This window comes from Microbacterium sp. 20-116 (genome assembly GCF_041079415.1).
In the GTDB taxonomy this organism is placed as follows: domain Bacteria; phylum Actinomycetota; class Actinomycetes; order Actinomycetales; family Microbacteriaceae; genus Microbacterium.
The window spans coordinates 230,687-286,617 of the sequence record NZ_JBFYGP010000004.1; the positions used below are offsets into that span (position 1 = coordinate 230,687).

50 protein-coding genes (2 of these 50 running past the window's edge) are annotated in these 55,931 nt (G+C 70.5%); 32 read left to right on the forward strand and 18 right to left on the reverse strand.

Annotation, left to right across the window (positions count from 1 at the left end; genetic code table 11):
- The 5 genes in view from AB6V29_RS10275 to AB6V29_RS10295 are tightly spaced (at most 11 nt apart) and all read right to left on the reverse strand, a layout consistent with a single transcriptional unit that may run on beyond the window.
- Positions 1-825: the 5' portion of a DUF58 domain-containing protein gene (locus tag AB6V29_RS10275; protein WP_369358454.1), read on the reverse strand. 477 nt of this gene lie to the left of the window's left edge; the window shows 825 of its 1,302 coding nt (coding positions 1-825); it begins with the start codon at positions 823-825; its stop codon lies beyond the left edge, outside the window.
- Positions 825-1,832, reverse strand: a complete 1,008-nt coding sequence (locus AB6V29_RS10280) for an AAA family ATPase (RefSeq protein ID WP_369358456.1) — start codon at positions 1,830-1,832, stop codon at positions 825-827. The genes AB6V29_RS10275 and AB6V29_RS10280 overlap by 1 nt, the downstream gene beginning before the upstream one ends.
- Positions 1,829-3,007, reverse strand: a complete 1,179-nt coding sequence (locus AB6V29_RS10285) for a DUF4350 domain-containing protein (RefSeq protein ID WP_369358458.1) — start codon at positions 3,005-3,007, stop codon at positions 1,829-1,831. The genes AB6V29_RS10280 and AB6V29_RS10285 overlap by 4 nt, the downstream gene beginning before the upstream one ends.
- On the reverse strand, positions 3,004-3,642 hold the full coding sequence (locus AB6V29_RS10290) for a DUF4129 domain-containing protein (protein ID WP_369358460.1): 639 nt from the start codon (positions 3,640-3,642) through the stop codon (positions 3,004-3,006). The genes AB6V29_RS10285 and AB6V29_RS10290 overlap by 4 nt, the downstream gene beginning before the upstream one ends.
- Before the next feature lie 11 nt (positions 3,643-3,653).
- Positions 3,654-5,051 (reverse strand): glycerophosphoryl diester phosphodiesterase membrane domain-containing protein, encoded by a 1,398-nt coding sequence (locus AB6V29_RS10295; RefSeq protein WP_369358461.1) that lies wholly within the window; start codon positions 5,049-5,051, stop codon positions 3,654-3,656.
- A gap of 164 nt (positions 5,052-5,215) precedes the next feature.
- On the opposite strand from AB6V29_RS10295, the gene mtrA reads away from it, so the two are divergent.
- From mtrA to raiA, 5 genes are all read left to right on the forward strand, one after another.
- Positions 5,216-5,896 (forward strand): MtrAB system response regulator MtrA, encoded by a 681-nt coding sequence (mtrA, locus tag AB6V29_RS10300; protein ID WP_136586990.1) that lies wholly within the window; start codon positions 5,216-5,218, stop codon positions 5,894-5,896.
- 7 nt (positions 5,897-5,903) lie between these two features.
- Complete coding sequence (gene mtrB, locus AB6V29_RS10305) at positions 5,904-7,589, forward strand: MtrAB system histidine kinase MtrB (protein WP_369358465.1); 1,686 nt, start codon at positions 5,904-5,906, stop codon at positions 7,587-7,589.
- Entirely contained in the window at positions 7,586-9,244 is a 1,659-nt protein-coding gene (locus tag AB6V29_RS10310) for a GerMN domain-containing protein (RefSeq protein ID WP_369358466.1), read from the forward strand. Before mtrB ends, AB6V29_RS10310 begins: the two co-directional genes overlap by 4 nt.
- A 91-nt stretch (positions 9,245-9,335) precedes the next feature.
- On the forward strand, positions 9,336-10,004 hold the full coding sequence (locus AB6V29_RS10315; protein WP_369358468.1) for a ComF family protein: 669 nt from the start codon (positions 9,336-9,338) through the stop codon (positions 10,002-10,004).
- Positions 10,005-10,097: 93 nt separating this feature from the next.
- A complete protein-coding gene (gene raiA / locus AB6V29_RS10320; RefSeq protein ID WP_210072082.1) occupies positions 10,098-10,760 on the forward strand; it encodes a ribosome-associated translation inhibitor RaiA in 663 nt (220 codons plus the stop codon).
- Positions 10,761-10,841: 81 nt separating this feature from the next.
- On the opposite strand, the gene AB6V29_RS10325 is transcribed toward raiA, so the two are convergent.
- Positions 10,842-12,149 (reverse strand): hypothetical protein, encoded by a 1,308-nt coding sequence (locus AB6V29_RS10325; protein WP_267786401.1) that lies wholly within the window; start codon positions 12,147-12,149, stop codon positions 10,842-10,844.
- Between the two features lie 184 nt (positions 12,150-12,333).
- Between AB6V29_RS10325 and secA the strand changes: the two genes are divergently transcribed.
- Together secA and AB6V29_RS10335 are read left to right on the forward strand one after the other, a co-directional pair.
- Positions 12,334-15,129: a preprotein translocase subunit SecA gene (gene secA / locus AB6V29_RS10330; RefSeq protein WP_267786402.1), complete on the forward strand. Its 2,796-nt coding sequence runs from the start codon at positions 12,334-12,336 to the stop codon at positions 15,127-15,129.
- Between the two features lie 150 nt (positions 15,130-15,279).
- Positions 15,280-16,506, forward strand: coding sequence for a pyridoxal phosphate-dependent aminotransferase (locus AB6V29_RS10335; protein WP_324289882.1), 1,227 nt, complete (start codon positions 15,280-15,282; stop codon positions 16,504-16,506).
- Between the two features lie 29 nt (positions 16,507-16,535).
- On the opposite strand, the gene AB6V29_RS10340 is transcribed toward AB6V29_RS10335, so the two are convergent.
- A complete protein-coding gene (locus AB6V29_RS10340) occupies positions 16,536-16,970 on the reverse strand; it encodes an Rv3235 family protein (RefSeq protein ID WP_307315598.1) in 435 nt (144 codons plus the stop codon).
- Positions 16,971-17,108: 138 nt separating this feature from the next.
- Positions 17,109-17,390: a helix-turn-helix domain-containing protein gene (locus AB6V29_RS10345; protein WP_369358473.1), complete on the reverse strand. Its 282-nt coding sequence runs from the start codon at positions 17,388-17,390 to the stop codon at positions 17,109-17,111.
- A gap of 223 nt (positions 17,391-17,613) precedes the next feature.
- Between AB6V29_RS10345 and AB6V29_RS10350 the strand changes: the two genes are divergently transcribed.
- Entirely contained in the window at positions 17,614-19,110 is a 1,497-nt protein-coding gene (locus tag AB6V29_RS10350) for a sensor histidine kinase (protein WP_210072077.1), read from the forward strand.
- Positions 19,111-19,184: 74 nt separating this feature from the next.
- On the opposite strand, the gene AB6V29_RS10355 is transcribed toward AB6V29_RS10350, so the two are convergent.
- Positions 19,185-19,433, reverse strand: coding sequence for a WhiB family transcriptional regulator (locus AB6V29_RS10355; protein ID WP_013583608.1), 249 nt, complete (start codon positions 19,431-19,433; stop codon positions 19,185-19,187).
- Positions 19,434-19,645: 212 nt separating this feature from the next.
- Here AB6V29_RS10355 and AB6V29_RS10360 point away from each other — a divergent pair, with 212 nt between their 5' ends.
- Complete coding sequence (locus tag AB6V29_RS10360; protein WP_267786410.1) at positions 19,646-20,026, forward strand: histidine kinase; 381 nt, start codon at positions 19,646-19,648, stop codon at positions 20,024-20,026.
- 65 nt (positions 20,027-20,091) lie between these two features.
- On the opposite strand, the gene bcp is transcribed toward AB6V29_RS10360, so the two are convergent.
- Genes bcp through aroA form a run of 3 tightly spaced genes read right to left on the reverse strand, consistent with a single transcriptional unit; the run spans position 20,092 to position 22,978 of the window.
- Positions 20,092-20,565, reverse strand: a complete 474-nt coding sequence (bcp, locus tag AB6V29_RS10365) for a thioredoxin-dependent thiol peroxidase (protein WP_210072075.1) — start codon at positions 20,563-20,565, stop codon at positions 20,092-20,094.
- Positions 20,562-21,626, reverse strand: coding sequence for a ribosome small subunit-dependent GTPase A (rsgA, locus tag AB6V29_RS10370; protein ID WP_267786413.1), 1,065 nt, complete (start codon positions 21,624-21,626; stop codon positions 20,562-20,564). The genes bcp and rsgA overlap by 4 nt, the downstream gene beginning before the upstream one ends.
- 14 nt (positions 21,627-21,640) lie before the next feature.
- Positions 21,641-22,978: a 3-phosphoshikimate 1-carboxyvinyltransferase gene (aroA, locus tag AB6V29_RS10375; protein ID WP_267786415.1), complete on the reverse strand. Its 1,338-nt coding sequence runs from the start codon at positions 22,976-22,978 to the stop codon at positions 21,641-21,643.
- Positions 22,979-23,090: 112 nt separating this feature from the next.
- Between aroA and AB6V29_RS10380 the strand changes: the two genes are divergently transcribed.
- From AB6V29_RS10380 to AB6V29_RS10400, 5 genes are read left to right on the forward strand one after another with little or no spacing between them, the layout of a single operon-like run.
- The gene (locus tag AB6V29_RS10380; protein WP_267789379.1) at positions 23,091-23,693 is read left to right on the forward strand and encodes a sigma-70 family RNA polymerase sigma factor; all 603 of its coding nucleotides are present in this window, start codon (positions 23,091-23,093) and stop codon (positions 23,691-23,693) included.
- Positions 23,690-23,932, forward strand: a complete 243-nt coding sequence (locus AB6V29_RS10385) for a zf-HC2 domain-containing protein (RefSeq protein WP_210072072.1) — start codon at positions 23,690-23,692, stop codon at positions 23,930-23,932. Before AB6V29_RS10380 ends, AB6V29_RS10385 begins: the two co-directional genes overlap by 4 nt.
- A gap of 52 nt (positions 23,933-23,984) precedes the next feature.
- On the forward strand, positions 23,985-25,286 hold the full coding sequence (locus AB6V29_RS10390) for a GNAT family N-acetyltransferase (RefSeq protein ID WP_267786417.1): 1,302 nt from the start codon (positions 23,985-23,987) through the stop codon (positions 25,284-25,286).
- A 36-nt stretch (positions 25,287-25,322) separates the two neighbouring features.
- On the forward strand, positions 25,323-27,833 hold the full coding sequence (locus tag AB6V29_RS10395; protein WP_267786419.1) for a bifunctional lysylphosphatidylglycerol flippase/synthetase MprF: 2,511 nt from the start codon (positions 25,323-25,325) through the stop codon (positions 27,831-27,833).
- Positions 27,830-29,131, forward strand: coding sequence for an esterase family protein (locus AB6V29_RS10400; RefSeq protein ID WP_267786421.1), 1,302 nt, complete (start codon positions 27,830-27,832; stop codon positions 29,129-29,131). The genes AB6V29_RS10395 and AB6V29_RS10400 overlap by 4 nt, the downstream gene beginning before the upstream one ends.
- A gap of 189 nt (positions 29,132-29,320) precedes the next feature.
- Here the strand turns inward: AB6V29_RS10400 and AB6V29_RS10405 are convergent, their stop codons facing one another.
- Positions 29,321-33,013, reverse strand: coding sequence for a multifunctional oxoglutarate decarboxylase/oxoglutarate dehydrogenase thiamine pyrophosphate-binding subunit/dihydrolipoyllysine-residue succinyltransferase subunit (locus AB6V29_RS10405; protein WP_369358481.1), 3,693 nt, complete (start codon positions 33,011-33,013; stop codon positions 29,321-29,323).
- 137 nt (positions 33,014-33,150) lie between these two features.
- Between AB6V29_RS10405 and AB6V29_RS10410 the strand changes: the two genes are divergently transcribed.
- Positions 33,151-34,611 (forward strand): GuaB1 family IMP dehydrogenase-related protein, encoded by a 1,461-nt coding sequence (locus AB6V29_RS10410; protein ID WP_369358484.1) that lies wholly within the window; start codon positions 33,151-33,153, stop codon positions 34,609-34,611.
- Here the strand turns inward: AB6V29_RS10410 and AB6V29_RS10415 are convergent.
- Positions 34,601-35,638 (reverse strand): hypothetical protein, encoded by a 1,038-nt coding sequence (locus AB6V29_RS10415; RefSeq protein WP_369358486.1) that lies wholly within the window; start codon positions 35,636-35,638, stop codon positions 34,601-34,603. The two genes, AB6V29_RS10410 and AB6V29_RS10415, sit on opposite strands and share 11 nt — an antisense overlap.
- A gap of 157 nt (positions 35,639-35,795) precedes the next feature.
- Here AB6V29_RS10415 and AB6V29_RS10420 point away from each other — a divergent pair, with 157 nt between their 5' ends.
- Entirely contained in the window at positions 35,796-37,139 is a 1,344-nt protein-coding gene (locus AB6V29_RS10420) for a hemolysin family protein (protein ID WP_267786427.1), read from the forward strand.
- On the forward strand, positions 37,136-38,191 hold the full coding sequence (locus AB6V29_RS10425) for a hemolysin family protein (RefSeq protein WP_210072064.1): 1,056 nt from the start codon (positions 37,136-37,138) through the stop codon (positions 38,189-38,191). Before AB6V29_RS10420 ends, AB6V29_RS10425 begins: the two co-directional genes overlap by 4 nt.
- A gap of 361 nt (positions 38,192-38,552) precedes the next feature.
- Here the strand turns inward: AB6V29_RS10425 and AB6V29_RS10430 are convergent, their stop codons facing one another.
- Entirely contained in the window at positions 38,553-39,611 is a 1,059-nt protein-coding gene (locus AB6V29_RS10430; protein WP_369358489.1) for an NADH:flavin oxidoreductase/NADH oxidase, read from the reverse strand.
- A 28-nt stretch (positions 39,612-39,639) separates the two neighbouring features.
- Here AB6V29_RS10430 and AB6V29_RS10435 point away from each other — a divergent pair, with 28 nt between their 5' ends.
- From AB6V29_RS10435 to AB6V29_RS10450, 4 genes are all read left to right on the forward strand, one after another.
- Positions 39,640-40,497: an NAD(P)H-hydrate dehydratase gene (locus AB6V29_RS10435; RefSeq protein ID WP_369358492.1), complete on the forward strand. Its 858-nt coding sequence runs from the start codon at positions 39,640-39,642 to the stop codon at positions 40,495-40,497.
- An 86-nt stretch (positions 40,498-40,583) separates the two neighbouring features.
- Positions 40,584-41,891 (forward strand): hypothetical protein, encoded by a 1,308-nt coding sequence (locus AB6V29_RS10440; RefSeq protein WP_369358493.1) that lies wholly within the window; start codon positions 40,584-40,586, stop codon positions 41,889-41,891.
- A gap of 49 nt (positions 41,892-41,940) precedes the next feature.
- A complete protein-coding gene (locus tag AB6V29_RS10445) occupies positions 41,941-42,267 on the forward strand; it encodes an MTH1187 family thiamine-binding protein (RefSeq protein WP_369358496.1) in 327 nt (108 codons plus the stop codon).
- Positions 42,268-42,471: 204 nt separating this feature from the next.
- Positions 42,472-43,719, forward strand: a complete 1,248-nt coding sequence (locus tag AB6V29_RS10450) for an MFS transporter (protein ID WP_307317909.1) — start codon at positions 42,472-42,474, stop codon at positions 43,717-43,719.
- Between the two features lie 215 nt (positions 43,720-43,934).
- Here the strand turns inward: AB6V29_RS10450 and AB6V29_RS10455 are convergent, their stop codons facing one another.
- Positions 43,935-45,140, reverse strand: coding sequence for a homoserine O-acetyltransferase (locus AB6V29_RS10455; protein WP_267786436.1), 1,206 nt, complete (start codon positions 45,138-45,140; stop codon positions 43,935-43,937).
- A gap of 148 nt (positions 45,141-45,288) precedes the next feature.
- Between AB6V29_RS10455 and AB6V29_RS10460 the strand changes: the two genes are divergently transcribed.
- Complete coding sequence (locus tag AB6V29_RS10460) at positions 45,289-45,987, forward strand: SDR family NAD(P)-dependent oxidoreductase (protein WP_369358499.1); 699 nt, start codon at positions 45,289-45,291, stop codon at positions 45,985-45,987.
- A gap of 119 nt (positions 45,988-46,106) precedes the next feature.
- On the opposite strand, the gene AB6V29_RS10465 is transcribed toward AB6V29_RS10460, so the two are convergent.
- A complete protein-coding gene (locus AB6V29_RS10465; RefSeq protein WP_369358501.1) occupies positions 46,107-47,429 on the reverse strand; it encodes a bifunctional o-acetylhomoserine/o-acetylserine sulfhydrylase in 1,323 nt (440 codons plus the stop codon).
- Between the two features lie 145 nt (positions 47,430-47,574).
- On the opposite strand from AB6V29_RS10465, the gene AB6V29_RS10470 reads away from it, so the two are divergent.
- Positions 47,575-48,345 (forward strand): SDR family oxidoreductase, encoded by a 771-nt coding sequence (locus tag AB6V29_RS10470; RefSeq protein ID WP_267786439.1) that lies wholly within the window; start codon positions 47,575-47,577, stop codon positions 48,343-48,345.
- Positions 48,346-48,352: 7 nt separating this feature from the next.
- Here the strand turns inward: AB6V29_RS10470 and AB6V29_RS10475 are convergent, their stop codons facing one another.
- A complete protein-coding gene (locus AB6V29_RS10475; RefSeq protein ID WP_267786440.1) occupies positions 48,353-49,849 on the reverse strand; it encodes an MFS transporter in 1,497 nt (498 codons plus the stop codon).
- A gap of 454 nt (positions 49,850-50,303) precedes the next feature.
- Here AB6V29_RS10475 and AB6V29_RS10480 point away from each other — a divergent pair, with 454 nt between their 5' ends.
- The 9 genes from AB6V29_RS10480 to fliF all read left to right on the forward strand — a co-directional run.
- On the forward strand, positions 50,304-51,176 hold the full coding sequence (locus AB6V29_RS10480) for a sigma-70 family RNA polymerase sigma factor (RefSeq protein WP_369358504.1): 873 nt from the start codon (positions 50,304-50,306) through the stop codon (positions 51,174-51,176).
- Positions 51,177-51,289: 113 nt separating this feature from the next.
- Complete coding sequence (locus AB6V29_RS10485) at positions 51,290-52,150, forward strand: flagellin (RefSeq protein WP_210072053.1); 861 nt, start codon at positions 51,290-51,292, stop codon at positions 52,148-52,150.
- A gap of 100 nt (positions 52,151-52,250) precedes the next feature.
- Positions 52,251-53,615 (forward strand): flagellar filament capping protein FliD, encoded by a 1,365-nt coding sequence (gene fliD / locus AB6V29_RS10490; RefSeq protein ID WP_369358507.1) that lies wholly within the window; start codon positions 52,251-52,253, stop codon positions 53,613-53,615.
- A gap of 21 nt (positions 53,616-53,636) precedes the next feature.
- Complete coding sequence (gene fliS / locus AB6V29_RS10495; RefSeq protein ID WP_267786444.1) at positions 53,637-54,023, forward strand: flagellar export chaperone FliS; 387 nt, start codon at positions 53,637-53,639, stop codon at positions 54,021-54,023.
- Positions 54,024-54,030: 7 nt separating this feature from the next.
- The gene (locus AB6V29_RS10500) at positions 54,031-54,303 is read left to right on the forward strand and encodes a hypothetical protein (protein ID WP_369358510.1); all 273 of its coding nucleotides are present in this window, start codon (positions 54,031-54,033) and stop codon (positions 54,301-54,303) included.
- A 167-nt stretch (positions 54,304-54,470) separates the two neighbouring features.
- Positions 54,471-54,818, forward strand: coding sequence for a flagellar basal body rod protein FlgB (gene flgB / locus AB6V29_RS10505; RefSeq protein ID WP_210072049.1), 348 nt, complete (start codon positions 54,471-54,473; stop codon positions 54,816-54,818).
- A complete protein-coding gene (gene flgC / locus AB6V29_RS10510) occupies positions 54,815-55,207 on the forward strand; it encodes a flagellar basal body rod protein FlgC (RefSeq protein ID WP_267786445.1) in 393 nt (130 codons plus the stop codon). The genes flgB and flgC overlap by 4 nt, the downstream gene beginning before the upstream one ends.
- A complete protein-coding gene (fliE, locus tag AB6V29_RS10515; RefSeq protein ID WP_369358513.1) occupies positions 55,207-55,536 on the forward strand; it encodes a flagellar hook-basal body complex protein FliE in 330 nt (109 codons plus the stop codon). Before flgC ends, fliE begins: the two co-directional genes overlap by 1 nt.
- A 1-nt stretch (position 55,537) precedes the next feature.
- Positions 55,538-55,931, forward strand: the start of a protein-coding gene (gene fliF, locus AB6V29_RS10520; protein ID WP_369358516.1) for a flagellar basal-body MS-ring/collar protein FliF. Its footprint extends 1,241 nt past the window's final position; 394 of the gene's 1,635 nt are visible here — the first part of the coding sequence; the start codon lies at positions 55,538-55,540; the stop codon falls past the right edge of the window.

The following is a 55,931-nucleotide window of genomic DNA, read 5'->3' on the forward strand; positions in this document are numbered from 1 at the left end:
GTGCACGTGGTCGCCCGCGCGCGTCGCCAGCACCGACAGCAGCAACGCCGCCTCCATCGCCGCGTCGAGGCGTACGCCGTCGCCCACGCGAGCGGCGGCCGTGCGCCCGGTGTCGATCACGACGACGACGTGGCGGTCGCGCTCCGGGCGCCAGGTGCGCAGCATCGTCGTCCCCGCGCGGGCGGTGGCGCGCCAGTCGATCGAGCGCACGTCGTCTCCGCGCACGTATTCGCGGAGGCTGTCGAACTCGGTGCCCTGGCCGCGCACCTGCAGGCTCGTGTTGCCGTCGAGCTCGCGGAGCCGGGCCAGGCGCGAGGGGAGGTGCCGTCGCGAGGTGAACGGGGGGAGCACGCGGATCCGACCGGGAGCGTCCACGACGCCCTGGCGCCCGGCCAGTCCCAGCGGGCCCGCCGCGCGAACGACGACGAAGGCGCTGCGCAGTTCGCCGCGGCGGCGGGGGCGCAGGGGGAGAGGCGCGGCGCGCCGCTCGCCGGGCGGGACCACGAGGCGCAGACGTTCCGCGGGCGCTCCGGCCGTGGGCTGCCACGCGTCGCGGACGCGGGCACGGAGCAGACGGGTGCCGAGGTTGCGCACGCGCAGCTCGCCGGACACGGGTTCGTCGCGCAGCGCCCGCTCGGGGTGCGTGCGGGTGATCTCCACCCGTCGAGGGTCGGCGGCGAGCACCGTGTCGACGATCGCCAGCATGAGGCACAGCAGCACCCACCCGCCGGCGACCGCCCACGCCGAGAGCCCCGCCGTGCTCAGGAGCACGAGGGGGACGACGCCGAGCGCGACGAGCAGGGCGAGACGGCCGGTGACGAACATCAGATGGGAACGCGGGTCTGCTGCAGGACGGAGGTGAGGATGGAATCCACCGAGACGCCCTCGATCTCGGCTTCGGGACGGAGGCGAATGCGGTGGCGCCACACCGGGACCAGCATGGTCTGCACGTGGTCGGGGGTGATGGCGGGGTAGCCGCTCAGCCAGGCCCACGCTTTGGCCGCGGCCAGCAGACCCGTGGAGGCGCGCGGGCTGACCCCGACCAGCACCGAGGGACTCTGCCGGGTCGCGCGCGCGAGGTCGACGACGTAGCCGAGCAGGTCGTCGTCGACCGAGACCGATGCCGCTGCGCGCTGCGCCGCGAGGATCTGCGGTGCCGTGACGACCGCCGCGACACCGGCGTCGTCGAGGCGACGGGGATCGAAGCCCGAGGCGTGACGACGCAGCACGTCGACCTCGGCGTCGCGACCGGGCAGGTCGACGACGAGCTTCAGGAGGAAGCGGTCGAGCTGCGCCTCGGGCAGCGTGTACGTGCCCTCGTGCTCGATGGGGTTCTGCGTCGCGGCGACGAGGAAGGGATCGGGCAGCGCGCGGCTCTCGCCGTCGGACGACACCTGGCGCTCCTCCATGGCCTCGAGCAGCGCCGCCTGGGTCTTCGGGGGCGTGCGGTTGATCTCGTCGGCCAGGAGCACGTGGGTGAACACGGGACCGGCGCGGAACTCGAAGTTGCCGGCGCGGGCGTCGTAGACGAGGGAGCCGGTGACGTCTCCGGGCATGAGATCGGGGGTGAACTGCACGCGCCGGGTGTCGAGTCCGAGCGCGCGACTGAACGACCTCACCAGCAGCGTCTTGGCGACGCCGGGGACGCCCTCGAGCAGCACATGGCCGCGGGAGAGCAGCGCGATGAGCAGGCCGGTGATCGTGCCGTCCTGGCCGACGACGGCTTTGCCGACCTCGAGGCGCACGCGGTGCATCGCGTCGCGCAGCTGCGCGTGGTCGTCGCTCGGCGCGACGGAGGCCGCGGCTGCGGGGGTCTCGGGGCTGTCGGTCATCGTGTGGTCCCTTCGGTTCGGACGGCGGCGCGCACGCTCTCTTCGAGATCGCGGAGGCGGTCGGCCGCCGCGACGAGTTCGCGGTCGGTGCGGGGGATGTCGTCGACGAGGATGCCGCGCACGCGCGCACGGTCCGCGTCCAGTCGCTGTGCGACGGCGTCGGCGATGTCGTGCGGTGAGGTGCGGGCGGTGAGCCCCAGCAGACGCCCCACACGCGAGCGGGCGGCGCGACGGAGCTCGTCGAGGGCGTGTGCGGCGTCTTTCGACGAGGCGTACAGGCGCGCACGGCCCTCGGTGGTCTCGGCGGCGCGGACCGTGACCGGCAGGCGCTCGGCGACGAGCGGCCCGAACCGGCGACCGCGCCAGATCGCGGCGGCGAGAGCAGCGGTCAGAAGAAGCAGCATGGCCGGCGTCACCCACGCGGGGGTGAGATCGCCGAGAGTGGGGGCGGCCGTTCCCTGATCGGCGTCGGAGAGCGAGGGAACGTACCAGACGAGGGTGTCGGTCTGGCCGAGCACGCCGAGGGCGAGAGCGGCGTTGCCGTCGACGGGGAGGGACGAATTGGTGAGAACCGAGAGCCCGTCGAGGGCGGTGACCGTTCGTCCATCGACACCCTCGGACTGCAGGAGTCCGAACTCGCCGTCGACGGGGTAGCACCCCTCGACCCCGTCCGCGGGGCGGAGGAGTTCTCCCACGTGAGCCGCTCCGGCGTTCGCGGCCGCGGGGACACCGCACTCGGGGCTCGCGGACAGGTCGGGGGAGAATCCGCCGAGCGAGGAACCGTCGAGGAGCACGTCGAGCGCTCGGGATCGCGGCTCGACGAGGACGACATGGCGCGCGCGGCCGGTGAGATCGCGCAGGGCGTCGTCCGACAGCATCGGCGCGTCGCGCAGGACGAGGGTGGTTTTGCCGCCCGCGAGTGCGCGTTCGGCGGCGGCCCGGTCTCGAGCGATCGTGACCGAGACACCGTGCTGCTCGAGGACGCGCACGACCGCGCGGGTGCCGTCCGAACCGGCCGACTCGGGATCGAGGATCGCTCGCTGCGTGTACCCGCCGTAGACGAGGGTGCCGCCCACCAGCGCGGCGAGCAGGAGGCCCCCGGCGAGAGCGACCCACCCGAGGGCGGACCTCCGGCGGGAGCGGACCGGGGCCGCCGAGGCCGTCTCGGCGCTCATCGGGGAGCCACCGGTACGGCGCGGGCGCGAACGGCGGCGGCGTCGAGATCGGCGACCAGCCGGTAGCGCTCTTCGGTGCCGGGGCGGCGCAGATACCGGATGTCGTCGAACGTCGTCGTGGCCGGATCGAGCAGCGGGATGAGCGCGGGCAGCGCTGTCGCCGTCTCACGTGCGAACGCGCGGGCCGTGGCGCCGGGAGGCGGGTCGACGAGCCCGCGTTGGGTGAGGCCGCGTGCGAAGGCGCGGAACCGCAGCACGATCGCGTCGTCCCAGGCCCCGCGGTCGGCCGCGGCCGCCGCATCGGTGCGGAGTTCGTCGGCGGATCGCCCGTCGTCGTGGTCGAACAGCGCGCGAGCCGGTTCCGAGGCGCGTGTCGACAGGCGTGGTCGGCCCCAGATCAACAGGGCGACGACGATCAGCGCGACCACGATGATGCCCAGTACGACGAGAGCCGACGGGCCCCACCCGCCGTTCTCGGGGACGCGCAGCAGATCTTCGAGGAACTTGCCGACGGCCTGGGAGATACGGTCGACCAGGTTCGGCTCGGCGGCCTGATAGGTGGGGTCGCTGAGCTCCTGCTCGGCCCACTCCCGGGCCTGGTCGGGGTCGGGAAGCAGCGGCGCGACGGCTGCCATGGCCGTGAGGATCACGCGTCGCCGTTCGAGCCGGGGGCGGCCCACGTCGTCTGCGCCCGATCCGGAGCGGGAGGCGCGGGCGGTGCCGCGGGGGACTCCTGCGACACCGCGGGGGCCGTGGGGGCGGGGAACGTGTGCGGGGCGGGCGCGGCATACGGCGGGGTCGCCGATGCGGCCGCGGGGGGCGGGGGGCCGTAGCCCGGGGTGGGCTGCTGCTGGGGGGTCGCGGAGCCCTGCGGCACCGCACCGTACCCTCCCGCCGCGGGGGCGCCGTACCCTGCCGGTGCGCCGTACCCGGCGTTCCCCGACGGCGGCCCGTAGCCCGCGAACGCCGGGGGAGCCCCGTAGGGCACCGGGGCAGGGCGCTCGACGATGCGGCCGACGCCCACGAGATACGGGTCGCTCAGCTCGGTGGTGCCGGAATCGCGCGCCTCGACGTACGACTGCAGGTCGTGGTCGAGGCCCTCGACGCGCATGCGGGCGTCGATGTAGACGAGCACGGCGGAGGTGGACTGCACCACGAGAGCGATGCACTGCACGAGCAGGATGCCGAACTGCCCGACGACCTGCAGGACGATGACGCCGACGACGGCGCCGGCGCCGCTCTCGCCGGTGGGGGCGACGATCGACGGCACGAAGCCGGCGAAGAGGCTGAGGGGAAGCGAGATGATCTGAGCGACGACGCCGAAGGCGAAGGAGATGACCACGACGACGCCGAGCGTCGACCAGAAGCGTCCACGGGTCAACTGCCACGACCGTGCGATCGAGCGGAAGACGGGTGCCCGCTCGAGGATGATGACGGAGGGGACGAGGAACAGCTTGGGCGTCAACCAGAGATAGAGCGGGATGAGCGCGAGGAAGAACAGCACGCCGACGAGGGCGCCGACCCAGGTCGCGGCGATGACCAGCAACGCCACGATCCCCGCGAGCACCCCGACGAGGATCACCACCGCGCCGACCGTGAGTGCGCTGTAGCCGACCAGGCGCCAGAACACCGGGCGCACCCGCGCCCAGACGGCCCGGAGGGACGGCTTCTCGGCGACCACCGCGTGCGCGACCTCGGCGACGACGATGCCCTGCACGACGACCCCCAGCACCCCGGAGAGGATGCCGAGCACGAGAGCCGCGACGGCGGTGAGGGCGACCGAGCCCGCGAGGATCGCGTCGTAGTCGTCGCTGCCGTAAGCAACGGTGTCGAGCCGGGAGAAGCTGGCGATGGCCACCCCGGCGATCGCCGCCGTCACGATGATGTACGCCACGGCCTGCACCGCGAGGGCGAAGCCCAGCAGCACCTTCGGATTGTGCCGGAGAGCGACGAACGATCGGCCCAGGATCGTGCCGAACCCGAAGGGGTGCAGCGGAACGATCCCCGGGCGTGATGCCGGAGTCCAAGCCGGGTACGCGGTCATGTGGGGCCCCTCCTGGTCACATGGCGGTGACCTCATCGTGTCACACACCCCCGACACGCACGCCTGTCGTGCAGGCAGGTCGACTACTCTCGATGGGACGTGCCCCTACTCGGGGCGTAGTGCCCGTCCCCGAGCGGGTTTCGAGACGGAAGACGTACACCCGAATGACTTCACGGATCCTGGTTGTCGATGACGACACCGCGCTGGCCGAGATGATCGGCATCGTGCTGCGCACCGAAGGATTCGACACGGTGTTCTGCGCCGACGGTGCGCAAGCGGTGGACGCCTGGCGCACCGAGCGCCCCGACCTCATCCTGCTCGACCTCATGCTCCCGGGCGTCGACGGCATCGAGATCTGCACGCGCGTTCGCGCGGAGTCCGGCGTGCCGATCATCATGCTCACGGCGCGCACCGACACGGCCGATGTGGTCAAGGGGCTCGAGTCGGGCGCCGACGACTACATCATGAAGCCCTTCAACCCGAAGGAGCTCGTCGCCCGCATCCGCACGCGCCTGCGCCCCGTGCAGGCTCCGGTCGATGAGACGCTGCGCATCGGCGACCTCGTCGTCGACGTCGCCGCGCACGAGGTCCGCCGCGGCGATGCCCCCATCGCCCTGACCCCTCTCGAATTCGAGCTCCTCGTCGCCCTCGCCGAGAAGCCCCAGCAGGTCTTCTCCCGAGAGATGCTCCTCGAGCAGGTATGGGGCTACCACTACAAGGCCGACACCCGCCTGGTGAACGTGCACGTCCAGCGTCTGCGCGCGAAGATCGAAGCCGATCCCGACAACCCGCGCATCGTGACCACCGTGCGCGGCGTGGGCTACCGCGCCGGCGCGGTGGCCTGAGCCCCTCATGACGGGCGCGGTGCGCACCCTCCCGCGGCAGCGGGTACGGGGATGGCGCGATTGGCGCGTGGTGCGCGATCGTCTGGCGACGCTGTGGCGTCGCTCGCTCCGCTTCCGCACGATCGTGCTGACGGTGACGCTCACCGCCGTGACCATCCTCGTCACCTGCGTCGCCATGGCGCTCGTGATCCAGAACGAGTTGTTCACGGCCCGCAAGGATCAGGTGCTGCTCGAGGCCCAGCGCGCCACCGCCGCAGCCCAGGCGACCCTCGACGCCGCCGTCGACTCGACCGATCCGGCCGCGGCGCAGACCCTCATGAACGGCATCGCGACGCGTCTGTCGCAGCAGTCCTCGAGCGATCTCATCGCCCTCTACCGCATCGGACCGCCCTCCCCGCTGGCTCCGCAGCCGTTCATCTCCCCGGCTTTCGAGTCCGGCATGGTCACCGACGCCCTGCGCACCCAGGTGCAGTCGAGCCCCGATCTGCAGTGGTGGCAGTCCGTGGCGCTCCCCGCCGACGACGGCCGCGAGGTGCCCGGCATCCTGGTCGGTCATCAACTGCGCTTCCCCGCGGAGGACGGGGTCGACTCGTACGAGCTCTACATGGGGTACGACCTCACGAGCGCCTCGCAGACTCTCGCCTTCGTGCAGGTGCTGCTGTGGGTGGTGGGCCTCGTGCTCGTGCTGCTGATCGGTGCGATCGCGTGGTTCGTCCTGAGATCCGTGACCACACCGATCGCGGATGCCGCCGAGACCAGCGCCAAGCTCGCGGCGGGCGATCTCGGCGTACGGCTCCCGGTGCGCGGCGAGGACGAGCTCGCCACCCTGAACCGCTCGTTCAACGCGATGGCCGACAGCATCGAGTCGCAGATCAAAGAACTCGCCGACCTCTCGCTCGTGCAGCAGCGCTTCGTCTCCGACGTGTCGCACGAGCTGCGCACACCCCTCACGACGATCAAGCTCGCCGCCGACATGATCAACGACCAGCGCGAGGAGTTCGATCCCGCGACCGGTCGCGCCGCGGAGCTGCTGCACGCGCAGGTGCAGCGATTCGAGGTGCTCCTCACCGACCTGCTCGAGATCAGCCGCTACGACGCCGGCTCCGTCCAGCTCGAGCTCGAGGCGACGAGTCTGGCCCATCTGGCCGAAGACGTCATCCTCTCGATGCAGCAGCTCGCAGAGGGGCACGGCTCCGACGTGCGCCTCGTCGCCCCGGGCGGCTACACGCCGGTCGACATGGACGCCCGACGCATCCGCCGGATCGTCCGCAACCTTCTCGGCAATGCGATCGAGCACGGCGAGGGGCGCCCGATCGTGGTGTCGGTCGACAGTGATCGGGATGCCGTTGCCCTCGGCGTCCGCGACTTCGGCCTGGGCATGCTGCCCGACGACGTGGAGCGCGTCTTCGACCGCTTCTGGCGAGCCGACCCCTCGCGTGTGCGCACCATCGGCGGTACCGGCCTCGGTCTGTCGATCGCCCTCGGCGACGCCAAGCTGCACGGCGGTACCCTGTCGGTGTGGTCCGAGCCCGGACGCGGGTCGAACTTCGTGCTCACGCTGCCGCGAGCCGGTCAGCCGGTCAGCAGTTCGCCCCTGCCCCTCGTGCCCGACGACGAACAGGGCGGAGCCCTCGAAGCCCTGGGCCTGACGCAGCCCATCTCGACCCGGCCCGGAGTGAGGAAGACGACATGAGACGCGCCCTCGCCCTCGTCAGCCTCGCCCTGGTGCTCGCGCTGACCGCGTGCACGGGTCTGCCGACCTCCGGCTACGTCAATCCCGGGCGCGGCCCGCAGGTCGACGACACCCAGGCCTTCGCCTTCGTCCCCGATGGACCGCAGGACGACGCCTCTCCCGCCGAGATCGTGGAGGGGTTCCTGCGCGCCGGTTCCGGCCCCGCCGACGACTGGGCCACGGCGAAGCTCTTCCTGGCGTCCGGGACGCAGTGGGACCCCCGCGCCCGCGTTACCATCGACCGCCTCGCCGATCGCCGCGCCGTCGCGAACGCCGTCGGCACCGGCGTCACCGTCTCGCTCACCACGGTGGCGGGGGTGGATGCCGACGGCGCCTACGCCCCGACGGCCTCGGGCACCGCGGAGTCGCTGTCGTTCACCCTCGCGCGCATCGACGACCAGTGGCGCATCACCTCGGCTCCCGACGGGGTCGTGCTGTACGAGGAGGTGTTCCCGACCGTCTACCAGTCGGCATCCATCGCGTACTTCGACCCCACGTGGAGCTTCATCGTGCCCGACGTCCGCTGGTTCCCCCGGGCGCTCGTGGCCAGCCGCGTGGCGACGGCCCTCGTCGACGGCCAGCCCAGCGCGTGGCTCGCCGGTGCGGTCAAGACGGCGTTCCCCGACGAGCTCTCCCTCGTGGGCCGTTCGGTGACGCTGTCCTCGAGCGGCGTCGCCCAGGTGCAGTTGCCGCGCACCGCGCTGAGTCTGGATCGCACGACGCTCGACCGGATGCAGACGCAATTGTCCAAGAGTCTGGTCACGGCCGGTATCAGCGAGGTCCAGATGACGGTGGAGGGCACCCCGGTACCCGCCTCCGAGGTGTCGGTGCGCGTCACCCGGGTCGATCCTTCTCCCGCGGTGCTCACCACCGCCGGCGTGTTCGGTGCGCTCGCCGGAGACACGGTCGAAACCCTCGGCGGGCTGTCCGATGCGATCGAGTCGCTCGCGCCGGCCTCGGTCGAGCTCGAGGCCGACCGGAGCCTCGCGGCTGTCCGTACTCAGCAGGGGAGCGTGGCGAGTGCACTGGCCGACGGACGCACGTTCCTGCTGGACGACCGCCCCGGGTTGATCGCCCCCACGATCGACGCCGAGGGCGCGATCTGGAGCGTGCCCAGCTCCGCGCCGACGCAACTGCGTGCCATCTCCGCCGAGGGCGTTCCGCGCAACGTCGGCAACGCCTGGCCCGACGCCTCCGAGATCAGCGCGATGCAGATCTCGCGCGACGGGACGCGGGTGGCGGCGATCGTCACGGTTTCGGGTACGCGCGAGGTATGGGTCGCCGGCATCGAGCGCGAGGGCGGCGCGGTCGACCTCGGCGTCCCGCACGTGCTGTCGTTCTCTCAGCAGGGCGCTTTCGAGCTGGCCTGGCTCGACGACACCACGGTGGGAGTCCTCGCCGACGTCGACGGCGCCGGCCGCCTGCGCGAGCTCAACGTCGGCGGGCGAGGAACCGAGGCCGCGGCTCCCGACGGCGCCACCACCCTCGCCGCGGGGAGCACGAGTGTGCGTGTGCTCGACAGCGCCGGGCGCCTGTACAGCCGGCGCGGAAGCTCGTGGACGCTGGTGGCCACCGATATCCGTGTGCTCGCCGCCCAGCAGGGCACCACCTCCTGAGGCTCCTCCCCACCCCGGGTATGCGGGGCGTTCTCCCCGAGTGGGGCTTCGGCGCGTGCGCGCGGCGGCGGGCCCCGGGCACCCTGGGCGCATGTCGCTTCACGCTGCGCTCACCCGCTCCTTCCGCGACGCCCTGACGTTCTGGTTGCCCGTCTCCTGCGCGGGCTGCGGCGTCGTCGATTCGGACCTGTGTCGCGGATGCCGTGACGCCCTGAACGCCAGGCGGATCCGGCGCCCCATTCAGCCGGGCCTGTCCGTGACGAGCGTCCTCGTCTTCGAGGGCGTGGCGGCCCGCGTCATCCGCGCGATCAAGGAGGAGGGCCGCACCTCTCTCGCCCGCGAGCTCGCCCCGGCGCTCGATGAGCTGCTGCGCCTGTCGGTGCCCGCCGGTGCCGTCCTCACCACCGTCCCGGGCACGCGCGCGGCATTCCGCCGTCGCGGGTTCCGACCGCTCGACGTGCTGATGCGCCGCGCGGGGTGGAGGCACGAGCGGCTGCTGCGGGTGGCCCGTGCCACCGACGACCAGAGGGGTCTCGGACGCCGCGCGCGACGAGAGAACGTCGGGGGAGCGTTCGTGAGCCGACCGATCGCGGGCGGCACGGTCGTGGTCCTCGACGACGTCGTCACCACGGGGGCGACCTTGGCCGAGGCGGCGCGCGCCCTCCGTGCCGCGGGAGCCGACGAGGTCGTCGCCCTGGCGCTGGCGGACACGCCGCGTCGAAGGAGCTTCGAAGGTGAATCCCGGGTGATTGAGACGTGACACGGCGGTGTCGGACTACTAGCGTGGGGATGACTGAAGGCGACGGATGTTCCGCCCTTAGACCGGGCGGAACCCGGAACAAGGAGGTCACTGATGGACACCAACATCGTCGGAGTGGGAGTCGGTATCACCGACCGTTTTCGCTCGGTCGTCGAAGAGAAGGTCAGCCGCATCGAGCACCTCGCGCCTCGCGCTCAGGCGCTCGAGGTCAAGGTGACTCATCGCTCCTATCGCAACGGTCGTCTGGAGGACGACACGGTCGAGCTCACGCTCGACGGCAAGGGCCCGGTCGTTCGTGCGGAGGCGACCGACACCGACAAGTTCGCGGCTCTCGATCTCGCGGTCGACAAGATCTCCGAGCAGGTGCGTCGAGCGAAGGACAAGCGCATCGATGCCCGCAACCACCCCCGCGGTGCGAAGTTCGAGAAGGGCACCGGCGAGCTCTCGGGTATCGACGTCGAGCCCGCCTCCGTCGAGGTGCTGCGCGCCGTCGCGACCGGTTCGATCCCCGTGCAAGAGGCCGGGGCCGAAGAAGAGGACTACTCTCCCGTCGTCATCCGCCAGAAGGAGTTCGGTCCCGAGTGGATGACGGTCGAAGACGCCGTCGACCGCATGGAGCTCGTCGGCCACGACTTCTTCCTCTTCATCGACGCCCGCACCGACCACCCGAGTGTCGTTTACCGACGCAAGGGCTGGGACTACGGTGTGATCGCCCTCGCGACCCAGGCGGCACCCGCCGTCGAGGTCGCATCCTGACCTGAGAACGCCACGAAGCCCCCGGTCCTCGGACCGGGGGCTTCGTCGTGCGGGCGATGCCGCGGGCGCAGACGCCCGCGCTCAGCCGTCGAAGATGTCGCCGAGCAGAGAGCCGATGACGAGACCGCCGAGCATGCCGCCGACCATGTTGCCGCCGCCCATGCCGCCTCCCCGACCGTAACCGCCTCCCCGGCCGTCATTGCCCCAGTCGTTCGGGCGGGATTGCTCGATGTCGCGCTGGGCGATCTGCAGGGCCTCGGATGCCAGTGCCCCGGCGCGTCGTGCGGTGGCGAGCGCCGTCTCACGCTGGTCCTCGGGCACGGGGCCCAGCGGCAGACCCGCGCGCAGCCGCTCGGCCTCGACGAAGCGCGTGCGAGCATCGGCTCCGATCCAGCCCCGATGCCCGGTGATGAGGCCGCGCGCGACGGCGATCTGGCGGTCGGCATCGTCGATGGCGTGCTCCACCTGATCCTGGGAGGGGACGGGGCGGGCCGCCCGCTCGCGAGCGAGGTCGAGATCCGCGTTGGCCTGCCGCAGCGACGACAGAGCCTGGAAGGGGTCGCTGCGGGTTCCCGAGGCGGGGAGGGCCGTGAGCGCCTGCTGAAGCGCGGCCATCGCCTGGGTGACGGCGGGGGTCTGCGCTCCCAGACGCGCCTCGATGAGGTCGTTGCGCGAGTCGTCGACCACGGCGGCGAGGGTGGACTCGGCGCGGAGGGCCTCGATCTCGAAGGTGTCCACGGCATCCAGGAGCGATTCGGCTCGACGAGCGGCCTCGGTGGCGGCCTCGAGGGCGACGGAGGCCTGCTCGCGCTGGCCCGCCTCGCGTCGACGTTCCGATACGGCGGCGGTGTGCACGGCGAAGTCGAGGAGCTGCTCGATCTCTTCGGGGTTGCCGCCGATCTGCGCGAGGGCGGAGTCGCTGTACCGGCGGGAGAGCCTGTCGACGACCTCCCGGGCGTTGGGGATGCGCTGCGCCAGCCGCTCACGGTCGGCTCGCACGCGAGCCAGCGTCTCGGGGGCGCGGCGCACCGCGTCGATCTTGGGCTGCAGAACCTGGGTGCGCTCCTCGAGCAGGTCCTCGGCCCATTGCGAGAGCTGGACGATGCGCGCATTGCGCGTGCGCAGCTCTTCTTTCGTGTCGGGGATCTCGTCGTGGTTGAGCTGATGCAGCTGGAACGCCTCGGCGAGGTGGGTTCGTACGGAATCGAGAGCCGCCGCGAGGTCTTCCGTCGCCTTGTCGCCGAGCTCGGCGCGGGCGAAGTCGAGCTCGTCCGAGGTCAGGCGGACACGCTCGTCGGCCGCGACGATCGCAAGCTCCGCTCGGCGTGCCAGATCGGCATCCGCCGCGTCCTGTTCTTCGCGCTTCCTCTTGCCCCAGAAACCGGCCATGGCTCGATCCTAGGCGTCGCCCTCGCCGCCGTCGCCGTGTGTTCGCTGCGGGCGCGCTGCCCCGCGATCGGATTGTGGCTCGCTCGCAGGTCACGAACGGGTAACACGGATAGCATGGGCGATGTATGCCTGTTCGCAGGCCGGCGTCCACGCGGGCGCCGCACCCGACAGATGGAGATGCTTCGTGGCCAATCCGCTCGAGAAACTGCTGCGCGCCGGCGAGGGCCGCATCCTGCGCCGACTGCAGGGCGTCGTGAAAGCGACCGGAGCGCTCGAAGAGGACTACGAGCAGCTCACCGACGACGAGCTGCGCAACGAGACGGTCGAGCTGCGCGCCCGCTACGAAGCCGGTGAGACGCTCGACCAGCTCATGCCCGAGGCGTTCGCGGCCGTCCGAGAGGCCGCCAAGCGCACGCTCGGACAGCGCCCCTACGATGTGCAGATCATGGGCGGCGCGGCCCTTCACCTGGGCAACATCGCCGAGATGAAGACCGGTGAGGGCAAGACCCTGACCGCCGCTCTTCCGGCCTACCTCAACGCCATCGCGGGCCAGGGCGTCCACGTCATCACGGTCAACGACTTCCTCGCGAGCTATCAGTCCGAGCTCATGGGTCGCGTGTACCGCGCCTTGGGCATGACGACGGGAACGGTCGTCGCAGGTCAAACCCCCGAGGTGCGGCGTGAGCAGTACGAGGCCGACATCAGCTACGGCACGAACAACGAGTTCGGCTTCGACTACCTCCGCGACAACATGGCGTGGCGCAAGGAAGACCTCGTGCAGCGCGGTCACTTCTACGCGATCGTCGACGAGGTCGACTCGATCCTCATCGACGAGGCCCGCACCCCGCTGATCATCTCGGGCCCGGCATCCGGTGAAGCCAACCGCTGGTTCGCCGAGTTCGCCAAGCTCGCCCGTACTCTCGAAGCGGGCGTCGACTACGAGGTCGACGAGAAGAAGCGCACGATCGGCGTGCTCGAGCCCGGTATCGAGAAGGTCGAGGACTACCTCGGCATCGACAACCTGTACGAGTCGGCCAACACCCCGCTGATCTCGTTCCTCAACAACTCGATCAAGGCGATCGCGCTGTTCAAGCGCGACACCGACTACGTCGTCATGAACGACGAGGTCATGATCGTCGACGAGCACACCGGTCGCATCCTCGTGGGTCGCCGCTACAACGAGGGCATCCACCAGGCAATCGAGGCCAAGGAGGGCGTCCCGGTCAAGGCCGAGAACCAGACGCTCGCCACCGTCACGCTGCAGAACTACTTCCGCCTCTACGACAAGCTCGCCGGTATGACCGGTACCGCCGAGACCGAGGCGGCCGAGTTCATGTCGACCTACAAGCTCGGCGTGGTGCCGATCCCGACCAACAAGCCGATGATCCGCAAGGATCAGTCCGACCTCGTCTACAAGAACGAGACGGCGAAGTTCGCGCAGGTCGTCGAAGACATCGTCGAGCGCCACGAGAAGGGCCAGCCGGTCCTCGTCGGCACCACGAGCGTCGAGAAGAGCGAGTACCTCTCGCGCCTGCTGGCCAAGAAGGGCGTGCGCCACGAGGTTCTCAACGCCAAGAACCACGCTCGCGAGGCGGAGATCGTCGCGCGCGCGGGTCGTCTGGGTGCCGTCACCGTCGCCACCAACATGGCCGGCCGCGGTACCGACATCATGCTCGGCGGTAACGCCGAGTTCCTCGCCGTGCAGGAGATGAAGGCGAAGAACCTCGATCCCGTCGAGACCCCCGAGGCCTACGAGTCGGAGTGGGACACCGTCTACCAGAGCATGCGCGACACCGTGGCCGAAGAGGCCGCGAAGGTCGTCGAGGCCGGCGGGCTGTATGTGCTGGGTACCGAGCGCCACGAGTCGCGCCGCATCGACAACCAGCTGCGCGGTCGTTCGGGCCGTCAGGGCGACCCCGGTGAGAGTCGCTTCTACCTGTCGCTGACCGACGACCTGATGCGTCTGTTCCAGTCGGGCGCCGCCGAGGCGATCCTCGCGCGCACGAACTTCCCCGACGACGTCGCGATCGAGTCCGGCCTGGTCTCGCGCGCGATCAAGAGCGCGCAGTCGCAGGTCGAGTCGCGCAACGCCGAGATGCGCAAGAACGTCCTGAAGTACGACGACGTGCTGAACCGTCAGCGCGAGGCGATCTACGCCGACCGTCGGCACATGCTGCAGGGCGACGACATCGCCGACCGCGTCCAGCACTTCATCGAGGACGCGATCACCGCCGTCATCGACGACCACACCGGTTCGGGCCACACCGAGTCGTGGGACTTCGACGCCCTGTGGACCGAGTTGAAGACCATGTACCCCGTAAGCGTCACGATCGACGAGGTCGTGGCCGAGGCCGGGGGCAACAAGGGCCGCATCACGCCCGAGGGACTGAAGCGCGAGATCATCTCAGACGCCCGTATCGCGTATGAGAACCGCGAGAAGGCCCTCGGCGAGCAGGCGCTGCGCGAGCTCGAGCGCCGTGTCGTGCTGCAGGTGCTCGACCGTCGCTGGCGCGAGCACCTCTACGAGATGGACTACCTCAAGGACGGCATCGGCCTGCGCGCCATGGCCCAGCGCGACCCGCTCATCGAGTACCAGCGCGAGGGGTACCAGATGTTCCAGTCCATGATGGGGCAGATCAAGGAGGAGTCGGTCGGCTTCCTCTACAACCTCGAGGTCGAGGTCCGAAAGGTCGAGGGCGACGAGGCGCAGGTCGAGGCCAAGGGACTCGCCCCGACGCCCGTCGAGACGCAGCGCCTCGAGTACTCCGCGGCGAATGACGCCGGAGAGGTCGAGGTTCGCAACGACCGCGGTCAGGTTCAGCAGGCGGCGACCAACCGTCTCCGCCAGGCCGAGCAGCAGGCCGAGCCCGCCGCCGAGCAGGCTCCTGCCGCCCGCGGAGCTTTCGGTCAGCGCGTGCCCTCGGGTGACGAGCCGGCCGCGAGCAACCGCGCCGACCGTCGCGCAGCCAAGAAGAAGTAAGCGCAGAACGGATGCCGCGCCCCGAGGTCGGGGGCGCGGCATCCGTCGTTTTCGAGGGCAGATCTCCGCCGCCTCGCCTGGGGCAGCCCTCGCCCGGCGGGGGCCACGCGGTGTCGATTGGCCGGATGCGGGCGGGGATATCCTGAACCGATGAGCCCGCTGCGCCCCCTCGACCAGTCATCCAAGCTGAAGGACGTCCTGTACGAGATCCGCGGGGAGGCCCTCGTCGAGGCCGACCGTCTGGAGGCCGAGGGTCACGCGATCCTCAAACTCAACACGGGCAACCCGGCGATCTTCGGATTCGAGGCGCCGCACCAGATCGTGCGCGACATGATCGCCTCGGTCCCCAACGCTCACGGCTACAGCGACAGCCGCGGCATCCTGTCGGCTCGGCGCGCGGTCGTCTCGCGCTACGAGCAGGAGCCCGACTTCCCGCACCTCGACCCCGACCACGTGTTCCTCGGCAACGGCGTGTCCGAGCTGATCACGATGACGATGCAGGCCCTGCTCGATGAGGGCGACGAGGTGCTCATCCCCGCCCCCGACTACCCGCTGTGGACGGCGATGACGAGCCTCGGCGGCGGCACCCCCGTGCACTACCTCTGCGACGAGCAGCGCGAGTGGCAGCCCGACCTTGAGGACATCCGCTCGAAGGTCACCCCCCGTACCAAGGCGATCGTCGTGATCAACCCGAACAACCCCACGGGAGCGGTGTACTCGCGCGAGATCCTCGAGGGCATCGCCGACATCGCCCGCGAGCACTCGCTGCTGCTGCTGGCCGACGAGATCTACGACCGCATCCTCTTCGACGACGCGGTGCACATCCCCATGGCCACGGTCGCCCCCGACCTGCTCTGCCTGACCTTCAACGGCCTGTCCAAGACCTACCGGGTGGCGGGATACCGCTCCGGCTGGCTCGCGATCACCGGCCCCAAGGAGCACGCGCAGGGCTTCCTGCACGGGATCAACCTGTTGGCATCCACTCGGCTCTGCCCGAACGTGCCGGCGCAGTTCGCCGTCCAGGCGGCGCTCTCGGGCGTGCAGTCGATCGATGCGCTCATCGCCCCGACGGGGCGTCTTCACGAGCAACGGGATGCCGCGTGGCAGGGCCTCGAGGCGATCCCCGGCGTCTCGTGCGTCATGCCGCGCGGTGCGCTGTATGCGTTCCCGCGCTTCGACCCCGAGGTGTACGAGATCCCCGACGACGGCAAGTTCGTGCGCGACTTCCTGCTCGCCGAACACGTGCTGCTCGTGCAGGGGTCGGGCTTCAACTGGCCCGCGACCGACCACGTGCGTATCGTGACGCTCCCCGAAGCCCGCGTGATCAGCGACGCGATCGAGCGCCTGGGGAACTTCCTCGCGTCCTGGCGCCCCTGACACACGCGCCCGGAGCGTGATCGCACGCGTCACAGCAGGCTGAGCGCCGTGATGCGCCATCGCCGTTCGATGGACTCGAGGCGCAGGGCCACCGCTCGGGTGCGCATGCGGCCCGACACGACGACCGTGGCTTCGATCGCGCCGTCTCGCGGGGAGAACAGGCGCACGCTTCGGATCTCGTGCATGACGCGGTACACCTGCACGCGTCGAGCGCTGCGCGCTCGCGTGGCCAGGCTCGTGCGCGTGAGCAGGGCTCGATAGACCTCCTCCGACATCCACCGGGCCAGCTGCTCCGGGTCTCGGACGCCGGCGACCACCTCGAGGATGCCGCGCACCATGTTGCCGACGAACACCTCGACCGGCGAGGGAGTCTCCGGGGACGAATTCGTCCCGAGGGCGTTCAGGTCGCACGCGTTCTGCGGCGCACATCGTGCGTCCTCGGGTCGCCGGGCTGCTTCGGGCATGGATCCTCAATCTGTCGGTCGTGCGTCCAGCGGGCGGGGATGACGCCGACAGTAGGCGTGGACACGCACACCCGGTGGGGCATTCGCTGTGGCTGTGGATTACTCGCCCGCGGGGTGAGATCGGGGAGGAGCGGGTGATCAGTCGTCGTGACGGACCACGCCGCGCCCCCGCAGCTCCGGGAAGCTGGCCGCTTGCGACTGCTGCCACAGGGCCGCGCGACGCGTGAGTTCGGCCTGCTCGTCGAGATAATCGTCGACGCTGTCGAGGTCGATCCGCCACCGCGGGGGAGACCCCACCGGGAGACCCCGGAGTCGTCCTTCGCGGATCAGAGATCGCACGTCTGCATGCGTGATCCCGAGTATTTCGGCGACGGCGTCCGGCGCCGCAAATCGTCCTCTGGGTGAGTCCCTTTCCGTCATGCGGTCATTATGTCCACCGTCCTGGGGACGCGGAGAAGTCACCCGCCACCCCGCCAGTCGTCCCGAGGCCGGCAGAATGCCCGCAACGGCAGGGGACTTATCGTCTGTGCGGTAGCCCCCTGACCTGTTTCCGTCGCCTCGAAATTCGCCCGGATCCTCACCCCTCGTCGGGAACGAGCCCGCGACGGCTGCCCGAGACGAGGGCTCCCCGTAGGGTGGAGGGGTGTCGACACTCAGTGAACTCGTCTACGCCCAGGGCCGCTCCAGCGAGGCGGACGTCGAGTGGCTGCACCGGCTGGCGGGCGACGGGCAGCTGCTGGCCGACCTGGCGTTCGCCGACATCGTCATCTGGGTCCCCACCCCCGACGACTCCTTCGTCGCTGTCGCCCACACGCGGCCCGGGGGAGCGGCGACGCTGTTCTACCGCGACATCGTCGGCGACCGCGTGCGTCCGCAGTGGCGTACCCAGGTGCGCGAGGCTTTCCAGAGCGGTCGCATCGTCGACTCGGCATCCCCCGACTGGTTCGAAGAGACGCCCACTCGCGTGCGTGCGGTACCGATCGTGCGCGAGCTCTCGCGCGAGGGGTACGCGGTCACGACGGTGGGTGTGCTGACCCGCCACACCAACCTCGGCGAGACGCGCACCCCGTCGCGGCAGCAGATCACGTTCAACGACTGCGCGGACGACGTGTTCGGAATGATCGCCTCGGCCGAGTTCCCCGACCTCTCGGCTCCCACCGCTCCGCGACGCGGTGCTCCCCGCGCCTCAGACGGGCTCATCCGCCTCGACGTCGACGGCATCACCACTTTCGCGAGCCCCAACGCCCTCTCGGCCTTCAACCGCATGGGCTTCGACGACGAGCTCGAGGGCGAGTCGCTGGCCGAGGTGACCGCTCGGATCCTTCCCGCCAAGCGCCAGGACGTCGACGAGTCGCTCCCCGTCGTGGTGAGCGGCCGCGCTCCCTGGCGAGCCGACATGGAGGCGCGCGGTGTGCAGGTGTCACTGCGCACCATTCCGCTGCGCGACCGCGGCACGCGCATCGGCGCGATCGTGCTCAGCCGCGATGTCACCGAGATCCGCCACCAGGAGCAGGAGCTCATCACCAAGGACGCGACGATTCGCGAGATCCACCACCGCGTCAAGAACAACCTGCAGACGGTCGCCTCGCTGCTGCGCATCCAGGCGCGCCGCACGCATTCCGACGAGGCGCGCGATGCCCTCACGCAGGCCATGCGTCGTGTCTCGGCGATCGCGGTGGTGCACGACACCCTCTCCGAGGGTCTCGCGCAGAACGTCGATTTCGACGACGTCTTCGCTCGCGTGCTCAAGCTCGTCGCCGAGGTGGCCGCGGCCCCGAACACCCGCGCTCGCACGCGGACCACGGGCAAGTTCGGAACGCTCCCCAGCCAGTTCGCCACGCCCCTCGCCCTGGCCCTCACCGAGCTCGTGACCAACGCCGTCGAGCACGGCCTCGCCGGGCAGGAGGGCGATGTCGAGATCGCGGCCGAGCGCAGCGGCGAAATGCTCGAGGTCAGCGTGCGCGACACCGGCGTCGGCCTGCCCGAGGGGCAGGTCGGCCGGGGGCTCGGCACGCAGATCGTCCGCACGCTCATCCAGGGCGAACTCGGTGGCACGATCGACTGGCACACGTTGATGGGCAGCGGCACCGAGGTCACGATCGAGATCCCGCTGCGCTACATCGGCGGCTCCGCGGCCTGACGCGCCGATCCCTCCACCTCGACAACGCGAAGAAGCCCGCCCCGAGAGGGGCGGGCTTCTTCGCGTGACTGTGGTCAGGAGGCGCGGCGGGCGCGAGCAGCGCGGCGCTTGAGCGCGCGGCGCTCGTCTTCGCTCAGACCGCCCCAGACGCCCGAGTCCTGACCGGACTCGAGGGCGTACTGCAGGCAGACCTCGGTGACGGTGCAGCGTGCACAGACCGACTTGGCCTTCTCGATCTGGTCGACCGCGGGGCCGGTGTTGCCGACCGGGAAGAACAGCTCGGGGTCGACGGTCAGGCAGGCTGCTTTGTCGCGCCAATCCATGGGGGTGCTCCTTGTTACAGAAAATTGGTCGATTCGGCACCGGGATTCGGGTCCGGTACCCTGGTGGGAACGCGAGCGATTGCTCGCCCCACTTCGCTGTGGGAGCACACGGCTTGTTCCATGCTCCCATAGCGATTCCGCCTGATCAAGAGGTAACCGGTAGGTTTCCAGATCGTAACGGCGCAGGTGCGCCCGCCGGGGAGGCTTTCCTGATGCCGATTCGTCTTGCGGCCGCAGCTCTCCTGGGGCTCGAGAGTGTCGGCATCCTGGCCCTCGCGGGCTGGCAGACGGTCGCCCTCATCGGCGGAGACACCGACTCGGCGGTCAGCTCGATCGCCCTCATCGTGCTCACCGTGATCGGCGCGGCCATCGTCGGCGCGTTCGGCGTCGCGACCGCTCGCGACGTCTCCGCCGGCCGATCGGGCGGGATCGTGACGCAACTGCTGATCCTGTCGGTGGCCATCGGCGCCGTCACGGGGGAGTGGGCGTCTCCCGGGATCGCCGTGCTGATCGCGGTCCCCGCTGTCGTCGGCCTGGTGCTGCTCGCCCTGGCGGTGCGCGCGGCGGCTCCGCGCCGCCGCGACGACGACTGACGCGTCGCCCTCACGAGAAGACCCCGCCTACCGCTGTCGCGGGGCGGGGTCGTGGTCGTCGCAGGTCAGGCTGCGGCCAGCCCCAGGTTCTTGCGCAGACGCGCCACGTGGCCGGTGGCCTTGACGTTGTACATCGCCTCGAGGATCTTGCCCTCCTCGTCGACGACGAACGTGGACCGCAGCACGCCGGTGATCGTCTTACCGTAGTTCTGCTTCTCGCCCCAGGCGCCGTAGGCCTCGTGGACGGCGTGGTCGGCGTCGCTGAGGAGCGGGAACGTCAGCGCGTCGCTGTCGCGGAAGGCGCGCAGCTTCTCGGGCAGGTCGCGCGAGATGCCGAGCACCGTGTAGCCGGCCCCCTGCAGCGAGGCCAGGCTGTCGCGGAAGTCGCAGGCCTGGGTGGTGCACCCCGGGGTCTGGGCCGCGGGGTAGAAGTAGAGGATCACGCGGCGGCCGCGGAAGTCGCCCAGCGAGACGGGGTGTTCGTCCTGGTCGAGGAGGGTGAAGTCGGGGGCGATATCGCCCTTTTCGAGATTCGTCACCCCTCCAGCCTAGAACGCTCGATGCCCTGGAACGTCGTCAGCAGCCGCTGCAGCGAGTCGAGCCGGGCGGCGGCTCCGGGTCCGAGGCGTCCGGACTCCACCGCCTCGATGATCGCGCAGTCGGGGGCATCGGGGAGGTGGGTGCAGCCGCGCGGGCACTCCTCGGCGACCTCGGCCAGATCCGTGAAGGCGCCGAGCACGTGGGCGGGGTCGACGTGGCCCAGCCCGAAAGATCGCACGCCCGGGGTGTCGATGACCCAGCCCGAGCCGTCGCGGCCGCGGTAGCGCAGCGACACCGCCGACGACGAGGTGTGGCGGCCGCGACCGGTGACGGTGTTGACGTGCCCGATCGCGCGCTCCGAGCCGGTGAGCGCGTTGACCAGGGTCGACTTACCGACGCCCGAGTGCCCGACGAACACGGTCGAGTGGCCGACGAGCGCCTCGCCGATCTCGTCAAGGGGCATCTCGCCCTGGGCGCTGGTGAACACCCGCAGGTCGAGTCCGACGAAGTGCGCGAGGAACTCGGTCGGGTCGGCCAGGTCGGTCTTGGTGACGACGAGCAGGGGGCGGATGCCGGCATCCAACGCCGCGACCAGATAACGGTCGACGAGACGGGCGCGGGGCTCGGGGTCGGCCGCGGCGACCACGACGAGCATCTGATCGGCGTTGGCGACGATCACGCGCTCGACCTGGTCGGTGTCGTCGGCGCTCCGACGCAGCAGAGACGTGCGCTCCTCGAGGCCGATGATGCGCCCGAGAGTGCCCTCGTCGCCCGAGAGGTCGCCGACGACGCGGGCGCGGTCGCCGTTGACGATGGGCTGCTTGCGGAGCTCGCGGGCGCGGGTGGCCAGCACCCGGCGCTCGTCGGGGCCGTCTTCGTCGACGAGCACCGTGTACCGGCCGCGGTCGACTCCGAGCACACGGGCGATCTGCGCGTCGGCGTGGGCGGGGCGTCGCTTGGTGCGGGGCCTGTTCGCCTTCGGGTTGGGACGCACCCGGATGGACGACTCGTCGTACCGGAGGTCGTCTTCGTCGTCGTCGGGATCGTCGAGCCAGCTCACGCGTCAGTCCCCGTTCACGGGCGCGAGTCGTCGAGCATGCTCTGCCACAGGCCCGCGAACTGGGGGAGCGTCTTGGCGGTCGTACCGATGTCGTCGATGCGCACGCCGGGCACGCGAAGCCCGATCAGGGCGCCGGTGGTGGCCAAGCGGTGGTCGTGGTGCGCTTTCCACTCACCGCCGGTCAGCGGCCGCGGGACGATGCGGATGCCGTCTTCGAGCTCGTGCGCCTCGCCGCCGAGCGAGCGCAGGTTGCCGACGAGGGCCGCGATGCGGTCGGTCTCGTGGCCGCGGATGTGGCCGATGCCGTGCAGCGTGGTCGGCCCGTCCGCGAAGGCGGCCAGGCCGAAGAGAGTGGGGGCGAGTTCGCCCGCCGCCGACAGGTCGAGTTCGACGCCCAGGATGCCGTCATCGCCGGCGGCCACGGTGAGGGCTCCGCCGCGGCGACTGACGCGGGCTCCCATCTCGGCGAGGATGTCGACGAGGAGGGCACCCGGCTGCGTGCTGTGCAGGGGCCAGCCCGTGACGGTGACCGAGCCGCCCGTGACCATCGCGGCGGCGAGGAACGGGGAGGCGTTGGAGAGGTCGGGTTCGATCGCCACGTCTTTCGCGCGCACGGGTCCCGCGGGCACGACCCACTCGCCGGGTGCGGGACGTTCGACGTGCACGGCACGGTGGGCGAGGGCCTCGACGGTCATGTCGATGTGCGGGATGCTCGGCAGGCGCGAGCCGACGTGGCGGAGGTGGAGTCCGACGTCGAAACGCGCGGCCGCGAGAAGAAGGCCCGAGACGAACTGGCTCGACTGGCTCGCGTCGATCTCGACCTCGCCGCCTCGCACGTGTCCGTGCCCGCGGACCGAGAAGGGGAGCGCCCAGTGGCCGCCGTCGTCGATGTCGACGCCCACGTCGCGCAGGGCGTGGATCATCGCCCCCATGGGGCGGTGCAATGCGCTCTCATGGGCGGTGACGCGCACGTCGCCCCGGGCGAAGCCGGCCACTGGAGCGATGAACCGCATGACGGTTCCCGCCTGCCCGCAGTCGATCGTGCCGTCGCCCGCGAAAGAGGAGGGGGGCGTCACCAGCAGGTCGGGGCCGAAAGGGGAGCCGGTGTCGATCTCGTCGATCCCGACGCCGAGCACGCGCAGCGCGTCGACCATGCGTGCGGAGTCGTCGGAGTGCAGGGGGCCGTGCAACGTGCCGGGGCCGTCCGCGATGGCAGCGAGGATCAGCTCTCGATTGGTCAACGACTTGGACCCGGGCACGGTGACCGTGGCATTCACGGGTCCGTCGGAGACGGGCGCGTCCCACTCACCGCGGGGACTGGCGGCGGAAGGGGAATACCCGAGGGGAGACATCGGTTCCTAGCCTACTGAAAGGGGAGGACACGTGACCGCACTTCTCGAACGCGACCGCTTGCCGCAGGCCATCCCGGTGGCCGTCGACATGCCCGACGTAGACTGGCGCGCGATGAACGACACCGCAGACGCCGGCCCGCAGGTGGAGCCCCGCGAACAGTTCGAAGAGCAGGCTCTGCCCTTCATGGATCAGCTGTACGCCGCAGCCATGCGCATGACGCGCAATCCGGCCGACGCGGCCGATCTCGTGCAGGAGACCTTCGTGAAGGCCTTCGGCTCGTGGGCCACGTTCACGCAGGGCACGAACCTCAAGGCGTGGCTCTACCGCATCCTGACGAACACGTACATCAACACGTATCGAAAGAAGCAGCGCGAGCCGTACCAGAGTGCGATCGACGACCTCGAGGACTGGCAGCTCGGCGGAGCCGAGTCGACCACCGCGAGCAGCGCCCGTTCGGCCGAGGCCGAAGCGATCGACCACATGCCGGCATCCGTCGTCAAGGACGCGCTGCAGTCGATCCCCGAGGATTTCCGGATGGCGGTGTACCTCGCCGACGTCGAGGGCTTCGCCTACCAGGAGATCGCCGACATCATGAAAACCCCGATCGGTACGGTCATGAGCCGTCTGCACCGCGGCCGGCGGCTGCTGCGCGACCTGCTGTCGGATTACGCCAAGGAGCGCGGCATCCAGGCCGCGACGGGAGAGAAGAAATGAGCGACTGCGGCTGCGACGAGGCGCGACGCGACCTCGAGGAATACCTCCGCAACGAGGTCTGTAAGACCCAGCACACCGATATCCGCGAGCACCTCGAGAACTGTCCCGGATGCCAGGACGAGGCCCTCGTGGCGCGCACGCTGACCGAGGTGGTCGCCCGTGCGTGCAAAGAGACGGCTCCCGACGAACTCCGCGATCAGGTGCTCTCGCGCCTTCGCGCCATTCAGGCGACGCACTGACGGCACCCGCGCCGGCCCGGCGGGTGTCGGAGGTGATCCCTAGGCTGGGGTCATGGCATCCACCGACACCTTGACGCTGCCCCTCGACCAGACCTCCGCCGCCGACCTCGCCGCCTCCGGCTTGGAGTACGCGCGTGTGGATGCCGAGGGAGAGGGGTTCCGTCCCTTCCAGCGCGCGGTGGCCCGGGGCTTCCTGGGCGGGGAGTCGACAGACGACGAGGCCGAGAACGCGCGCACGACCCTGCGGACCCGCCGTCTCACGGCGGTCTACGACCGCCGGGGCGTCGAGCCCGAGGTGCCCGTCGGCACGATCGACTCGTGGGCGTCGGAGCTCACGACGTCGCCCGGGCGCACGACGCCGCTGTGGTCGATCAGCGCCGTCACGGTCGCGGCGACGCATCGCCGGCGGGGTATCGCCCGCGCGATGATCGGCGGCGAGCTGCGCACGGCAGCGGCGGCGGGCTTCGCCATCGCTGGTCTCACCGTCACCGAGGCCACGATCTACGGGCGCTGGGGGTTCTCTCCCGCCGCGTGGGCCTCGGATGTCGAGGTCGACACGGGTCGTGCCCGCTGGATCGGCCCGTCGTCCCCCGGGCGTCTCGACTTCGTCCCGCGTGAGGCGGTGGCGGATCGTCTGAGCGCTGTGCACGAGCGCGTGCGCCTCCAGCGTCCCGGGTCCGTCCCCGGGTGGGATGGCCGGTGGCGTGGCGTGGCCGGTCTCGCGCCGGGCGACAAGTCCGGCGAGAAGGTGCGCGCCGTCTCGTACCGCACCGCCGACGGTGACGAGACGGGGATCCTCGTCTACGTGATCGACGAGCGCGACGACTTCTCCGCACACGATCTCGAGGTGCGCGCGATCTTCGCCGTCGACGGCGAGGCCTCGGCCGCCCTGTGGCGGTTCGCGCTCGAGCACGACCTCGTCGGTCGGGTGAAGGCGTGGCTGCAGCCGGCCGTGCCTCCCGTGCAGTGGATGGTCGCCGACCGCCGCGCGGTGACGGCGACGCTCACCGACCATCACTGGTTGCGCATCCTCGACGTCCCCGGGGCGCTGGCCTCGCGCCGGTACGCGGCCGGTCTCGACGTGGTCCTGCGCGTCGCCGACCCGCTCGGCTTCGCCGAGGGCACGTGGAACCTGCGCATCACGGCGGACGGCGAGGCGGAGGTCGTGCCCGCGAGCGACCGGCCGGTCGACGTCGAGCTCACCGTCGGTGCCCTCAGCTCGCTCCTTCTCGGCGGGGTCCGTTCGGCCGAGCTCGCGCTCGCGGGTCTCGTGCACGGCGACGCCGACGTCCTGGCATCCCTCGACCGCGTCTTCGCCCCCGAGGTCACCCCGCTGCTCGACATCTGGTACTGACGGCTTCTCATAGGAATTGGCAATACGATTTCGCCGATGTCCGAATCCGTCGCTCCTCCGGTCGCCGAACGCTCACCGTCGCGCCTGACGGCTCTCGCTGTCGCGCTTCGCCGCTACGTGTCGCACAACCCCGTGGCGATCGTCGTGTCCGTGGTGGTCGTCGCGGCGGCGGCGACGACGGGATCGCTCTGGGGCGAGGACGCCCTCGTCTGGGGAGCGGGGCCGCTGGCCACCTTCGGAAGCGGCCGGTGGTGGACGCTCGTGACCGCACTGGTGGTCCCGGACTCCACGATCGACGCCCTCTCGTCGGTGCTGCTCGCCCTGACCGCTCTGGCCTACGTCGAGCGTCTGGTCGGATCACGGCGTACGAGCGTCTTCCTGGTGGCCATCGGGTTGAGCGGCCTGGTCGTGGGCATCGGTCTGCACGCGGCGGCCTGGACCATCACCGACCTGCGCCCGGTCGTCGCCGCCGAAGTGCCCGTGCTCGACCCGACCACCGCGATCGCCGGAGCCGTCATGGCGGGGTCGGCCTTCGCGCCGACGCTGTGGCGTCGTCGTCTGCGTCTGGTGGGCTTCGCCCTCCTGGCCCTGTTCGCGCTCTACGCGGGTGACGCCGATTCCTGGTACCGGCTCTCGGCCGCGGTCATCGGACTGATCGTCGGTGCGCTCCTCGCGCGCGGCCGGGAGCGGCGTTCGTGGCACCGCAGCTCGACGCGCGAGACGCGCACCCTTCTGGCTCTGCTGGTGGCGGTCGTGGGCAGCGGACCGATCGTCGCCCTCGTCAGCGGCGGAGGCCGCGGTCCTCTCTCGCTCGTGGTCGACGCGTACACGCAGTACGACGACGAGCTGCTGTCCCAGTGCGGCAAGGTCGCCTCATCGGTGTGCGACGAGCAGATCGCGCTCCTGATGACCCGGGGAGCGGGCCCTGCCCTTCTCGCGATCGTGCCCCTGGTCCTGCTGCTGGTGGCCGCGTGGGGCCTCCGGCAGGGACGACGCTCGGCGTGGATCGTCGCGGAGTTCGTCCTCGTGGCATCCGCGGTCCTCCCCGTCGTCTCTCTTCTCGACGGGCGCCTGCGGATCGACCCCTGGGTCGACGGCAGCGGGGCGGAGTACGTGCTGTGGGCGATCGCGACGATCATCATCCCTCTCGCGCTCGCCGCGGCGCTCGCCGTCGTGCGTGCCCGGTTCTCGGTGCGTGCGACCCGTCGCGCGGCGCGGGTCGTCGCAGCCGTGGTCTCGCTCGCCTTCCTCGCCTGCGCGACGACGCTGTTCGTCGTCGAGGCCATCGGTCATCGCGCTTTCGACCGCGACGTGTCGATCTTCGATCTGCTCGGTCTGACGCTGCGCCGTTTCCTCCCTCCCGCCTTCACCCACCCGGGCGGCTCGACGGCGTTCCCGCACAGCGGACCGGCTCTGTTCGCCTACCAGTGGATCGGCGTGCTGTTCTGGGCGATCGTGGTCGCCGCGATCCTGTGGCTCTACCGCCGCTCGCGCCGCCCCGCGACCGTCGACGACGGTCACTACCGCGACCTGCTGCGACGGGGGAGCGACACCCTCGGCTTCCTGGGCACCTGGGCCGGCAACCTCCACTGGTACTCCGATGACCGCGAGTGCGCGGTCGCGTACCGGCTGAGCGGGGACGTGGCCCTGGCCGTCGGCGATCCCCTCGTCCCCGAGGGCCGGCGTGCCGAGGCGTTGCAGGGGTTCACGGACTACTGCGTCGAGCACGGCTGGACGCCGGCGTTCTACAGCGTCCACGGGGACACCCTCGAGGCCCTGGTCGCCCTCGGCTGGAGGCACGTTCCGGTCGGGGTCGAGACGGTGATGGACCTGCCCGGCCTCACTTTCGCCGGCAAGTCCTGGCAGAAGGTGCGCCAGCCTCTCACCCGCGCCGAACGCGAGGGGTACACCGCCGTCTGGTCGCGGTGGCACGAGCTGAGTGTCGGTCAGGCCTCGCAGGTCGTCGCGATCGACGAGGAGTGGGTCGCCGACCGAGCCCTCCCCGAGATGGGATTCACCCTGGGCTCTCTCGACGAGCTGCGCGACCGCGATGTCCGTCTGCTGCTCGCGGTAGGCCCGGACGAGCGGATCGAGGCGGTCACGAGCTGGATGCCCTCCTGGACGGCGGGCGAGATCACGGGGTGGACGCTCGACTTCATGCGACGGCGTACCGATGGGCCGAACGGCATGATGGAGTTCCTCATCGCCAAGGCCGCGCTGGCGCTGCAGGAAGAGGGCGCGACGGTCCTCAGCCTGTCGGGAGCCCCTCTCGCCGACGACCCCGACGAAGCCGTCGACGGTGACCCGGCCCCCCTGCGTGCGCTGCTTCGCTGGCTCGCCGAGGTGCTCGAACCCGCCTATGGGTTCGCCTCGCTGTTCCGCTTCAAGGGGAAGTTCCGGCCGCGTTACCGGCCCCTGGCGCTGGCGTACCGCGATCCCCTCGAGCTCCCCGCGATCGGCGCCGCGGTGGGGCGTGCGTACCTGCCCGATGCCTCACGCCGAGAGATGGTGGCACTCGCTCGAACCGCCTGGGAGGGCCGTCGGTGAACAAGTTCATTCTTTCGTTCGAGCTGATCGACAGCCCCCTGTTGCTCATCAGCGCCATCGTCGCCGTCCTGGGCCTGGTGGCCGTGGTCGTCTGGCGTCCTCGTCGAGTCATCGGCACCCTCGTGATCGGTGCCGCCGTCGGGGTGGTCATGTTCGTCACGGCGAAGATCCTCGAGGCGATGGACACCTTCCAGGGGCCGCTTCCGGGGGCTGCGATCTGGTGGGCGTCGGGAGCGGTGGCCGCAGTCGCCGTCGGCGTCGTCGGGATCTTCCGTGCTCCGTGGCCGCGTCGTGTCTTCGGCGTCGTCACCGTCATCGCCTCGCTCCTCGCCGGCATCCTGGGGGTGAACACCTCCTACGGCGTCACGCACAATCTCGCCGCGATCCTCGGGGTGCAGGCCCTCGACCCCGCTTCGCTTCCTCCGCAGGACGCGGTGGTGGGGGATCCCGCCACGCTGTACCAGACGTGGGAGCCTCCGGCGGATATGCCCGCCAAGGGGTCGGTCAGTGCTCTCACGGGGAGCACGAAGATCCCCACCGGACAGTACGCCGCGCGCGATGCCTCGCTCTATCTTCCGCCGGCGGCGCAGGTCGCCAACCCCCCGGCTCTCCCGCTGCTGGTGTTCATGATGGGCCAGCCCGGGTCGCCCGACCCGACGGCATTGGCCAAGGCGCTCGACGCCTTCGCCGCGAAGAACAAGGGTCTCGCGCCGATTGCGATCGTCGTCGATCAGCTGACCGCTCCGGACCGCGACCCCACGTGCGTCGACTCCAGCAAGTACGGCGCCGTCGCGACGTACATCAACCAGCTCGTGCCGCAGTGGGCCCAGAACAACCTCAACATCATCAAGGACCACCGATACTGGGTCATCGGCGGGTTCTCGAACGGCGGTTCGTGCGCGGCGTACTACGGGGCGAAGTACCCCGACACCTGGGGGCAGATGCTCGACGTGATGGGCAACGAGTTCCCCGGGTCGGAGCACGTCGACCAGACCGTGAAAGACGTCTACAACGGGAACGCGGGTGCCTTCCAGGCCAACAAGCCCGCGGTGATCATGGCGGCGGCGGCGCCCGGCTCGTACGCCGGCCATACCGCCATCTTCACGTGGGGGAGCGAAGACAAGACCTACGGGCCGGGACAGCTCGCGAACTCGAAGGCGGCGGCGGCGGCGGGATTCACCGTCCTGACGCACATCGTCGAGGGGGCCGGACACACGGGCGAAGCGCTGGACGGCAGCCTGGCGTGGGCCATTCCCGCCCTCGCCCCGACGCTGGGGCTGGCTGCGCCGGCATCCTGAGCCCGCGGGCGGGGTCCTGACCCCGAGGTGCGCGACCTCGAGATCCGCGCGCGGCTGATCGCATCGCGTATCCGTGCCCTCTGGAACGGTCTTCAGTTCACCCCCGACCGGCGGTACGCCCGAGCCGGGGGTGAGACACGAGAGGCCCGAGCGACACGGATGTCGATCGGGCCCCGCAGTGTTTCGATATCAGCGCGCGAGCGCTTCTTTCATGATCGTGGCGTGCTCGCTCGCGTGCACCTTCGGCGAACCGGTCGCGGTCGACGCCGCAGCCGCGCGCGAGATGCGACGGATCGAGCGGCCACCAAGCTGGTCTGCGACCTCGAGCGCGATGAACGGCCACGCACCCTGGTTCTCGGGCTCGTCCTGAACCCACACCAGCTCGGCGTTCGGATACTGCGCCAGCACGCTGGTCAGTTCCTCGATCGGTGCGGGGTAGTACTGCTCGAGGCGCACGAGGGCGATCTCGGGGTTGGGGTTCTTGTCGAGCTCGGCGCGCAGGTCCCAGTGGATCTTTCCGGCGTGCAGCAGGACGCGCGTGACGGCGTTCTTGTCGACACCGCGGTTGTCGTCGAGCACCGGCTCGAAGCGACCCTCGAGGAAGTCCTCGACGGGGCTCGTCGCGCCGCGCAGACGCAGCATCGCCTTCGGGGTGAAGACCACGAGGGGGCGACGGGGGCGCTGGTAGGCCTGACGGCGCAACAGGTGGAAGTACGACGCGGGCGTCGAGGGGCGGGCGACGATCATGTTGTCCTGCGCGCACATCTGCAGGTAGCGCTCGATGCGGGCCGAGGAGTGGTCGGGTCCCTGACCCTCGTAGCCGTGGGGCAGCAGCAGCACGACGCTCGACTGCTGCGCCCACTTCTGGTCGGCCGACGAGATGAACTCATCGATGACCGACTGGGCGCCGTTGGCGAAGTCGCCGAACTGCGCCTCCCACAGCACGAGTGCATCGGAGCGCTCGACCGAGTAGCCGTACTCGAACGCCATGGCGGCGTACTCGCTCAGCAGGGAGTCGTAGACCCAGAAGCGCCCCTGGTTCTCGCTGAGGTTCGCAAGCGGCAGCCATTCCTGACCGTTGTCGCGGTCGTGCAGCACCGAGTGACGCTGCACGAAGGTGCCGCGGCGCGAGTCCTGACCGGCGAGACGCACCGGGGTGCCTTCCATCAGCACCGAGCCGAAGGCGAGCAGCTCACCGAAGGCCCAGTCGATGTTGCCGTTGCGGCTCATGTCGTGGCGCTTCTCGAGCAGCTGCTGGAGCTTGGTGTGCACCGTGAAGCCGTCGGGCTTGTTCACGAACGCGTCACCGATGTGCTGGACGACCTCGCGCGAGACGCCGGTGGTCTCGGGCGCGCCGACGGCCGGTTCTTCCGCCGCGTCCATGGTGACGACGGGGTTCGTGCCGGTCTCGGCCTCGTGCGTATCGGCGAAGGCGACCTCGAGGCGGTTCTGGAAGTCCTGCTTCGCCTGCTCGTACTCGTCTTCGGTGATGTCACCGCGACCGACGAGCGACTCCGTGTAGAGACGGCGGACCGAGCGCTTGGCCTCGATGAGGTTCGTCATCAGGGGCTGGGTCATCGAGGGGTCGTCGCCCTCGTTGTGACCGCGGCGGCGGTAGCAGACGAGATCGATCACGATGTCGCGGTGGAACTCCTCGCGGTACATGAATGCGAGCTCCGCGGCGCGGACGACGGCCTCGGGGTCGTCGCCGTTCACGTGCAGGATCGGCGCCTGGATGGCCTTCGCGACATCGGTGGCGTACACCGAGGTGCGGGCGTCGGTGGGCGTGGTGGTGAAGCCCACCTGGTTGTTGACCACGACGTGGATCGTGCCGCCCGTTCGGTAGCCGCGCAGCTGCGACATCTGCAGGGTCTCGACCACGACGCCCTGACCCGCGAACGCGGCGTCGCCGTGCACGAGGATGGGCAGCCACGAGAACGTGCCGATGGGCTTGCGATCCTGCTTGGCGCGGACGATGCCCTCGAGCACGCCGTCGACGGTCTCGAGGTGCGAGGGGTTGGCCGCCAGGTACACGGGGAGCTCGTCGCCGGCGTCGCCGACGAAGGTGCCCTCGGTGCCGAGGTGGTACTTCACGTCTCCGGAGCCGCGCTTACTGCCGATCGCGACGGCGCCCTCGAACTCGCGGAACACGTGGCCGTAGGTCTTGCCGGCGATGTTGGTGAGAACGTTCAGGCGACCGCGGTGGGCCATGCCGATCGCGGCGCCGTCGAGGCCGGCCGAGGCCGCACCCTGCAGGATCTGGTCGAGCAGGGGGATGAGAGACTCGCCGCCCTCGAGGCTGAAGCGCTTCTGGCCGACGTACTTGGTCTGCAGGAACGTCTCGAACGCTTCGGCCTGGTTCAGCTTCGACAGGATGCGCAGCTGCTCGTCGTGGCCGGGCTTGGTGTACTTGACCTCGACGTTGCGCTGGAACCACTGGCGCTGGGCCGGGTCCTGGATGTGCATGTACTCGACGCCCATGGTGCGGCAGTAGGAGTCGCGAAGGACGCCCAGGATGTCGCGGAGCTTGGCGACGCGCTTGTTGCCGAGGCCGCCGGTGACGAACTCGCGGTCGAGGTCCCAGAACGTGAGGCCGTGCGATTCGATCTCGAGGTCGGGGTGCGTGCGCTGCACGTACTCGAGCGGGTCGATGTCGGCCATGAGGTGGCCGCGCACGCGGAAGGAGTTGATGAGCTCCTGCACGCGGGCGCTCTTGTCGATGCGCTCCGAGATGTCGACGCTGATGTCGGCCGCCCAGTGGATGGGGGCGTAGGGAATGCGCAGGGCGGCGAAGATGTCGTCGTAGAAGCCGCGCTGCCCGATGAGCAGCTCGTGCACCTTCTTCAGGAACTCGCCCGAGCCGGCACCCTGGATGACGCGGTGGTCGTAGGTGCTCGTGAGCGTGATCGTCTTGCCGATCGCCAGCTCGTTCAGCGTCTTCTCGCTCGCACCCATGAACTCGGCGGGGTAGTCGAGTGCGCCGGCGCCGATGATGGCGCCCTGTCCTCGCATGAGGCGCGGGACCGAGTGGACCGTGCCGATGCCGCCGGGGTTGGTGAGGGAGACCGTGGTGCCCTGGAAGTCGGCCGGCGTCAGCTTGTTGTTGCGCGCGCGGCGGACGAGGTCTTCGTACGAGGCGAGGAACTCGCCGAACGTCATCGTGTCGGCGCGCTTGATGCTCGGCACGAGCAGCGCGCGCGAGCCGTCGGGCTTGGGCATGTCGATCGCGATGCCCAGGTTGACGTGCGCGGGAGCGACCACCGAGGGCTTGCCGTCGATCTCGGCGTAGTAGACGTTCTGGCTCGGGAACTCCTTGAGCGCCTGGATCAGCGCCCACCCGATGAGGTGGGTGAAGCTCACCTTGCCGCCGCGCGTGCGCGACATGTGGTTGTTGATGACGATGCGATTGTCGATCATCAGCTTCGCCGGGATCGTGCGCACGCTCGTCGCGGTGGGCACCGTGAGCGAGTCATCCATGTTGGATGCCAGGGCCTTCGGCATGCCCTTGAGGACCGTCACACGGTCTTCTTCGGTGCTCTCGGCGGCCGCGGAGGGAACCGCGCTCGGAGCCTGAGCGGGAATTGGCTGCGGCTTGGCCGGCTTGGCCGTGGTGCGGGCGACGGGTGCCTGTCCGACCACGGGGATGGGGGCCGTCACCGGCTTGGGCTCGGACGCCGTCGACGCCTGCGGCGCGGAGGGCGGGGGAGCGGCGGCGGAAGACCCGTCGACGACCGGGTGGTACGCCTCCAGGATCGGCCACCAGGCCTTGTCTACGGAGTGCTTGTCGACTTTGAACTGTTCGTAGAGTTCGTCTACGAGCCACTCGTTCGCGCCGAACTCGCCCTCGCTCGAAGTACCGACGCCCGTCACCTGGCTCGACACAGTCGATCGCCTGCTTTCCTCGATGAAGATTCCTGTGGATACGCGAACGTCGCCGTGCCGCGTAGGTGCCAGCCTAGCCGAGGAATCTGGACGTCCTTCGGGTCTTTCCCTCGCCCTGATGTGGTGAGGTGGATGCCATGGAGTTCTCCGGCGCGCAGCCCGATGTCGACCTGACGTACTCGGACGTCTTTCTCGTCCCCCGCCATTCCGAGGTGCGCAGCCGCCTCGACGTGGATCTCGCCCCCGCCGACGGCAGCGGCGCCACCATCCCGTTGGTGTCGGCGAACATGAACTCGGTCACGGGTACGCGACTCGCGGCGACCCTGGCGCGTCGCGGCGGCCTCGGCGTCCTGCCCCAGGACATGGCCCTCGACGACCTCGTCGAGGCCGTGTCGTGGGTCAAGGCGCAGCCGACGGCGTGGGACACCCCGCTGATCCTTCCGCCCGAGGCCACCGTCGCCGACGCGCGGCGCATCCTTCCCGCCGTGCCCGGCCGGGGCATCGTCGTGGCCACCGCGCGGGAGGACGGCGTGGTCGCCCTCTCGGACGTGCGCGGCATCGTGCCCGCCGGGCGCCTGGCCACGGCCCTGCCCGACGCGACTCTCGGCGACATCGCGCGCCGCGACGCCGAGCCCGTCGACGCGGCCGACGTGCACGACCCCCGCGAGGTCTTCGCGCGGATCGAGGCCGCGGGCGTCGACATCGTGCCGGTCGTCGACGGCGACCGTCTGGTCGGAACGCTCTCTGCGCGCAGCGCCCTCCGCGCCTCCGTCTACCGACCGGGCGTGGACGCCCGGGGTCGTCTCATCGTGGCCGCGGCGGTCGGGGTGAACGGCGACGTCGCCACCAAGGCGCGCGCTCTGGCCGATGCCGGTGTCGACGTCCTCGTCGTCGACACCGCCCACGGTCACCAGGCGCAGATGCTCCGCGCGCTTGACGCGGTCGCCGCTCTCGACCTCGGCATCCCCATCGCCGCCGGCAACGTGGTGACCGCCGACGGCGTGGCCGACCTCACGGACGCGGGGGCGACCATCCTCAAGGTGGGCGTGGGACCGGGCGCGATGTGCACGACCCGAATGATGACCGCCGTCGGTCGGCCGCAGTTCTCGGCTGTGCTCGAGACCGCCGAGGCGGCACGCAGCGTCGGCGCGCACGTCTGGGCCGACGGTGGGGTGCGTTATCCCCGCGACGTCGCGCTCGCGCTGGCCGCGGGCGCGGCATCCGTCATGGTCGGCTCGTGGTTCGCCGGGACGATCGAGGCTCCCGGAGAGCTCCTCACCGACGCGGGCGGACGGATCTACAAGGAGTCGTGGGGCATGGCTTCGACGAAGGCCGTGCAGGGGCGCTTCGGCGGTCTCGACCCCTTCGAACGCGCCCGCAAGGAGCTCTTCGCCGAGGGGATCTCGTCGTCGCGGATCTACCTCGACCCGCAGCGCCCGGGGCTCGAAGACCTGCTCGACATGATCACCTCGGGTGTGCGCTCGTCGTTCACCTACGCCGGAGCGGCCACCGTCGCCGAGTTCCACGAGCGCGCGCGTGTCGGTCTGCAGTCTGCCGCGGGCTACGACGAGGGCAAGGCGCTGCCCGTCAGCTGGTGACCACGCGTTCGAGGCCGGCCGCGGCCTCGAACGTGATCCAGGCGCCCAGCTGGACCGAGAGGTCCAGGTCGTCGCCCTCCGACCGCGCGGGTCGACGCGGGTCCGCCGGAAAGAGGCCGTCACGGCGCCCCTCCCACAGGGCGTCGGCGTTGCGTTGCACAAGACGCCGGGCCGTGCGCGAGAGGGCGTCGCCCTCGGCATCCCCTCGCTCCGCGAGATCCCGCGCGGCCTGGGCCAGATAGCGGGCCAGGATGCCGGCGAACAGTCCGCCGTCGCCCCCTCCGGCACCCGGGAACAGGCCGTCGTCCGCGGAGCACCACCGCTCCACCGCCCGCACGAGTGCCCGGGCGCGTTCCACGTGCGACCCCGCCTCGTGGGCCGGGTCGGCCAGGGCGGGCTCGCCGAGCACCAGTTCGAGACCGATCACGGCGCCCTGGTTGTACGTCCACAGCTCGGGCCGTGTCACCCCGTGTTCGATACCGTCGCGCACGAGACCGGTGGCGGGATCGTCGAGGACGGATGCCATCCACGCGGCCAGACCGGCGGCCTCGGTCCGTCGTCCGGTGACCGCCAGCACCATGCCGCCCGGGGCGTTTGCCGGGGCGTTGTACAGCTCGCTGTCGACGCTCCAGGCGAGCGCGCCCACGCCCGGGTCCACGGCATCGTCGAGGACGCGCGCGATCCTGCGCAGCGCACGGGGATGCCGTCCGCTGCGGGCGAGGGCCAGGCCCATCCAGGCGATGTCGTCGTAGAAGGGCGTGGTCCAGCGGCCGATCGTGCGCAGCGCCACCCCGCGCCCCACGCGGCGCAGGAGGAGGCGTCGACGCGCGTCGGGCCGGTGGGTCTCGGCGTCGGCGAGGACGTGGAGCAGGTGCGCGTGCCACCAGTAGTGCCACATCCGGGGGTTCTCGCGACCGCCGAGCGAGGCGTGCGCCCACGCGACGGGCCCGTAGCGGCGGAGGTAGCGCTCGAGCACGGAGTGCTCCGCGGAGGCGGCGCGCTGCTGCGCCGGGGTGTCGGCATCCATTCGCCCATCCTCCCCAGTGCGCAGGAAGGTGCACGATACGGATGCCGAGGGGCCGGGGCTGCAATAGAATCGTCCGCACGATGGACGACCCTCCCAGTTGTAGACCCAGGCCCCAACGACCCTCTTCCGCCGAGCGATCGAGCGGGGGTGATGCCTGATGGATTACGTCATGCTGGTTGTGGGGCTCGTGCTCACCGTGGGGACCGGACTCTTCGTCGCGAGCGAGTTCGCCCTCGTCAACCTCGACCGCGCCGACCTCGAATCGCGTCGCGCCGCCGGGGAGACCCGGTTGTCGCTGACCATCGACGCCCTGCGCATCACGTCGACGCACCTGTCGAGCGCCCAGCTCGGCATCACGCTGACGACCCTGCTCACCGGATACACGATGGAGCCGGCGATCTCGAACCTGCTGCGCCCGGTGTTCCAGTCGTGGGGGCTGCCCGAGGCGCTCACGGTGTCGATCGCCGCGATCATCGGCGTCGGCTTCGCGACGGTGCTGTCGATGATCCTCGGCGAGCTCGTCCCCAAGAACTTCGCCCTGGCCATCCCGCGGCAGACGGGCAAGCTCGTCATGCCGTTCCAGGTCGCGTTCACCGCGGTGTTCAAGCCCGCCATCGTCGTGCTCAACGGCAGCGCCAACGGCGTGCTGCGGGCCATGGGCGTCGAGCCCAAGGAGGAGCTGTCGGGAGCGCGCTCGGCCGAAGAGCTGTCGAGCCTCGTCAAGCGGTCTGCCAGCGCGGGCATGCTCGAGAAGGACACGGCATCGCTCCTCGATCGCAGCCTCACCTTCGCGCGGCTCAGCGCCGCCGACGTCATGACCCCGCGCCCGAGCGTGCACGCGCTCGCCGCGGGCGACCCCGCCGACGACGTGGTGCAGCTCGCCCGCCGCACGGGTCACAGCCGCTTCCCGGTGTACGGCGAGTCGATGGACGACATCGTCGGCGTCGTCCACCTCAAGGCCGCCATCGGGGTACCGCGCGAGAGACGCGGTGAGGTGCCCGTGGCCGCCCTGTCGACCGAGCCGCTGCGCGTGCCCGAGACCGTTCACCTCGACGCCCTCGTCTCGGAGCTGCGCTCGCGGGGCTATCAGATGGCCATCGTCATCGACGAGTACGGCGGAACGGCCGGGGTCGTCACCCTCGAAGACCTCGTGGAGGAGATCGTGGGCGAGGTGCTCGACGAGCACGACCGCTCGCGCGCCGGCGTCGTGCGCTCGGCCGCCTTCGTCACCTTCCCGGGCGACCTGCGCCCCGACGAGGCCCTCGATCGCGCCGGAGTGCGCGTGCCCGAGGGGGAGGTCTACGACACGGTGGGCGGGTACATCATGGCGGCGCTCGAGCGCATCCCCGTCGTCGGCGACACCGTCGACCTCGACGACGGCCGGCTCACCGTGCAGCGCATGGACGGTCGTCGCGTGGACCGCGTGCAGTTCACCCCGACGCCGGTCGAGCAGGACGTCGACGAACTCGTGCGGGCGGCGAAGGGCGGTGACCAGCGATGAGCGACTGGGCCGGAATTGCCTGGCTGGTGGTCCTGCTGGCCGCCAATGCCTTCTTCGTCGGTGCCGAATTCGCCGTCATCTCGGCACGGCGCTCGCAGATCGAACCGCACGCGGACCGCGGTTCGCGCGCGGCCAAGACCGCGCTGTACGCGATGGAGCACGCGACGCTCATGCTGGCGACCTGTCAGCTGGGCATCACCATCTGCTCCCTGCTGATCCTGAACGTCTCGGAACCCGCGATCCACCACCTGTTGGCCGGCCCCCTGGGCCTGACCGGCATCCCCGAGGCCGCAGTCGACGTCGTCGGCTTCGTCGTCGCCCTGCTGGTGGTGTCGTACCTGCACGTCGTGTTCGGCGAGATGGTGCCGAAGAACCTCGCCTTCTCGCTGCCGGATCGGGCCGTCCTCATGCTCGCGCCCCCTCTCGTGGCCGTCTCGAAGGCATTCCACCCGATCATCGTGGCGCTCAACTGGACGGCCAACCACGTGCTTCGACTGTTCCGCGTCGAGCCGAAGGACGAGGCCGCCTCGACCTACACGCTCGACGAGGTCGCCACGATCGTGACGCAGTCGCGCCGCGAGGGAGTCCTCGACGACTCGGCCGGGACGGTCACCGCGGTGGTGGAGTTCACCGAGAAGAAGGCGGCCGACATCGCGGTGCCGGTGAGCGCCCTGGTGACGCTGCCCGAGACGACCACGCCGGCCGAGATCGAGCGGGCCGTCGCCCAGCACGGCTACTCGCGCTACGTGATCGTCGACCAGAGCGGACACCCCACCGGCTACGTGCACCTCAAGGACGTCCTGCGGGCGGCGGAGGGATCGGATGCCGATATGGCTCGCCCCATCCCGAGCAAGCGCGTGCACCACATGGTGTCGATGCTCGAGACCACCGACCTCGAGGACGCCCTCGCCCTGATGCGCCGCTCCGGCCGCCACCTCGCACAGGTGCGCGACGACAGCGGCGATGTCAAGGCCGTGCTCTTCCTCGAGGACGTCATCGAGGAGCTCGTCGGCGAGGTGCAGGACGCCACGGAGCGTCGCCGCTTCGCCTGAACACACCGCACCGGATGCCACGGGGCCTGGGCTCCGTGGCATCCGGTGTCTTCGTGTGAGGTCGCGCGGGTGCGAGCGGCCGGTGCGGCGCGAGATCACGTGACCTTGCCCACGGCGCCCGTCGTGGCGCGTGCTGTGGGCGAGATCACGTGACCTGGCCCTCGGCACCCGTCGTGGCGAGGCGGTGCGCGAGTCCACGTGACCTGGCCCTCGGCACCCGTCGTGGCGCGTGCTGTGGGCGAGTCCACGTGACCTGGCCCTCGGCACCCGTCGTGGCGCGTGCTGTGGGCGAGATCACGTGATCCGGCCCCTGAAGCGGGCGGTACGGCGCGAGATCACGTGACCTGGATCGGGGCGGTGCTCAGTAGGCGCGGAGGTACTGCGCGGGGGCGGGGGAGTCCGCACCCAGAGCCACGGCGGCGCGCAGCGCGTAGTGCGGGTCGCGGAGCCACTCGCGGCCCGACATGATGGCGTCGGCGCGAGAGTCGACGAGGATCTGCTCGCCGAAGGTGGGGTCGTCGATCATGCCGACCGCGCTGACGAGCAGGCCCGTCTCACGGCGCACGGTCTCGGCGTAGTCGACCTGGTACCCGGGCCCGGGGACGATGCGCTGCTCGGGGACGAGGCCGCCGCTGGACACGTCGATGAGGTCGGCGCCCGCATCGGCGACGAGGCGCGCGGCGGCCACGGTGTCGGCGACGTCCCAGCCGCCCTCGGCGGCGTCCGTCGCCGAGAAGCGCACGAACACGGCGGCGTCCCCCGCGGCGCCGCGAACGGCCTCGGTCACCCGGACCAGCAGGCGCACGCGGTTCTCGAACGATCCGCCGTACTCGTCGTCGCGGTGGTTCGTGAGGGGCGAGAGGAACTGATGCAGCAGATAGCCGTGGGCGGCGTGGATCTCCACGACCTGAAAGCCGGCCCGAACGGCCCGGCGGGTGGCGTCGGCGAAGTCGGCGACGACCTTCTCGATCCCCGCGGGGTCGAGGGCGACGGGGGCGGCGAAGGTGTCGTAGGCCAGCGCCGAGGGAGCGACGGTGGTCCAGCCGCCGTCGGAGGGAGCGATCGTGCCGCGGCCGCCGGTGAGGGGAGAGGTGGTCGAGGCCTTTCGACCCGCGTGGCCGAGCTGCACGCCGGCGACGGCTCCGCGCGATCGGATCGCAGCGACGATGGGAACCCACGCCTCGGCCTGCGCGTCGGTCCAGATGCCGGTGTCCTCGGGCGAGATGCGCCCCTCGGGCGAGACGGCGGTCGCCTCGGCGATCACCATGCCGGCACCGCCGGACGCGAACTGCGCGAGGTGCACGTGGTGCCAGTCGTTCGGGACGCCCTCGACCGCGCTGTACTGGCACATCGGGGAGACCCAGAGGCGGTTGCGCACCGCGGTACCGCGAATGGACAGGGGTGTGAAGAGGGCGCTCATGAGGACCTTTGCGTTCTAGGGTGACGCCATGACGGCGAAGGACTTCAGCGGGGACGATGTCGCCCGCGCACTGCGGAAGCCAACGGCGGAGGACGACAAGTATTCCCGCGGGGTGGTCGGGCTGCGAACCGGCTCGGCCCGATACCCGGGCGCTGCGGTGCTCGGCGTCGAGGCCGCGTGGCGCACCGGGACCGGAATGGTCCGCTATCTCGGACCCGCGCGCGCCCAGGACTTCGTGCTGCACCGGCGCCCCGAGACCGTGACGGCCGACGGGCGGGTGCAGGCCTGGGTGATGGGATCGGGAACGGATGCCGCCGAGCGCGATGCCGCCGAGACCGCGGCGCTGCGGGGCATCCTGTCGAAAGAGGTACCCGTCGTCGTCGACGCCGGGGCGCTGGACCTGGTCGCGGGAGCGACGGCCCCCGTGATCGTCACGCCCCACGCGCGAGAGCTCGACCGGTTGCGGGACGGTCTCGGGATGCCGGTGGTCGACGCCCGCGACGACGACGCACGAGAGGCGGCGGCGCGCGAGACGGCGGAGGCGTTCGGGGGAGTCGTGCTCTCGAAAGGGGCGGTCACGATCGTGGCGGCGGCCGGGGGCTGGACGCGCCGGGTCTCGACGGGGACGCCGTGGCTCGCGACGGCGGGCACCGGCGATGTCCTCGGCGGGGTGCTCGGGGCCGTGCTGGCGGGGTCGGTGGCCGACGGGCGGGACAGCGTGGAGGACCTGGCCGCCGCGGCCGCCGCCGCCGCGTGGCTGCACGGGACGGCCGGGCGGGTGGCATCCCTCGCCCGCGGATCAGACGGGGGGCCGATCGCGGCGCTCGACGTCGCCGAGGCGCTGCCGGGTGTGGTGGCCGCGATGCTGAGGGACTCGATCGCGTAACGGTTCGCTGCGTCGGCCCGCGCGACGGCGGGGGTCCGACCGACCTCCGTCCGGGGCCGCGAGTGACGCCCGTTTAGGATGAGGCGGTGTTGAGGCGTGTCGTTCCCCTGTTGATCGCGTTCGTCGCCGTGCACGTCGTGGTGGGGATCCTGGGCTATCAGCAGCCCAACGAACCCATGGGCGACGTGTACCTGGTGTATGAACCCTGGTCGCGTTGCGCCCTCTTCGGGGGCATCGATGTGACCTCGTGCACGCGCAGCGACGCCTGGGCCTGGCCGGGCATCACCGAGAAGTGGATCTATCCGCAGCTCGCGTTCCTGCCGATGACGTTCGCCTGGGTCTTCGCCTGGGCCGTCGGCTACACCCCGGCGTGGGTGATCACGGTGGCGCTGTTCAACCTCGTCGCCTTCGTCGTGCTGGTCGGCAAGGGCCGCTCGACGGGTCGCGTTCTCGCCGCGTGGTTCTGGCTCGCCGCCATCCTGCTGATCGGCCCCGTGGGCCTGTACCGCATCGACGGCATCACGGTGCCCTTCGCGATCCTCGGCAGCATCTGGATGCTGCGGCGTCCGTTCGTGGCGTCGGTGCTGCTCTCGATCTCGGTGTGGATGAAGGTCTGGCCCGCCGCGATCCTCGCCGCCGGTCTCATCGTCGTGCGCCGCCGACTCGCGCTGGTGTGGGGAGCCGTCGCGGTGTCGCTCGCGACGATCATCCCCGTGGTGGCCCTGGGCGGGGCGCCCTACGTCTTCGGATTCGTCGGGGACCAGACCTCGCGCGGAATCCAGATGGAGGCCCCCGTCGGCGGCCTCTACATGTTCCTCGCCGCGTTCTACGTGCCCGGCAGCGAGGTCTACTACGACGGCGGCGTGCTCACCTTCCAGGTGACCGGGCCGGGCGCCGAGCCCCTCATCGCCGCCATGACCCCGATCATGCTGCTCACGATGGTCGCCGTCGCGATCGTCGGGGTGACGAAGATGCGCCGAGGAGCGACCTTCCTGTCGCTCTTCCCGCCGTTGACGCTCGCGCTGGTGACCGCGTTCATCGCGCTGAACAAGGTCGGCTCGCCGCAGTACTACGTGTGGCTGTTCGCCCCCGTCGTACTCGGGCTCATGATCGACCGCCGTCGCTGGTACGCCTTCGCCGGCATGACGCTCGTGATCGCCGCCCTCACGCAGTGGATGTACCCGCTGCTGTACGACGGGCTCATGGCGACGCACCCGAACCCCTTCCCGGTGGTCGTGCTCGAGGCGCGCAACCTGCTCGCCCTCGTTCTGCTGGTGTGGGCCGTCGTGCGCGTCGTGCGCGTTCCCACGGGGCGCGTGCGCCCGCCCGCGGGGCTCCGCGAGATCGTGACGGGGCGTCGGCCGATCCCGGCCCGGGTTCCGACCGGACGCTGACCGAGGCGGGCCCGTTCCGCTGCACACGGCCGAGACGTAGTCTCGATCCATGCTCATCGCTTTCTCGGTCGCCCCCTCGGGGGTCGGCACCGCTGCCACGGAGAACCCCGACGGATCGGTCCACGACGCGGTCGCCGCGGCGGTCGCGGTCGTGCGCGCCTCGGGCCTTGCACACCGCACGACCTCGATGTTCACCGAGGTCGAGGGGGAGTGGGACGAGGTCTTCGCCGTGGTGAAGGCGGCGACGGATGCCGTGATGCCCTACGGCTCGCGTATCTCGCTGGTACTCAAGGCCGACATCCGCCCCGGGCACACCGGCGAGCTCGACGGCAAGATCGAGCGCCTCGAGGACGCGCTGGAGCGCCGGCAGGACTGACCCGCGGCTGAGCCGCGCCGTCTCCTGCCTGCGCTGCTCGCTCCGTCTCGCCTGCGGAGACCTCCTTCGCTCCGCGGTCTGTCGAGGAGTGACGGCTCGCGGGGAGAGAACGCCACCCCCGAATCTCGAAACGATTCGACCCGACCCGGTCGCGCCGACTAGCATCGCCTGGTGACCTCTTCGACGACCTCGAGAGGTGCGGCGATGCGGGCGCTCCTTTCTCTCGCCATCGGCAGTTTCGGCATCGGCATGACCGAGTTCGTGGTGATGGGCCTCCTGCCCAACATCGCCCGAGAACTCGTCCCCGGTGCCTGGGCGGCCTCTCCCGACGACGCGATCGCCCAGGCGGGCTGGCTGATCTCGCTGTACGCCCTCGGCGTCGTCGTCGGAGCTCCCACGATTGCCGGATCCGTGGCCCGCTTCCCGCGCCACCGCGTGATGATCGTGCTGGCCGCGGCCCTGGCGTTCTTCACCCTGCTGACCGTGATCGCCCCCACGTTCGAGCTCGTGGCGGCATCCCGCTTCCTCGCCGGGCTCCCGCACGGTGCGTACTTCGGCATCGGTGCTCTCGTCGCCGCCGACGCCCTCGGCCCGGGAAACCGCGCCAAGGGCGTGGCCTTCGTCCTCACGGGCTTGACCATCGCCAACGTCGTCGGCGTGCCCCTGGGCACCCTCCTCGGTCAGCAGGTCGGCTGGCGCGCCGCCTTCGCCGTGGTCACCGGTATCTTCCTGCTCGCGACCATCTGCATCGCCCTGTTCGTGCCGAAGCACCCCGGCTCGCCTGGCCGGCGGTTGCGCGACGAGCTGCGCGTGTTCCGCATCGGTCAGGTCTGGCTCGCCCTCGGTATCGGGGCGATCGGTTTCGGCGGGTTCTTCGCGATGTACAGCTACATCGCCCCGATGATCACCGGCGTCGCCGGCCAGCCCGAGTGGACGGTCTCGCTCGTGCTCGTGCTCGTCGGCATCGGCATGACGATCGGCAACATCGTCGGCGGCGCCCTCGCCGACAAGGATCTGCGCTTCTGGCTCTTCACGGGCCTCATCGCCCTGGGCGCGGCATCCGTGGGTCTGGCTCTCACAGCCGGGTGGATCGTGAGTCTCGTGCTGTTCGCCTTCCTCGTGGCGTTCTGCGGCTCGGCGCTCAGCCCCGCCATCCAGACCCGTCTGATGGACGTCGCCGAAGACAATCAGTCGATCGCCGCGGCGCTGAACCACTCGGCGCTGAACATCGGCAACAGCCTCGGAGCATTCCTCGGCGGCCTCGCGATCGCCGCCGGACTGGGGCTGGTGGCACCGGCGTGGGTCGGCGCGGTGCTCGCCGCGGGCGGGCTCGTCGTCGCGATCGTGGCGTACCGGGTCGAGGACCGCAGTGGACGCCACCCCGATCACCGGATGCCGGCGGCCGAGGCGGCGCAGACCGCGATCACCGGATCGATCCCGACGCAGCGCTGACGCGGCCGGGCGGTCGCGGACGCACCGGGCCGTCGCGGCCGGGGGCCACCGGTCGTCGCTGAGTGTCCAGAACACCCCGTGTCGCGAGCGGGGTGTACGGCGTTTCCTGGACATTCGGGCGTTGTCCCGGGGCGATGGAGCGACGGCGCGACGTCCGGGGTCCGGAGTCCGGGTGAGCGGATGCGGATGCCGCGGGCTCACGGCATCCGGGATCGTCAGGTCGCGAGGAGTCGGCGCAGGTGCGCGGCGACCGCGGCGGTCTCGATGAGGAAGCCGTCGTGACCGAAGTCGCTCGACAGAACGATCGCGCCGTCTTTGTCGAGGGTGTTCGCGATGCCGCGGGCGATGCGGTGCTGCCCGTCGATGGGGAACAGGCGGTCGCTGTCGACGCCCAGGACGAGGGTCGTGGCGGTCACACGGCGCAGCGCGTCTTCGACGCCGTCGCGGTCGCGGCCGACGTCGTGCGAGTTCATCGCCTCGACGAGGACGAGGTAGCTGTTGGCGTCGAAGCGGCGCGTGAACTTGTTGCCGTGGAAGTCGAGGTACGACTCCACCGCGAAACGTCCGCCCCGGCCGAGGGGACTCACACCCGACTGCCACGACCGCTGGAAACGCTGGTTCAGCTCGGTGGGGCTGCGGTAGTTCAGCAGCGCCATGCGCCGGGCGAGGGCGAGACCGCGGTGCGGGCCGTCGCCGTCGCCGGAGTCGTAGTATTCGCCGCCGGCGAAGCGCGGGTCGACGCGCACGGCGTCGAGCTGCACGGAGTTCAACGCGATCTGGTCGGCGGTGGTGATGGGCGGTGCGGAGAGGATCGCCGCGCGCTCGACCCGGTCGGGGAAACCGACGGCCCACTCCAGGGCGTGCATGCCTCCCATCGATCCGCCCACCACGGCGTGCCAGCGATCGACGCCGAGACGGTCGGCGAGCAGGGCCTGGGCGTTCACCTGATCGCGGATCGTGAGGTACGGGAAGCGCGAGGCCCACTCGTAGCCGTCCGGGGCGATGCTCGCGGGACCGGTGGAGCCCTGGCATCCGCCCAGCATGTTCGGGGCGATCACGAAGTAGCGGTCGGTGTCGATCGCGGCGCCGGGTCCCACGAGATCGCTCCACCATCCGGCCGTGGGGTGACCGGGGCCGGCGGCCCCCCGGACGTGGCTGTCGCCGGTGAGGGCGTGCAGGATCAGGACGGCGTTGTCGCGCGCGGGGGAGAGCTCCCCCCAGGTCTCGAAAGCGAGGCGGAACGCGGGGAGGGACTCGCCGCTCTCGGTCTCGAAGACGCCGAAGGCGGCGAAGCGTCGGTCGCCGACGGGGTCGCCGTCGCGCCACGCGCCGGTCGCGGGGGGTCTGCCGAGGAGGGAGCGGGCGTCCGCCTCCGTCACCGGGGCCGAGGGCACCGTGTCTTCGGAGATCTGCCAGTCCATGGCATCCATTCTCCCTAGGCGGGGAGGGTCGCCACGAACTGTTACGACCGGCGCGGCGACGACGAGGGCCTGCGCGGTGCCCCGACCACCGGTGGACACCGTTGTCCAGCCCCCGCCGACGCACGGGTCGGCTCGTCATGATCGCGGCATGGCGAACTTCCTCCTCATCGCGGCCTCGAGCGACATCGGTCAGGCGACGGCGACACGACTGCGGGACGCGGGTCACCGTGTCGTGACCACCGCGCGGGACTCCTCGCGGATCGAGCCCGACTTCATCCTGGATGCGACGGACTTCGACGCCGTGGACCGCATCGTCGGCGAGTCGGGTGAGCTCGACGGGATCGCGGTGTTCGCGGGGTCGATGCTGCTCAAGCCCGCGCACCTGACCTCTCGCGCGCAGTACGACGAGCTCATCGCCGCCTCGCTCACCACGGCCTTCGCGGCGGTGCGCGCGGCGGGGTCGCACATGCGCGGCGGCGGAGCGGTGGTGCTCGTGTCGTCGGCAGCCGCTCTCGCGGGGCTCCCGAACCACGACGGGATCGCGGCGGCCAAGGCCGCGGTGATCGGCCTGACCCTGTCGGCGGCGGCGAGCTACGCCGCGCACGGACTCCGGGTGAACGCCGTCGCGCCGGGACTCGTGCAGACCCGGCTGACCGAGAAGCTCACCTCGAGCGACATGTCGCGCAAGGTCTCGGAGGCGATGCACCCGCTCGGCCGGCTCGGCGAGCCCGACGACGTCGCGCGCGCCGTGGAGTTCGTGCTCGCGCCCGAGAACGCGTGGGTGACGGGGCAGGTGCTCGGGGTCGACGGCGGGTTGGGGAGTCTGCGTCCGCGGCAGAAGGTGTGACGGCCCGGGGTGGATCGGCTCGGGGTCTTCCTGGCTGTCCCGGAGTGCCTCGACGGTGCCCCGTCGGCACGCGGGAACGCCCCGCCCCGGAGCAACGGGGCGGGGCGTTCGTGCAGCCGTCAGGCGCGGGCGGCCTCCGAGAGGCGACGCGCCGATGCCAGAGCCTGGTCGAGGTCGGCCTTGAGGTCTGCGATGTTCTCGAGCCCCACCGACAGGCGCACGAGGCCGGGCGTCACGCCCGCGGTGAGCTGCTGCTCGGGGGTGAGCTGCGAGTGCGTGGTCGAGGCCGGGTGGATGACGAGCGAGCGCACGTCGCCGATGTTGGCCAGGTGGCTGAAGAGGCTGAGCGAGTTGACGAACTCGCGGCCCGCCTCGACCCCGCCCTTGAGCTCGAACGACAGGACCGCACCCACGCCCTTGGGGGCGTAGTTGTTCGCGGCGGCGTACCAGGGCGACGTGGGGAGGCCGGAGTAGTTCACCGTGGCGACGTCGGGGTGCGACTCGAGCCACTCCGCGATCTCCTGTGCGTTCTGGACGTGGCGCTCGATGCGCAGGGACAGGGTCTCGATGCCCTGGATGAGCTGCCACGCGCTCTGGGGGGCGATCGAGGCGCCGAGGTCGCGCAGCAGCTGCACGCGCGCCTTGATGATGTACGCGAGACCGTCGCCGACCGCCTGCGTGTAGACGGCGCCGTGGTACGAGGGGTCGGGCGTGGTCAGGCCCGGGAAGCGGTCGGAGTGCTCGGACCAGCTGAACGTTCCGCCGTCGACGATGACGCCGCCGATCGTGGTCCCGTGTCCGCCGAGGAACTTCGTCGCCGAGTGCACGATGATGTCGGCGCCGTGCTCGAAGGGGCGGATCAGGTACGGGGTCGCGATCGTGTTGTCGACGATGAGCGGCACGCCCGCGTCGTGCGCCACGTCGGCGACCGAGCGGATGTCGAGCACGTTGATCTTGGGGTTGCCGATGGTCTCGGCGAAGAACAGCTTGGTGTTCGGGCGGACGGCGGCGCGCCACTCGGCGGGGTCGTCCTGGTTCTCGACGAACGTGGTCTCGATGCCGAGCTTGGCGAGGGTGTACTTGAAGAGGTTGTAGGTGCCGCCGTAGATCGAGCTCGACGAGACGATGTGGTCGCCGGCCTGTGCGATGTTGAGCACGGCGAAGGTCTCGGCCGCCTGGCCGCTGGCGACGAGAAGGGCGCCGGTGCCGCCCTCGAGGCCCGCGACGCGCTGCTCGACGACGTCCTGCGTGGGGTTCTGGATGCGCGTGTAGATGTTGCCGAACTCGGCCAGCGCGAAGAGGTTCGCGGCGTGGTCGGCGTTGTCGAACACGTACGAGGTCGTCTGGTAGATCGGGGTGGCGCGAGCCTTCGTGACCGGGTCGGGCTGCGCACCCGTGTGGATCTGCTTGGTCTCGAAACGCCAGTTCTCGGGTACCGACATGACTGCTCCTCAGCTTCGGGAGGCCGGGCGGTCGCCGTGGCCTGCTGCGAGCGTAGGGACAGCCTCGGACGCCGACAAGCGACCCGGACACGGGCCGTAACACCTCTGCCATGCCGGTGTCGGACGGGGCGATAGCGTGGATGCCATGACGCGACGCGCAGTGGTGACCGGGGCCAGTTCGGGTATCGGAGAGGCGACGGCGAGGCTGCTGCGCTCGCGCGGGTGGGACGTCGTGGGCGTCGCGCGCCGCGCCGAGCGTCTCCGAGCCCTCGAGGCCGAGACGGGGGTCGTCGCGCACGCGGCCGACCTCACCGACGCCGACGACATCGCCGGCCTCTCGGCCTGGCTGAGCGAGACCGGGGGCGTCGACGCCCTCGTGCACGTCGCGGGCGGGGCGCGCGGGAGCGACCGGATCGAAGACGGCGACCCCGAGGACTGGCGCTGGATGTTCGAGGCCAACGTGCTCTCGGGACAGCGGCTCGTGGCATCGCTTCTGCCGCTTCTGCGCGCGGCTGCGAACGCGACCGGTCACGCCGACGTGCTCTTCGTCACCTCCACCGCCGCGCAGACGGCGTACCCCGGTGGTGGCGGCTACAACGCGGCCAAGGCGGGCGAGGCCATGCTCGTGCACGCGCTGCGCCAGGAGCTCAACGGCGAACCGCTGCGCGTCATCGAGATCGCCCCGGGGATGGTGCGCACGGAGGAGTTCACGCTCAACCGCCTGGGGGGAGACCAGGATGCCGCCGACAAACTGTACGAGGGTGTCGAGGCGCCGCTGACGGCCGGCGATGTCGCGGATGTGATCGCCTATGCGCTCGATGCGCCCGGCCACGTGAATCTCGACCTGGTGACCCTGCGCCCCGTGGCCCAGTCGGCGCAGCACCTGCTGGCGCGGGGGCCGCTGAAGACGCGCTGATCGGGGGTCACACCAACTCGCCGCGCGCGGCGGTGGCGGCGACCTTCGCCTCGGCCGCGTCCGAGAACGCGGCACTCGGAACGAAGGCCAGCAGAACGGCGGCGAGAAGGCCGCTCGCGCTGCAGACGACCCATACGGTGACGTACCCGGTGAAGGGGGCGGCCGTGCCGATCGCGGTGGCCGCACCGCCGGCGAGAACGACGCCGAAGAACGCCGACGACATCGTGCCGCCCATGATCTTCGTCGTGTTGGTCATCGCCGAGGCCATGCCGGTGCGTCCGCGTGGAGCGGCGGCGGCCGCGGCGGCGGGCATCGCGGCGATGAGGGCGCCGGCCCCGATCCCGGCGACACCGAGGCTCAACAGCACCTGCCAGGGCTCATCGTGGAGGGGCAGGAGCAGGGCGTACCCGATGCCGACGAGGACTGCCGAACCGATGAGCGGGACGCGGGGACTGGTGCGGCGCGAGGCGACGGCGAAGAGCACCGCGCCCACGATCAGCGAGAGCAGGTAGGCCCCCACGACGTTCGAGCGCTGCGTCGTATCGAGGCCCAGGCCGTACCCGATCGCGGGGTCGGTGCCGAGGTAGGTGAGGAGCGGGCCCTGAGCGCCGAGCAGGCTGATGCCGACGAGGAACGCGGTCGCCTGCACCGGCCACATCTCGGGGCTCCGGAGCATGCGGATGTCGATCGCCGGGTCGCGTTGGCGCAGCTCGTACCGGACGAAGAGTGCGCCCAGGGCCAGGCCGATCGCGAGCAGTGCGCCGATGACGACCGGGCCCGGGCCCGCGGGGAGGCGGACGAACGAGAGGGCGCCGGTAAGGAACAGCAGCGCGCCGGCGAGGATGACGAAGCCGCCCAGATCGAGGTGCCGTGCGCCGCTCGAACGCTCGGACTCCGGGACGCCCAGCCAGATGGCGACGCTGACGAGGGTGACGACGACGGCGGGAATCGCGAGCGTGAGCTGCAGGTTGCCGCCGCTCGCGGCGAAGAAGCGGCCGGCGGCGAGGGCGCCGAGGATGCCGCCGAGATGCAGGCCGACGACGATGAGACCCGCGGCGCGGCGCGTCTGCGAGACTCCGCGCTGCTGCCGTCGACCGCGGTCGAAGATCAGCGCGATCTCGAGGGGGAGCCACACCACGTAGAAGCCCTGGAAGGCCCACGCGACGAGGAAGGTCGCGAAGGAGTCGGCGAACACCAGTGCCCAGCTCGCCACCGCGGTGGCGATCGCCGAGAGCAGCAGGATCCGCTTGTGCCCGAACATGTCGCCGAGTTTGGCGAGCACGGGGAGGACGAGGGCCGAGAGCAGCAGTTGCGCGGCCTCGAACCAGTTGATGTCGGCGTCGCGTATGCCCAGGTGCGCGACGATCTCGGGAAACAGGGGGATGTAGAAACCCTGCAGGATGCCACTGACCAGCTCCACGAGAACGAACCAGCCGATGAGACCCGCGGTCGCCCCGAGCGCGGAGGAGCGCACCCGAGTGACCGCGCCGGAGACGCGCGACATGGCGCGAGGGTAGCATCGTCGATCGTCTCGTCGATGTCTTCGCCGATACCCTCCGCGGGCCCTCCGTCGCAGCGTGGGGGTCGGTCTGGGGTGGTCGGCGGGGGCCCTTCCGTGCCGGCGTGCTACGTTCACTCGTAAACGTGGAAAAATGGGCGCGCTGACGCGTCGAGAAGGTCGTCTCCTGTCGCTGGTGGTGCGCGGCGACCGTTCGCACCGGAGTGCGGCGTGGGGGCGCGTGAGCGTGCTCGGCGGTGGCGGTGATCGCCGGCGCCGTCGGTCGTCCCCTGGATCGAAATGCGCGCCGCGACAGTCGTCGAGCGCCGGGTGGCGACGCGGCGCCGAAGCGTCTCGCCCCACGCGCCGCATCTTCTCCGTTGCTGGGCGTGGCCTCGGAGTCGACTGGGAGTTGTGTTAGTTTCTGCTTATAAACGAGCAAAAAGCAGGAGCAACCGTGTTGAGCAGCGTCACTGCCCCCTCCGATTCCGCCACCCCGATGTCGCCCGAGCGTCTCGCGCGGGAGAACCTGCCCCTGGCGAAGTACCTCGCCGTCGAGAAAGCGCGTACCGCCCTGCACGTGGACCTCGACGACCTCCTGTCGGCGGCGTATCTGGGCCTGGCCACCGCGTCCTTGGAGTTCGAATCCGAACGCGGCATCCCGTTCGGCGCCTATGCACGCACCAAGATCACCTGGGCGATCCTCAACGAGATGCGCTCGGCGGATCCCGCGGGCGAACGCGGTCGCGAGAAGATCGAACGCGTGCGCGTGGCCGATGAGCTCGTGCGGGTGCGGACGGGGCGCGCGGCGACCGTGGCAGAGCTGGCTGCCGAATCCGGTCTCGATGCCGAGGTCGTGGTGAAGATGCAGATGCTCGACGAGATGGTCCGTACCGGAACGAGCTTCGAGGCGCAGTTCGAGGGTGACGACTCCCGCTCGGCTCCCGATCTCACCGACACCGTGATCCTTCCCGAACACGCGGTCGAGCAGGCGGAGAGGCAGCGGATGCTCGACCGCATCATCGGCGCGCTGCCCGACCAGATGCGCCAGGTCATCCGCGGCGTGTACCTCGACGAGCGCATGGTGAAAGACGTCGCGGCCGACCTCGAGGTGAGTCACGCCTACGTCTCGAAGCTCCGACGAGTGGGCCTGACCCTCATGCGCGAGGCCCTCGACGCCTGGGAGAACGGTACGACGCCCGACCGATCGACGGCCACGAAAGCGGCCTTCTTCGATGGCGTCTTCGGTCCCGTCGCGGCGTCCTCTGCTCGCGGCGCAAGAGCGGCGACGGGTCCGAGCGTGGACCTGAGGGGACTGGCCCTTCCCGCCTGAGGCGCGAATCTCGCCGGAAACGGCGGTTACGCGTCGGCCGATCCGTCGCGATGGTGGGGGATGCGAGGCCACGGACGGCTCCGCTTCGAATATCCCATCCACGGAGGAACAACATGGGTCTTCAGATCGCAACCAACGTCGGTGCCCTCAACGCGTACCGCAACCTGTCGTCGAACCAGAACGACGTGTCGAAGTCGCTCGAGAAGCTCTCGAGCGGTCTGCGCATCAACCGTGCGGCCGACGACGCCGCCGGCCTCGCCATCTCCGAGGGCCTGCGCTCGCAGGTCAACGGCCTGAACGTGGCCGCGCGTAACGCCCAGGACGGCATCTCGGTCATCCAGACCGCGGAAGGTGGCCTCACGGAGGTCCACTCGATCCTGCAGCGCGTGCGCGACCTCGCCGTGCAGGCGGGTAACGACTCGAACAACGCGGATTCCCGCAAGGCCATCACCTCCGAGGTGACGCAGCTGGTCGACGAGCTCGAGCGCATCGCGGACAGCTCGAACTTCAACGGCATCAAGCTCCTCGACGGCTCCGCAGGCGCCGCCGCGGACGGCAAGCTCAGCTTCCAGATCGGAGCGGACGGTTCGGCGTCCAGCCAGATCTCCGTCGACCTCGGTGTCGCCGACATCAAGACGCTGGCCACGGATCTGCGCACGAGCATCGTCACGACCGACGGCTTCGCAGACCCGACGGTCGCGGCGACGACCATCACCGCGGTCGACACGGCGATCAAGTCCGTGTCGTCGGCTCGCGCCGAGCTCGGTGCCGTCCAGAACCGCTTCGAGTCGACCATCAACTCGCTGCAGGTCTCGGCCGAAAACCTCTCCGCCGCCAAGAGCCGCATCGTCGACACCGACATGGCGGCCGAGATGGTCAAGTACACGGCCTCGAACATCCTGGCGCAGGCCGGCACCGCGATGCTCGCCCAGGCCAACCAGTCGGGCCAGGGCGTCCTGCAGCTCCTGCGCTGATCCGCAGCGCTGACGCACCGACGACGCCCGGGCGGGAGGTTCCTCCTGCTCGGGCGTCGCCTCACCCGGGATCGCTTCACCGACGGAAGGCGGAGACACGATGAATATCGACGGCCTGGCATCCGGTATGAAGACCGCGGACGTCATCGACGCGCTGATGAACGTCGCCGCGATCCCCAAGACCCTGGTGACCAACAAGATCACCGATCGCAACACCGTCATCGCCAATCTGCAGTCGCTCAACACGACCCTGCAGAACCTCGCCGAGAAGGCGAAGACCGCGGCCTCCGCGACGTCGCTCGCGCGCTTCTCGGCGACGAGCTCCGCCGAGGCCGTGACCGTCACCGCGGGCGACAAGGCCCGCGCCTTCTCGACCGCCGTGGTGGTGGACACCCTCGCCACCGCTCACGCCGTGGTGACCGCGCCCGGGGGAGCCGACGCGTTCGCGGGCCCGTTCACCCTGGTCGCCCGAGACGGGACCGCCACCGAGATCACCCCGGCCGGTGCCGCGCCCAGCGATCTGGTCGCCGCCATCAACGCCTCCGGCACGGGCGTCACCGCCACGGTCGTACCGGGCGGTCGGAGTGCCGACGGCCAACCCCTGTCGCGGGTGCAGATCACCGCGAACCGGACGGGGGCGGATGCCGCTTTCACCCTGCACCGCGGCAGCGCCGCCGCCGTCGCCGCGGGAACCGGTGACGATGTCGCGACCGAGACGGGCGCGGCGATCGTCGCACGCGGCGCGGATGCCGTCATCCGCCTGTTCGCGGGGACCGCCGCCGAGCAGAGCGTGACCAGTTCTTCCAACACCTTCGTCGGGATCGGCGAGGGCGTCGACATCACGGTGCGCGCCACGTCGACGCAGCCGGTCACGGTCACCGTCGCCGCCGACGGCAAGGCGCAATCCGACACCGCCGCGGCCTTCATAAAAGACATCGCCGCCCTGCTGACGCGGATCGACAACGGCTCCAAGGCCACGGTCGCCGCCCCGGGGTCGGCCACGACCCTCGGCGTGTTCACCGGCGACAGTACGGTCCGCTCACTCCGCGGCGCCCTCGCCAACGCCGTCCAGAGCCCGGTCGGCTCCGTCTCGCCGTCGACGATCGGTATCAGCGTCGACAAGTTCGGCGCGCTGTCGTTCGACCAGGAGAAGTTCGCCGCGGCCATGCGAGCCGACCCGGCTGCGACACAGGCGATGTTCTCGGCCGTCGCGGATCGCGTGCAGGCGAGCACGACGCAGTACTCCGACAAGTACGACGGCCTGCTCACCCAGCGCATCACCGGCCAGCAGACCGAGGTCAGGTCGCTGCAGCAGCAGGTGGAACGCATGGACCTGCGGCTCGACATGCGCCGAGCCACGCTCGAGCGCACCTACTCGGCGATGGAGGTCCGCCTGTCGGGTCTGCAGTCGCAGTCGTCCTGGCTCACCTCGCAGCTGGCCGCCCTCACTCCGCCGTCCCAGTAACCGCGAACAGGAGACAGATCGATGCCCGTCACCACCCTCGCCCGCGCCCAGCAGGAATACCTCGAGCAGCAGGTCTCATCCGCCACCCCCGAGCGTCTCGTCACCATGCTCTACGACCGTCTGCTCGTCGACGTCGAGCGCGCGCGCGCCGCGCAGGAGAGCGGCGACTGGCCCTCGGCGGGCACGTACCTCACGCACGCGCAGGCGATCATCGCGGAACTGAACGGTTCGCTCGACGACGGCTGGGACGGCTCGGACGGGCTACGGGGGCTCTACACCTACATCACGGGTCGTCTCATCGTGGCCAACGTCGGCCGGGACACGGCGGCCACACAGGAGTGCGCGACCCTGATCGCCCCGCTCCGCGAGGCCTGGCACGCCGCGGCGTCCGCGCTCACCGTCTCGTGACGAAGCGATGACCGACGACGCGGCGTGGGCCGACCTCCTGGACACATTCGAGCGCGCCCTCGACGGTGGCGACGAGATGGCGCCCGGGTCCTTCGTGCGACCGGTCGGTCCGCCCCCGGAGCACCTCGTCGCCCGGGCGCGGGAGGTGCTCGAGAGGCAGCTCCGCGCGATCGAGGCACTCGGCGTCGCCCGTGCCGAGATCGCGCGCGAGCTCGCGGCTCTGCGGCGGATCCCGCCCACGCGAGTGAGCCCACCCGTCTACCTCGACGTGCGCGGATAAGCGCAGCCCGTCGCTTCGCTCGCGTCCAGCGGGCGTCCCGGGCCGGCATCCGTCCCCGAATCCCGCTCGCGGTTACGCCGGAGCGCACCCGTCGCGATAGTCGGTGCCGAGCAGGGATCGCTCAACGACTGGCCACGGATCGGCTCGCCCCTCGACCGGAGTGCCGCGTGCTCGAATCCGTCACCTCAACAGCCCTGTCCAGCGCTCTCGATGCGTTGTCGCTGCGCCAGCGCGCGATCGCCGAGAACATCTCCAACGTCAACACGCCCGGCTACCACGCCAAACGCGTGTCGTTCGAAGAGGAGCTCGCGAGCGCCGTCGGACGGGGGTCCGGGAGCGTCGAGGCGGTGGTGCAGCGCTCGCTCGAGCCCACTCGGCTCAACGGCAACAACGTCAACCTCGACACCGAGACGATGTCGAACATCGACACGGTGCTGCGCTACCAGTTCGCCGCCCAGGCCCTCAGCGGCCAGGCATCGTCCATCACCAAGGCGATCGGTCAGGCCTCCGCATGAGCTTCGACGCGATCGGCGTGGCGGGGACGGGCTTGACGGCCCACCGCAAATGGCTGGATGCCATCAGCGACAACATCGCCAACGTCAACACCGCCACCCCCGCGGGGCAGGACATGTTCCGCGAGAAATACGTCACGGCGGCCGAGGGCACCGTGACCCCCGGCGTGTACGTCACGGGCGTGCGCGAGTCGACCGCGGAGGGGCGTCTCGTCTACGAGCCCGAGCATCCCTACGCCGACGAGAACGGCTACGTGCAGTACCCCAACGTCGACCTCGGTGACCAGATGAGCATGCTGATCCTCGCCCAGCGCGGGTATCAGGCCAACGCCGCCGTCATCGACCGCGCCAAGACGAGCTACGAAGCGGCCCTGCAGATCGGACGAAGCTGATGAGCATTCCCCTCGACCCGATCGCAGCCGTGGGCGTGACGCCCCTCAGCCCGCTGAGCTTCGATCAGACCGCCTCGGCACCGCAGGCGATCGGCGGCGCCTCGGGCGGACAGTCGTTCGCGACATCGCTCGCCGCCGCCGTCGAGAATCTGCAGCAGCTGCAGTCGACCTCGAACGGCTTGGCCGTGCAGGCCGTCACCGGAGACCTCGACGACATCCACAAGGCCACGCTCGCCTCGACGCGCGCCGGGGTCACGCTCGACCTGATGGTCGCCGTGCGCGATCGCGGGGTCGCCGCGTTCAACGACGTCATGCGGATGCAGGCCTGACGTGCCCCGCGTGCTCGCGTCCTCGATCGAGAGGCTCAAGCGGATCGTCGCCGGTTTCAGCGTCGCTCAACGCACCATCGCCGTGATCGGCGCCGCCCTCGTCGTGATGGGCGTGATCGCGCTCGGAAGCTGGCTCGCGAAACCGCAGATGAGTCCGTTGTTCACCGGCCTGAGCCCCAGCGACGCGTCGGCGGTCGTGGAGCAGCTCAAATCGGCGGGGGTGAGCTACGAGCTCACCGAGGGAGGCGCGACGGTCCTGGTGCCCGACGCGCAGGTCTACCCGCAGCGTCTGGCCGCCGCGGCGGCGGGGCTGCCCACCAACGACACCGGCGGGTACACGCTCCTCGACAAGATGGGCGTGACCGCCAGCGAGTTCCAGCAGTCGGTGACGTACA

What these genes read in the sequence shown, in the direction of transcription:
- mtrA (WP_136586990.1), top strand. Translation starts at nt 5,216, where the DNA reads ATGACTTCACGGATCCTGGTTGTCGATGACGACACCGCGCTGGCCGAG.
- mtrB (WP_369358465.1), top strand. Translation starts at nt 5,904, where the DNA reads ATGACGGGCGCGGTGCGCACCCTCCCGCGGCAGCGGGTACGGGGATGG.
- AB6V29_RS10340 (WP_307315598.1), bottom strand. Translation starts at nt 16,970, where the DNA reads ATGCCCGAAGCAGCCCGGCGACCCGAGGACGCACGATGTGCGCCGCAG.
- AB6V29_RS10355 (WP_013583608.1), bottom strand. Translation starts at nt 19,433, where the DNA reads ATGGATTGGCGCGACAAAGCAGCCTGCCTGACCGTCGACCCCGAGCTG.
- AB6V29_RS10395 (WP_267786419.1), top strand. Translation starts at nt 25,323, where the DNA reads ATGTCCGAATCCGTCGCTCCTCCGGTCGCCGAACGCTCACCGTCGCGC.
- AB6V29_RS10280 (WP_369358456.1), bottom strand. Translation starts at nt 1,832, where the DNA reads ATGACCGACAGCCCCGAGACCCCCGCAGCCGCGGCCTCCGTCGCGCCG.
- AB6V29_RS10360 (WP_267786410.1), top strand. Translation starts at nt 19,646, where the DNA reads ATGCCGATTCGTCTTGCGGCCGCAGCTCTCCTGGGGCTCGAGAGTGTC.
- aroA (WP_267786415.1), bottom strand. Translation starts at nt 22,978, where the DNA reads ATGTCTCCCCTCGGGTATTCCCCTTCCGCCGCCAGTCCCCGCGGTGAG.
- AB6V29_RS10430 (WP_369358489.1), bottom strand. Translation starts at nt 39,611, where the DNA reads ATGAGCGCCCTCTTCACACCCCTGTCCATTCGCGGTACCGCGGTGCGC.
- AB6V29_RS10465 (WP_369358501.1), bottom strand. Translation starts at nt 47,429, where the DNA reads ATGTCGGTACCCGAGAACTGGCGTTTCGAGACCAAGCAGATCCACACG.
- AB6V29_RS10410 (WP_369358484.1), top strand. Translation starts at nt 33,151, where the DNA reads ATGGAGTTCTCCGGCGCGCAGCCCGATGTCGACCTGACGTACTCGGAC.
- AB6V29_RS10470 (WP_267786439.1), top strand. Translation starts at nt 47,575, where the DNA reads ATGACGCGACGCGCAGTGGTGACCGGGGCCAGTTCGGGTATCGGAGAG.
- AB6V29_RS10380 (WP_267789379.1), top strand. Translation starts at nt 23,091, where the DNA reads ATGAACGACACCGCAGACGCCGGCCCGCAGGTGGAGCCCCGCGAACAG.
- AB6V29_RS10315 (WP_369358468.1), top strand. Translation starts at nt 9,336, where the DNA reads ATGTCGCTTCACGCTGCGCTCACCCGCTCCTTCCGCGACGCCCTGACG.
- AB6V29_RS10420 (WP_267786427.1), top strand. Translation starts at nt 35,796, where the DNA reads ATGGATTACGTCATGCTGGTTGTGGGGCTCGTGCTCACCGTGGGGACC.
- AB6V29_RS10290 (WP_369358460.1), bottom strand. Translation starts at nt 3,642, where the DNA reads ATGGCAGCCGTCGCGCCGCTGCTTCCCGACCCCGACCAGGCCCGGGAG.
- AB6V29_RS10325 (WP_267786401.1), bottom strand. Translation starts at nt 12,149, where the DNA reads ATGGCCGGTTTCTGGGGCAAGAGGAAGCGCGAAGAACAGGACGCGGCG.
- raiA (WP_210072082.1), top strand. Translation starts at nt 10,098, where the DNA reads ATGGACACCAACATCGTCGGAGTGGGAGTCGGTATCACCGACCGTTTT.
- AB6V29_RS10390 (WP_267786417.1), top strand. Translation starts at nt 23,985, where the DNA reads ATGGCATCCACCGACACCTTGACGCTGCCCCTCGACCAGACCTCCGCC.
- AB6V29_RS10285 (WP_369358458.1), bottom strand. Translation starts at nt 3,007, where the DNA reads ATGAGCGCCGAGACGGCCTCGGCGGCCCCGGTCCGCTCCCGCCGGAGG.
- AB6V29_RS10485 (WP_210072053.1), top strand. Translation starts at nt 51,290, where the DNA reads ATGGGTCTTCAGATCGCAACCAACGTCGGTGCCCTCAACGCGTACCGC.
- flgC (WP_267786445.1), top strand. Translation starts at nt 54,815, where the DNA reads ATGAGCTTCGACGCGATCGGCGTGGCGGGGACGGGCTTGACGGCCCAC.
- AB6V29_RS10295 (WP_369358461.1), bottom strand. Translation starts at nt 5,051, where the DNA reads ATGACCGCGTACCCGGCTTGGACTCCGGCATCACGCCCGGGGATCGTT.
- AB6V29_RS10425 (WP_210072064.1), top strand. Translation starts at nt 37,136, where the DNA reads ATGAGCGACTGGGCCGGAATTGCCTGGCTGGTGGTCCTGCTGGCCGCC.
- fliS (WP_267786444.1), top strand. Translation starts at nt 53,637, where the DNA reads ATGCCCGTCACCACCCTCGCCCGCGCCCAGCAGGAATACCTCGAGCAG.
- AB6V29_RS10435 (WP_369358492.1), top strand. Translation starts at nt 39,640, where the DNA reads ATGACGGCGAAGGACTTCAGCGGGGACGATGTCGCCCGCGCACTGCGG.
- AB6V29_RS10500 (WP_369358510.1), top strand. Translation starts at nt 54,031, where the DNA reads ATGACCGACGACGCGGCGTGGGCCGACCTCCTGGACACATTCGAGCGC.
- AB6V29_RS10385 (WP_210072072.1), top strand. Translation starts at nt 23,690, where the DNA reads ATGAGCGACTGCGGCTGCGACGAGGCGCGACGCGACCTCGAGGAATAC.
- AB6V29_RS10335 (WP_324289882.1), top strand. Translation starts at nt 15,280, where the DNA reads ATGAGCCCGCTGCGCCCCCTCGACCAGTCATCCAAGCTGAAGGACGTC.
- AB6V29_RS10445 (WP_369358496.1), top strand. Translation starts at nt 41,941, where the DNA reads ATGCTCATCGCTTTCTCGGTCGCCCCCTCGGGGGTCGGCACCGCTGCC.
- AB6V29_RS10415 (WP_369358486.1), bottom strand. Translation starts at nt 35,638, where the DNA reads ATGGATGCCGACACCCCGGCGCAGCAGCGCGCCGCCTCCGCGGAGCAC.
- fliD (WP_369358507.1), top strand. Translation starts at nt 52,251, where the DNA reads ATGAATATCGACGGCCTGGCATCCGGTATGAAGACCGCGGACGTCATC.
- AB6V29_RS10475 (WP_267786440.1), bottom strand. Translation starts at nt 49,849, where the DNA reads ATGTCGCGCGTCTCCGGCGCGGTCACTCGGGTGCGCTCCTCCGCGCTC.
- AB6V29_RS10345 (WP_369358473.1), bottom strand. Translation starts at nt 17,390, where the DNA reads ATGACGGAAAGGGACTCACCCAGAGGACGATTTGCGGCGCCGGACGCC.
- AB6V29_RS10450 (WP_307317909.1), top strand. Translation starts at nt 42,472, where the DNA reads ATGCGGGCGCTCCTTTCTCTCGCCATCGGCAGTTTCGGCATCGGCATG.
- AB6V29_RS10455 (WP_267786436.1), bottom strand. Translation starts at nt 45,140, where the DNA reads ATGGACTGGCAGATCTCCGAAGACACGGTGCCCTCGGCCCCGGTGACG.
- AB6V29_RS10460 (WP_369358499.1), top strand. Translation starts at nt 45,289, where the DNA reads ATGGCGAACTTCCTCCTCATCGCGGCCTCGAGCGACATCGGTCAGGCG.
- fliE (WP_369358513.1), top strand. Translation starts at nt 55,207, where the DNA reads ATGAGCATTCCCCTCGACCCGATCGCAGCCGTGGGCGTGACGCCCCTC.
- AB6V29_RS10310 (WP_369358466.1), top strand. Translation starts at nt 7,586, where the DNA reads ATGAGACGCGCCCTCGCCCTCGTCAGCCTCGCCCTGGTGCTCGCGCTG.